Origin of the sequence: Noviherbaspirillum sp. (genome assembly GCF_035254685.1) — a bacterium.
GTDB lineage: Bacteria > Pseudomonadota > Gammaproteobacteria > Burkholderiales > Burkholderiaceae_D > Noviherbaspirillum.
The window spans coordinates 1-57,671 of sequence record NZ_DATFAI010000018.1; the positions used below are offsets into that span (position 1 = coordinate 1).

A 57,671-nucleotide genomic window follows, 5' to 3' on the forward strand; every position below is an offset into this window, starting at 1 on the left:
GCCGTAGCGCTCGACCACGGCGCCGATGGCGCCCACCAGCAGGGGCGCGATCACCAGCGCCGGCCAGAAGCCGATCTGGCTGCTGACGGCATAGGCGAAATAGGCGCCGATCATGTAGAAGCTGGCATGGGCGAAATTGAGCACGCCCATCATGCTGAAAATGAGCGTCAGGCCCGACGAAAGCATGAACAGCAGCAGCCCGTAGCTCAGACCGTTCAGCAAGGTGATTAAGGTGAACTCCACGAAACAACCCCTATTGAAATTTCTTGTACGACCGTACTATTTTCAACCCACAAAAAAGCAGCGTGACGACGAGCACCGGCACGCTGCACCGCCAAAACAGATCAGGATGGCCGCTTCATCTGGCAGGAAGTCGGCTGTGTCGCGACATAGGAGTCGAGCTTCACATCCGTCTTCCAGCCATAACCGGTATTTTCCTGATCGAACTTCACATCCTTGCCGTTGACCTTGGTCCATGTCGCAATATAAAGCGGCTGCTGCAACTGGTGGTCGGTCTTGCGCATCTCTACTTCGCCATTCAGGCTTTGTACCTTCATGCCTTCCATGGCAAACGCGACTTTCACAGGATCGGTGGTCTTTGCTTCCTTTATCGCCTTGCCCATCATGAGAAGGCCGGTGTAGGTCGCCATCGTGTAGTAGTCATCGTTGTACTTCTTCTTGAAGCCTTCGACGATGTCCTTGCCGACAAAGCCCTGGTTGTTCGCATTCCAGTACCCGGTGTATTTCACACGCTCGGCGCCCGCCGCTCCCATCGCCGTTGGGACGCCCGTCGTACTCGCGTAGTAGGTGTAGAAATTAGTTTTGAGGTCGGCGTCTTTCGCTGCCTTGATCAGCAGCGCGAGGTCGGCGCCCCAGTTGCCGGTAATGACGGTATCGGCACCGGACGCCTTGATCTTCGCGACGTACGGCGAGAAGTCCTTCACCTGTCCGATCGGATGCAGGTCATCGCCGACGATCTCGATGTCGGGCCGCTTGCGCTTGAGGTATTCCTTCGCCGCGCGGCTCACCTGATGGCCGAACGCATAGTTCTGACCGATGATGTAGACCTTCTTGATGTTCGGGTCCTTCGCCATGTACGAGGTCATGGCTTCCATCTTCATGTCGCTGTTGGCATCGATGCGGAAATGCCAGAAGCTGCACTTGCTGTTGGTGAGATCAGGATCCACCGCAGCGTAGTTGATGTACAGGATTTCCTTGCCGGGGTTGCGCTCGTTGTGCTTGTTGATGGCGTCGACCAGCGCAAGCGCGACGCCCGAGCCGTTGCCCTGGATGACATAGCGATAGCCCTGGTCGATGGCAGCCTTGAGTTGGCTCAGCGATTCCTGTGGGCTGGCCTTGTTGTCAAAGCCGACGATTTCAAACGTGTTGTTGCCCGCCCAGTGCTCGGCATTCGCCTTCTCGGCAATGAACTGCCAGCTCTTGAGGATGTTTTGCCCGACCGGAGCGAAGGGCCCCGACAGCGGGTCAATGAATGCCATCTTCACGACTTCGGCACCAGCTGTCGCTGGGATGGCAAACGCGGCAACCAGTGAAAGCGGTAAGATCCGGGACTTCAGGTGAGTAGCCATTTGTCTCTTCCTTATCGATCTTGTGTGTACAGCATATCGATGGTTATATCCTGTGTAAAGCCTTGAAATTGTCGGAAGCTAGCTGCTGTCTGTCATGGCCTTCTCCTTTCACACGTGATCTGTGTTGCGAACTGAAAGGTCGAGAACCGGCCGCCGCTTCGCTCCTCCCGGCGGCTGCATCACTTGCGTAGCAACGTACTCGGGCCTTCGCCCTCCCACGTTACGCGATAAGGTGTAGTAGTTATTGTTATCCGCTGACTGACAGCGGGAATCGGCATGGCGCGTTCTATGCCATGCCGATCTTGATGTGATTATTTGGACGGACGTGCCGGACGCTTCATCTGACAGGAAGTCGGCTGGGTAGCTACATAGCTTTCGACCTTCTGGTCGTTGCTCCAGCCATAGCCAGTGTTCTCCTGGTCATACTTGATCTTCTTGCCGTCCACCTTGGTCCAGGTGGAGATGTAGAGCGGCTGTTGCAGCTGGTGATCGACGTTGCGCATTTCAACGTCACCGTTGATCGCCTTGACCTTCATGCCTTCCATCGCAAAAGCCACTTTCACCGGATCGACGGAATTGGTTTCCTTGGCTGCCTTGGCCACCATCTCAACGACGGTATAGATGTCAGTGACATACAGGTCGTCGTTGTATTTCTTCTTGAACGCCTCCGCGAGTTCCTTGCCCGAGAAGGTTTCATTGTTCGGCGTCCAGTAGGCAACCTGTTTCACCATGCCTGCCGTAGCGCCGCCCATTGCTGTGGGCACACCGGATGTGCCGGCGTAGTACGTGTAGAACTTGGCCGGTAGGCCGGCATCCTTCGCAGCCTTGACCAGCAACGCCAGGTCGGCGCCCCAGTTGCCGGTAATGACGGTGTCAGCGCCAGATGCCTTGATCTTTGCGACATAAGGAGCGAAGTCCTTCACGGTCGCAATCGGGTGAAGGTCGTCGCCGACGATCTGGATATCCGGACGCTTGCGCTTCAGGTATTCCTTCGCAGCGCGTGTGACCTGGTGGCCGTGCGCATAGTTCTGGCCAATGATATAGACCTTCTTGATGCTCTGATCCTTGGCCATGTAGGAGGTTAGCGCCTCCATCTTCATGTCAGAGTTGGCGTCAAAGCGGAAATGCCAGAAGCTGCACTTGCTGTTGGTGAGATCCGGATCGATCGCCGAATAATTGAGGAAAACGATCTCCTTGCCCGGATTGCGTTCGTTGTGCTTGTTCACAGCATCGATCAGCGCCAGCGCAACGCCTGATCCATTGCCTTGCGCGATATAGCGATAGCCTTGGTCGATCACGGTCTTGAGCTGGTTCAGTGATTCCTGCGGACTGCCCTTGCCGTCGAAAGCAGTTACCTCGATGGTATGGTTGCCAGCCCACTTCTGCTGATTGGCCATCTCAGTGAACATGCGGAAGGTGTTCAGCTGGTTCTGGCCGATAGGAGCAAATGCGCCGGACATGGTTTCGATCATTGCGATCTTGATGGTGTCGGCATGAACGGACGGCGCAAATGCCGCTGCAACGGAGAACGCCAGTACGAGGGGTCGAATCGTTTTCATCATTTGTCTCTTTTCCTTACGTAGGTACTTGTAGTTATGGAACGATGGCTGATTGGCTTCTGCTTTTCTGTTTCGAGGTTTCAGGCTGTCGGTAGTTTGTACTCCTTGAATTGCTCACGAATGCGGTTCTTGAGGACCTTGCCGGTTGCGCCGATGGGCAGTGCGTCGACAAAAGCTACGTCGTCCGGCGTCCACCATTTCGCGATCTTGCCGTCGTAGAACTTGATCAGCTCTTCCTTGCTGACTTCGGCGCCCGGTTTCTTCACTACGACGAGCAGGGGGCGCTCGTCCCATTTTGGATGGAACACGCCGATGCATGCGGCCTGCTGGACGGCAGGATGCGCCATCGCGATATTTTCCAGGTCGATCGAGCCTATCCACTCTCCTCCCGACTTGATCACATCCTTGCTGCGATCGGTGATCTGCATGTAGCCGTCCGGGCTGATGGTCGCGACGTCACCCGTCGGGAACCAGCCATCCTGCAGCACGTCGCCGCCCTCACCCTTGAAGTAACCGCTGATGATCCATGGCCCTTTCACCAGCAGGTTGCCATAAGTCTTGCCGTCCCAGGGCAGTTCCTTGCCCATGTCGTCGACGATCTTCATGTCGACGCCGAAAATGGCGTGCCCCTGTTTTTCCAGAATAGCCTGCTTCTCGTCTTCCGGCAAATCCAAGTGGTGGCCTTGCAATGTGCAGGCCGTGCCGAGCGGTGACATCTCCGTCATGCCCCATGCATGCACCACCTCGACGTCGTATTGATGACGGAAGGTCTTCATCATCGCCGGCGGACAGGCGGAACCGCCGATGACGGTACGCTTGAACGTCGAAAATTTGAGGTTGTTTTGTCCTACATAATTCAGCAGTCCGAGCCACACCGTCGGAACGCCGGCGGAGAACGTCACCTTCTCTTGCTCGAACAGTTCGTAGATCGATTTGCCGTCCAGGGCCGCACCGGGGAAAACCATTTTCGCTCCGGTCAGCGGGACGGAATACGGCAGGCCCCAAGCGTTCACATGGAACATCGGGACGACCGGCAGTACCGCGTCGCGCGATGAGACGTTCAGCGCATCCGGCATGGTCGACGCGTAGGAATGCAGCACCGTCGACCGGTGCGAATAGAGCGCACCCTTCGGATTGCCGGTCGTGCCGGACGTGTAGCACAGGCTGGATGCGGAGTTCTCATCGAACAGCGGCCACTCATATTGGTCAGAGTTGTTGCTGATCAGGTCCTCATAGCACATCAGGTTCGGAACCTTGGAGTCCTGCGGCATGCGGTCCTTGTCGCACATCATCACGAATCCCTTGACTGTTTTGCACTTCGCAGCGAAGGCTTCGACCAGCGGCAGGAAGGTCATGTCGAAATAAAGGTACTGGTCTTCCGCGTGATTGGCGATGTAGGCGATCTGGTCGGGATGCAGGCGAGGATTGATGGTATGCATGACAGCGCCCGAACCGGAGATAGCGTAATACAGCTCCATGTGGCGGTAGCCATTCCACGCCAGCGTGGCGACGCGGTCGCCCATCTTCACGCCCAGGTTCCCAAGCGCGTTGGCCATCTGCCGCGAGCGGCGGTGGCAGTCACGATAGGTATATCGGTGGATATCGCCTTCGACGCGACGCGAGACAATTTCGTTGCTGCCGAAATAGCGATCTGCGTGCTGGATGATGCTGGAGATGAGCAAAGGCTGGCTCATCATCTGGCCCATCAAAGGGCTCTTCATATATTCCGACATACTGCCTCCTGCCATGTGATTAGAGTGTTGCCACTTAATTTATAGCGTGATTTTTGAACGACCGTACTAATATCGTCAATGACTTTCGATGGTGCGACGCATCAATGTCCCGCACATGACTTTTCAGTCGACAACCTTCTTATAGATGGTGGTTTTCGGGCGGGCCATTACGCGTCGCAGCATGGGTTCGAAAAACGCCAGCGGCAGCGTGTCATAGTCCGGATCGAATGCAGGCGCGTCATACTTCTCGCAAAATTCCCGCGTCGCGTCATACAGCGGCTGGCCCGCGAACTGGTCGCGCAGGTTCCTGTCCATGCCGAGATGATGGAAGAAATAGTAGCCCTGGAAGATGCCATGCTTCTCCACCATCGCATGGTTCTCCGGGCTGACGAAAGGCTTCAGAATGGCAGCGGCGATATCGGGATGGTTGTAGCTGCCGAGCGTGTCGCCAATGTCATGCAGCAAGGCACAGATCACATATTCCTCGTCCCTGCCGTCGCGATGTGCGCGGGTCGCCGTTTGCAGGCTGTGCGTGAGCCGGTCCACCGGAAAGCCGCCGCAATCGCCGCCCAGCAGGCGCAGGTGCGCCAGCACGCGATCGGGCAAGGCGGAGGCATAGTGCTTGAATTCACCGGAAATGATCTGCCAGTCTTCCGCAGTGCTGTCCTTCATGTCGCGGAACGTCGCATGTGGATGCATCGTTGTCTCCATGTTCTGATTCCTGTTCTGGTTCAAGTGCGATAAGAAGGATCGATGCGATCCAGGCGACGCAGCAATCCGGGCCAGGCGAGCATGCCGCCTTGCGCCTTCGTCACTGTCCTGGCCTGGCGGCGCGCGCCGTCGATGATTGGGCCAGGAATCGTCAGGAGCTCGGCGCCGCCCGCCTGCGCCCGCACCTGGATCATGCAGGCCGCCTCAAAAACATACATGTTGACGAATGCATCCGCAATGGTTTTGCCCAATGTCAACAACCCGTGATTGCGCAACATCAGATAGTTCTTGTCACCGAGGTCCGCGATGAGGCGCGGCTTTTCTTCCTCGTTCAATGCAAGGCCTTCGTAATCGTGATAAGCGAGGCTGTTCAGCACGAAGATGGATTGCTGCGACACCGGAAGCAGACCGTTCTTCTGCGCCGAGACGGCAACGCCGTTAACGCTGTGCACATGCAGCACGCATTGCGCATCATGCCGTGCGGAATGGATTGCGGAATGGATGGTGAAGCCGGCCGGGTTGACCGGGAACGGCGACTCGTCGAGCTTGTTTCCTTCAAGATCGATTTTCACCAGCGACGACGCAGTAATCTCGTCGAACATCATTCCGTACGGGTTGATCAGGAACTGGTCCTGCGTCCCCGGTACGCGCGCCGTGATGTGAGTGAAAATCAGGTCACTCCATCCGAACTCCGCAACGAGCCGGTAGCAGGCAGCGAGATCGACGCGGGTCTGCCATTCTTCGGCCGATACTCGGTCCCTGATGGACGGGATATCCAGTTGTCCAGGTGCATTCATGTGGGCCGTCTCCTTCTCTGTCAAAATAAGGTGCGAAGGTGCGCAAAAGCACCTGCAATTCCGCGTGATCAACGTAAGGCATCATGACTTCCGTACGACAAAATCCGACGGAGAACGCAGTATCAACAGATCGCTTTCCGCAACTCTGTCAACTTTTTAACATTTGCCATGCCTATCCGAATCGTCGATGAGATCGACAAAATCGAACTGCTGAGGAGATCGTGGCTTGCCCGACTGCCAGAGGAGGTGATCGCCGAGGCGGCCGCCTGCGGACGCCTGCGCGTCGTCGAGGACGGCGCGCCGGTGATCGCGCGGGGTGCCGCGGCAGATGGCCTGTACACGATCGCAAGCGGCTCGGTGCGCTTCACGCGCACCACCGCCGACGGCCGCGCGACCACGATTTCAGTGTTCGATGCTCCCAACTGGTTTGGCGAAATGTCGCTTTTCGATGGCATGCCGCGCTCGCACGACGGCCATGCTTCCGGAAGGACTGTCCTGCTGTTTCACGCCAAGTCGGACTTCAAGCAACTGGTCGCGCGCTATCCCGCGATCTGCGAGCGCTTCGCAAAGATTCTCAGCATGCGCTTGCGCACCACCTTCGATCTGGTGGAAGAGGCGGCTACCGTCCCACTGCAGCAGCGCCTTGCGCGGCGCCTGCTGGAACTGGCGCATATCAAGCCCTCGCCCATGAGCGTGAGAACTATTCCAGGCGGGCGCGAGGTTCCCCTGACGCAGGAAGAGATCGGCCAGCTACTGGGAAAATCACGTCAAAGCATTGCCAAGCTGCTACATCTGTGGGAGAAAAAAGGCCTGGTGCAAACCAGATATGGCCGCATATCCATCAAGCAGCCGGATGCCCTGACAAGCCTCGCCTATCCGGATCTCGCGACACACGCGCCATCACGCAAGCAGATCACCCACAAGCGCGCGTGACAGCAAGGAATCGACATGAACGCCCCTGAATTGAGTTTTGGCCTCCATCGCACGGAGACCCTGCCGATCGAAAACTCGTTTGCTAGCCTGCCGCCCGCGTTTTATACGCGCCTGCTTCCCACGCCGATCTCCGCGCCTTATCTCGTGGGCGCAAGTGCAAGGGCGGCGGAGCTGATCGGACTCGATCCCGCCGAATTCGGCAAGACCGCTTTCCTTGAAGCATTTGCCGGCAATCGCATCCTTCCCGGCTCGATTCCGCTTGCCGCTGTCTATTCCGGGCACCAGTTCGGCGTGTGGGCGGGACAACTTGGCGACGGCCGCGCCATCCTGCTCGGCGATGTGCCAGGCACCTGCGGCAGGATGGAATTGCAGCTCAAGGGTTCCGGATTGACACCCTACTCGCGCATGGGCGACGGCCGCGCCGTGCTGCGCTCGTCGATACGCGAATTCCTCTGTTCCGAAGCGATGGCAGCACTCGGCATTCCGACCTCGCGCGCGCTCAGTGTGGTCGGATCGGACATGACCGTGATGCGCGAGACGCCCGAAACCGGCGCGGTCGCGACTCGCATGGCACCGACCTTTATCCGTTTCGGCTCCTTCGAACACTGGGCATCCAGGGATCGCAAGGAAGAGTTGCAGACGCTGGCTGACTATGTCATCGACCGTTTCCATCCCGCGCTGCGCGCCGCGCCGAATCCTTATCAGGCGTTGCTCCAGGAGGCCACGCGCCGCACCGCGGAGCTGATCGCGCAATGGCAGGCCGTCGGCTTCATGCACGGCGTGATGAACACGGACAACATGTCTATCCTCGGCATGACGATCGACTACGGCCCCTTCGGATTCATGGAAGCCTTCGATGCGCGGCACATCTGCAATCACAGCGATCAGCAGGGACGATACGCCTACCAGATGCAGCCGAAGATCGGGCAGTGGAACTGCTTCGCGCTTGCCCAGGCCCTGCTGCCGCTTATCGGCGACATCGACGACGCGCACTCGGCGCTGGAGATTTACAAGCCTGCATTCGAGAACCGGCTGGACGACCTGCTGCATGCAAAGCTCGGCTTGCGCAGCAAGGATCCCGACGACAGCACGCTGATCAACGAGATGTTTTCCCTGCTCCAGGCAAACCATACGGACTTCACCCTGTTCTTCCGGCACCTCGGCGAGCTGAAGGTCGATGATCCCGCTGGTGATGCACCGGTGCGTGACCTGTTCATCGATCGCCTCGCCTTCGACGCCTGGGCAAAACAGTACCGCACCCGCCTGCGCCGCGAAAACAGCATTGATGCAGTCCGCCGCATGGCGATGCACGCCGTTAATCCGAAATATGTACTGCGCAACTATCTGGCGCAAACCGCGATAGAAAAAGCGCAAAATAAGGATTTCTCGGAAGTTGCCAAATTGCTCTCGGTACTCGAAAACCCGTTCGAGGAGCAGCCGGAAAACGAGAAATACGCCGATCTCCCGCCCGACTGGGCAAACGAACTGGAAGTGAGTTGTTCATCATGACCGACAAAAAAGTGATCAAAACCGACGCGGAATGGCGCGCCATGCTCGATCCGCTCGACTATGAAGTCACGCGGCATGCCGCCACCGAGCGGGCCTTCACCGGACGCTACTGGGATCACCACGAGCACGGCATCTACACCTGCACATGCTGTGGTACGCCGCTCTTCGAGTCCGATGCCAAATTCGAATCCGGCTGCGGCTGGCCGAGTTATTTCAAACCAGTCAATCCTGAACATGTTTCCGAGCGCGTGGACCGCAGTCATGGCATGATACGCACCGAAATTCTGTGCAATGTATGCGATGCGCATCTCGGGCATGTTTTTCCGGACGGACCGCCGCCGACCGGTTTGCGCTACTGTATCAACTCCGCATCCCTGCGCTTTGAACCAACATGATGAAAGACCTCTATCACACATGAAGTTCCTGTTCGATCTTTTTCCCGTCATCCTGTTCTTCTCCATGTTCAAATGGGGAGAGGGACACCCGGACGCGGCGCAGGCGCTGGCCCAGCAATACCTGTCCGGCCTCGTGAACGGCGGTGTCGCCGCAGCGGACCAGGCGCCGATCATGCTGGCCACCGCCATTGCCATCCTTGCCACGATCGCGCAGATCACCTACCTTCTGCTGCGCGGCAAAAAGGTCGACACTATGCTTTGGGTATCGCTCGTCATCATCACGGTGTTCGGCGGGGCGACTATCTATTTCCACAATGAGACCTTCATCAAGTGGAAACCGACCGTGCTCTACTGGTGTTTCGGCACGGCCCTCCTGATCAGCCAGGCGCTGCTGGGGAAAAACCTGATCCGCCTGATGATGGAACAGCAGGTCACCCTTCCCGACCTGGTCTGGCAGCGTCTGAGCCTGTCATGGGCCGCATTCTTCGGTGCGATGGGATTGGTCAATCTCTATGTCGCCTACAACTTCTCCACCGCAGCCTGGGTGAACTTCAAACTGTTTGGTTTCACGGGACTGATGTTTGTCTTCGTGATCGCTCAGAGCCTGTTCTTGTCAAAATACGTAAAGGATTCGCGATGAGCGATCGCATCGAACAAATGCGCAGCCGCCTGACTGCAACTTTCGCCCCTCTCGCATGTCAATTGGAGGATGAATCGCATCTGCATGCAGGCCACGCGGGCGCCGCTTCCGGCGCAGGTCACTATACGGTGCGACTGGTTTCCGACCGTTTTGAGGGGTTAAATCGCGTAGCGCGTCATCGGCTGGTGTATGATTGCCTCCGTGACATGATGACAAGCGATATACACGCCCTCAACATCATCGCAATCGCGCCGTCTGAAGTCACACAAGACTCCAAATAAGACGCGCCCGATTTCTCCAACCTTACTCTCACACTGCAATTTTTAGGAACAGATAATGACTTTAAAACCTGCCCGCTTGCTGATGCTGCTTGTTGCCGCCGTTGCGCTGCCTGCAATGGCGCAGAACCTCGCTGTCGTGAATGGCAAGCCCGTACCTTCGTCCCGCGCTGACACGATGATCAAGCAACTGGCAGCCCAAGGCCAGCCGGACAGCCCGCAGCTCCGCGCCATGGTCAAGGAAGAGCTGATCAACCGTGAAATCCTGATGCAGGAAGCGGACAAGCTAGGCCTGAGCAGCAGCCCCGAGGTCAAGAACCAGGTTGAAATCGCCCGTCAGTCGATCGCCATTCGCGCGCTGGTCCAGAACTTCCTGAAGAAGAACCCTGTCAAGGATTCCGAGATCCAGGCCGAATACGACAAGTTCAAGGCACAGGCCGGCGACAAGGAATACCATGCGCGCCATATCCTGGTCGACAAGGAAGACGACGCCAAGGCGATCATCGCCAAGCTGAAAGGCGGCGCGAAGTTTGAAGAGCTCGCGAAGCAGTCGAAGGATCCGGGTTCCGCCAGCAACGGTGGCGACCTGGACTGGGCATCGCCCGCTTCCTTTGTGAAGCCGTTCTCGGACGCCATGGTCGGCCTGCAAAAGGGCCAGATCACCGAGACACCGGTCAAGACGCAATATGGTTATCACGTGATCAAGCTGGAAGATGTCCGCCCGGCGAAGGTCCCGACGCTGGATGAAGTGAAGCCGCAAATCGCCGAGTCGCTGCAGCAGAAGAAACTGCAGGGCTACCAGGAAGAACTGCGCAAGAAAGCAAAGATCCAGTAATTTCGTCGCTCAAAAAAAAGCGCTCCATCCGGAGCGCTTTTTTATTTCTGGCGTCATTTTCTGGCGTCATTTATCCGGCAGCCTGCACTGCCGGACGCTTTGATCACCCCACCCATGTGCGGGCATTGCGGAACATGCGCATCCACGGCGAGTAGTCGCCCCATGAATCCGGATGCCACGAGTGCTGGACTGAGCGGAACACCCGCTCCGCATGCGGCATCAGGACCGTGAAGCGCCCGTCCGGCGTGGTCACCGAAGTAATACCTTGCGGCGAGCCGTTCGGGTTGTAGGGATAGTTTTCCGTCACCTGCCCCTTGTTGTCGATCCAGCGCATCGCCACGATCGCTTCCTTGATGTCGCCCGTCTGCGAGAAATCGGCAAACCCCTCGCCGTGGGCCACGGCGATCGGGCTTTGCGTCCCGGCCATGTCCTGGAAGAAGATAGATGGAGAATCGGCCACTTCCACCATCGCGAAGCGCGCTTCGAACTGCTCGGACTTGTTGCGCGTGAACTTCGGCCACGCCTGAGCGCCCGGAATGATGGACTTCAGGTTGCTCATCATCTGGCAGCCGTTGCAGATGCCCAGTGCAAAGGTGTCACCGCGGTTGAAGAAGCCGGCGAACTGCTCGGCCAGTTTGCTGTGGAACAGGATGGTCTTGGCCCAGCCTTCGCCCGCGCCCAGCACGTCGCCGTAGGAGAAACCACCGACGGCAATGAAGCCCTTGAAATCGTCCAGCTTCGCACGCCCGGCGAGCAGGTCGCTCATGTGCACGTCGACGGCAGTGAATCCGGACTTGTGCATGACATACGCCGTTTCCACATGCGAGTTGACGCCCTGCTCGCGCAGGATGGCAACCTTCGGTCGCGCACCCGTCGCAATGAAGGGCGCCGCGACGTCAACCTGCGGATCAAAGCTGATCTTCGGCGTGATCCCCGGATCGGTCACATCAAGTATGCGATCGTATTCCGCATCGGCGCATGCAGGATTGTCGCGCAGGCGCGCGATGCGCCAGCTGGTTTCGCTCCACAGGCGCTGCAATTCAATGCGAGGTTGGTTGTAGATCACCTTGGCGTCGCGAGTGAATTCGATCACGTCGCGGTCATTGAGCTTGCCGATGATGTGGCTGCATGCACCGAGCTTGTAGGAGCGCAGCACATTCATCACGTCGGATTTCTCCTCGGCGCGCACCTGGATTACGACCCCGAGTTCTTCGCTGAACAATGCACGCAGCGTCAGATCGTTGCGGCGCTCGGCAATCTGCCCTGTCCAGTTCTTCGCTTCGCCCGAATCGGATGCATGCTCGCCTTCCATCGCAAGGATATCGAGATTCACTGATACACCCGTGCGACCGGCGAATGCCATTTCGGCCAGCGTCACGAACAGGCCGCCATCGGAACGGTCGTGATAGGCGAGCAGCTTGCGCTCCTTGTTGAGCTGCTGGATCGCGTCAAAGAATGCCTTGAGGTCTTCCGCGCTGTCGACATCCGGCGTCGCATTGCCGATCTGCTGCATGACCTGCGTCAGCGCAGATGCACCCATGCGGTTTTTGCCGCGACCGAGGTCGATCAGGATCAAGGCCGTATCACCCATATCCTTGCGCAACTGCGGTGTCAGCGACATGCGGACGTCGTGTACCGGCGAAAAGGCGGAGACGATGAGCGATACCGGAGAAGTCACCGACTTGCTGCCTTCAGCATCGGTCCAGGTTGTGCGCATGGACAGCGAATCCTTGCCGACCGGGATGCTGATGCCGAGTGCCGGGCACAATTCCATGCCGACAGTCTTCACCGTATCGAACAGTGCCGCATCTTCGCCCGGCTGGCCGCAAGCGGCCATCCAGTTGGCGGACAGCTTGATGTCGGAGATATCGTTGATCGGTGCCGCTGCGATATTGGTGATCGCCTCGCCCACCGCCATGCGGCCCGACGCGGCGGCATCAATGACAGCCAGCGGCGTGCGCTCGCCCATGGACATCGCTTCGCCGTGATACCCCTCAAGGCCCATGGCGGTCATTGCGCAATCCGCCACCGGCACCTGCCAGGGGCCGACCATCTGGTCGCGCACGGACATTGCACCGACGGTACGGTCGCCGATCGTGATGAGGAAGGATTTGTCCGCCACGGCCGGCAGGCGCAGCACACGCTGTGCGACTTCGACCAGATCCATGCCGGTCAGGTCGACGGGCGGGTAGTCGTTCTTGACGTGGTTGACGTCGCGATGCATCTTCGGCGGCTTGCCGAGCAGGACATCCATCGGCATATCGACCGGATTGTTGCCGTGTTCCGGATCGATCACCTTGAGCTGACGCTCTTCGGTTGCGGTGCCAACCACGGCGAACGGGCTGCGTTCGCGCTCGCACAGATACTGGAACAGCGGAAGGCTTTCCGGCGCGATGGCGAGTACGTAGCGTTCCTGCGATTCATTGCTCCAGATTTCCTTCGGCGCCATGCCGCTTTCTTCGAGTTGCACCTTGCGCAAATCAAAAACTGCGCCGCGCTTCGCGTCATTGGTCAGCTCAGGGAAAGCATTCGACAGGCCGCCGGCCCCGACGTCATGAATGGACAGAATCGGATTGTCGTCACCCATCGCCCAGCAGGCGTTGATGACTTCCTGCGCGCGCCGCTCCATTTCCGGATTGCCGCGCTGTACCGAGTCGAAATCGAGGTCGGCGGTATTGGTGCCAGTCGCCATTGACGATGCCGCGCCGCCGCCCATGCCAATGCGCATGCCGGGGCCGCCGAGCTGGATCAACAGGCTGCCGACCGGCAGGTCATGCTTCTTCGTATGCTTGTCCGAAATGTTGCCCATGCCGCCAGCGATCATGATCGGCTTGTGATAGCCCTTCACCGATCCGCCGACGTTCTGTTCGTAGGTTCGGAAATAGCCTCCGAGATTCGGGCGTCCGAATTCATTGTTGAACGCAGCACCGCCAATCGGGCCATCGATCATGATCTGCAGCGGCGATGCAATGCGGTCCGGCTTGCCGTAGATGCCGGCCTGTCCATGCGAAACGCGCTGCACGAGCGGCTCAGTAACATCGCGCGCGTTTTCCCACGGCTGCACCGAGTGGGTCAGCATCAGGTTGGACACCGTGAATCCGGTCAGGCCCGCCTTCGGCTTGGCGCCGCGGCCGGTTGCGCCCTCATCGCGGATTTCACCGCCTGCGCCGGTGGACGCCCCCGGGAAAGGTGAAATCGCGGTCGGATGATTGTGTGTCTCGACCTTCATCAGGATATGGGTCAGCTCATCCGACGCTTCATAGACGTTGCCACTGGCCGCGCCGCGCGGATAGAAACGTGACACCGTTGCGCCTTCGATGATCGACGAGTTGTCGCTATAGGCGACGATCGTGCCCTTCGGCTGCAGCTGGTGCGTGTTCTTGATCATCGCGAACAGCGATTTGTCCTGCTTCACGCCATCGATGGTCCAGTCGGCGTTGAAAATCTTGTGGCGGCAATGCTCGCTGTTGGCCTGCGCGAACATCATCAATTCGACGTCAGTCGGATTGCGCTTCGCCTGTGTGAATGCATTCAGCAGGTAATCGATCTCATCGTCAGACAAGGCAAGTCCGAGTTCGGTATTCGCCTGCTCCAGGGCCTGGCGCCCGCCGGCGAGCACATCGATGAACTCCAGCTGTTTTGCTTCCAGTTCGCTGAACAGCCCGGCAGCATCATTCGGATTGCGCAGCACGATTTCGATCATGCGGTCATGCAGCAATGCGGCAACCTGCTGCGCGGATTCCTCCGACAGCTTTTTGCTTCCGCCCAACAGGCCGGATTTCATCTTCACATGATAAGAAACGCCGCGTTCGATGCGCTTGATGTGGACCATGTCGCAGTTGTGTGCGATGTCGGTCGCCTTGCTCGCCCACGGCGAGATCGTGCCGAAACGCGGGATCACGACGAATTCCTCGCCCTCGGCACCGGCGCTAAACGGTTCGCCATAGGTCAACAGAGCTTTCAGGCGGTCGATGTCTTCCTGGCTCGGCGCGCTCGTCGCATCGATGAAGTGCAGAAAGCGTCCCGTCACGCCGACGATGGCCGGCTCGACTTCTTGCAATTGTGACAAAAGGCGTTGGGTACGGAAGGCAGACAGGGCGTTCGAGCCCGGCAGAATCAGCATGGCGATGAGAAATTTGAGGCAGTGCAAGCGCCCGCAAACAGGGCCTGACCGCAGGTTAAATCAGAAACCGGGATTATACCGCGACACCGGGGCATGGCAGCTTGTCAATGCGTCGGCAGGATTACTTGTGCGTACGGTGCGGAAACGCGTTTCCATGGCCTGCCCACTTCATGCAAGCCGGTTCGATATGCTATTGTTCCGCTGCCCATTTCCTCACCATCGTCCCGAGCATGACACCTCTTGCCAACCGCTCCATCACCGCGCTTGCGGAACAACCGCGCACAGTCTTGCTGGAAGCCTGCCTGGCCGAAGCGGAAAAGTCCCGGTCGGTGTTCACAACGCTGTATCCTGAAGCAGCACGCGCAACCGCGGCATATGCCGATGCCATTCGTGCTGCACAACTTGACGTGCCGCCGTTGGCCGGCCTGCCGGTCTCGGTCAAGGACCTGTTCGATATTGGAGGCGAAACCACGCTTGCCGGTTCAACAGTGCTCAAGGGGGCGCCGCCGGCAAAGGCTGATGCACCGGCCGTCAGGCGGCTACGCATGGCCGGTGCGGCCATCATCGGCAAGAGCAACATGACCGAATTCGCCTTTTCCGGCGTCGGTATCAATCCGCACTACGGCACGCCAGCCAATCCTGCAGATGCCACGCTGGCCCGCATTCCAGGCGGTTCCTCCTCGGGCGCCGCGGTATCGGTCGCAGCGGGCATGTGCGTGGCCGCACTCGGCTCGGATACCGGCGGCTCGATCCGTATCCCGGCAGCGTTATGCGGTATCGTCGGATTCAAGCCGACCGCGCGGCGCGTGCCGACGGCCGGCGCCTTGCCGCTGTCGACGACTCTAGACACCGTCTGCGCAATGGCGCGCTCGGTGGACGACTGCATCCTGGTCGATGGCATCATCGCCGACCAGTCCCTGTCGATCCCGGACCTGCCTCTGGCCGGACTGCGCCTGGGCGTTCCGGACACGACTGTCCTCGACAACCTCGACCCGCATGTTGCTGCATCATTCTCGGCTGCCCTCACGCGCCTGTCTGCTGCCGGCGCCAGTGTCATCGACGCAAGCTTCACGCCGCTCGCCGAGGCCGCCGCGCTGAACAGATTTTCCCCGGCCGAAGCATTCGCATGGCACCGCACCCTGCTCGCCGATCGCGAAGCGGAGTACGATTTCCGCGTCGCCAAGCGCATCAAGCTCGGATCCGGCCTGAGCGCCGCCGACTACATCGATCTGCATGCGAAACGACGCGACTGGATCGCACGCATGGAAACCGCACTTGCACCGTACGATGCGATCATCATGCCGACCGTGCCGCTGGTGGCGCCGCCGATTGCCGACCTGGAAGCATCCGAGGATGCTTTCTTCAAAGCGAATGGCCTCTTGCTGCGCAATCCGTCCACGATCAATCTGCTTGATGGCTGCGCCGTATCCCTGCCCTGCCACGCGTCCGGCACGCTGCCGGTCGGCCTGATGGTTGCCGGGCCGGCAATGTCGGATGCAAGGATTCTTGCCGTTGCGCGCGCAATCGAGCACACTCTGCACGCGGCTTGACCGAATCACCACATCGCACGATCGATGCCCCTCGACTGGAAGACAATGCAGTACTTGCACGCACTTGCGACACGCCCCTTTCATTCTCTCCTGCTAACGCTTGCCATCGTATTTGTCGCCACAACGGCGCGCGCAGAACCGGCATGCGATCGCAGCACGCCGATCGACGCAAAATGCGAAATCTCCCTGTCTGCGCTTCATCCGACTCAGCCTGCCATCGGACTGATTCCGGTCGAAGAAAGAGTCGGCCATTTCAAGCCGGTGACGGACTTCGTCAAGTACACCAGCAAACGGCCGGTTCCAGTGGTACAGGGACCTGACGGCACGTTCTATCTGACGGACAGCCATCACCTGGTCAGCGTATTGTTGCGCGTCGGCGCTGACAAGGTCATGGCGCAGGTCATCGGACGGCTCGACGATCCCGCAAACTTCTGGCAGGAGATGCAGGCAAGGCACTGGGTCTATCTGTTCGACTCCAAGGGCAATTCCATCCCACCCTCCGCGCTTCCCGTACGGATCGACGAGCTTGCCGATGATCCTTATCGTGCGCTCGCCACCTATGCCGAGACGGCCGGCTATTTCAGACGAACCGATGCCTATTTCATGGAGTTCGAATGGGCGCGCTACTTCGGCATGCAGATGGGTTGGCAACCCATCAAACGTCTGAATCTGCTCTCCGCGCTGCAGGCAGCGGAACGCCTCGCCTGCAAGCCCGAGGCAAAAGATCTGCCGGGATATGCCGGCCCGTGCCAATCGGGCAATAACGGCATGCATCCTGTGCCTGCGAACTGAGGCCGGTGTTGTGCGGAAGATGCGTTCGGTACAGAAGCGCATCGGAAATCCCCCGACTTCCCACCGAGAAATTAAAATGATGCCCTCGAACTAGAAATATATCCGGCTGTCTATGTTTCCCTGTACAAAGGAAAACGAGGCCGCCGAGGCTCCGGCAGATCCTCTCGTTCACGGCACATCGCGTGCTGCAATGGCGTTCCAAAAGTAATCAGGTAAAGAAGTGACACAAAAACAAGTGGCTGTAATCGGCGGCGGCGTGGTTGGCGTCTGCACGGCATATTTTCTCGCCGCCGCGGGGCATGAGGTTTCCGTCATCGAGCGTCACCAGAACGTCGCGCAGGAAGCCAGCTTCGCCAATGCCGGCGTCATCGCATCCGGCTTCGCCACACCGTGGGCCCCGCCGGGCGTGCCCGCGAAAATGCTGTCGTATCTGTTCGGATCGGAAGCACCAGTGATGCTGAAGCCGACATTCGACCGTGCCCTGTGGCGCTGGGTACGCCGTTGGATGAATGAATCGGAGCTGGACCGTTATCGCATCAACAGGGACAGGATCCATCGCATCGTCTTCTACAGCCGCGACATCCTGCGTCAGTTGCGCGACTACTATCAACTGGAGTACGAGCAGACCCAGGGCGTTCTGCAGCTGTTCCGCACCGAGAAGGACATGAAGTCGGCCGAACCAGCCATCGCGCTCCTGGCGGAAAGCGACGTTCCCCACCAGCTGCTCGACGCCGACGGCGCGCGCGCCATCGAGCCGGCCCTCGCGCCGCACACGGCATTGGCAGGCGGTCTCTACATGCCGCAGGATGAGGCAGGCAATTGCCCGCTCTTTGCTAAGCGCATGAAGCAGATCGCTAGCTCGATCGGCGTGCAGTTCCACTTTGCCAGCGAAGTCCAGGCAATCGAGCCGGAAAGCCGCGGCGTCGGCCTCCAGATCGACGACAAGAAATTCAGCGCCGATGCGATCGTGCTTGCAGCTGGCGCGGACAGCGTTCCATTGCTCAAGGCACTCGGCATCCACCTGCCGCTTTATCCGGTGAAGGGCTACTCGGCGACCGCGTTGATCAAGAATTTCGACCAGGCGCCGCAAGCCGCACTGCTCGACGAAGCCTACAAAGTGGCCATCACGCGCATGGGGAACAGGATCCGCGTGTCCGGCACGGCGGATTTCGCTTCGCGCGAGTCCGAACTTCTCGACCGCGCAATCCGAACGCTCGTCAAGGTCGGCTACGACTGGTTCCCCGATGCGGCCAACTATGCCAATGCCACCTTCTGGAGCGGCGCCAGCTCAATGCTGCCCGACGGCCCGCCCCTGCTCGGCGCCACGCCGATCCGCAACGTCTTCGTCAATATCGGCCACGGTTCCTCGGGATGGGCAATGGCGGCCGGTTCGGGCAAGGTCGTTGCTGACATCGTTTCGGGCTATGCTCCAGAGATCGACATGGATGGCCTGACCATGACACGTTATGGATAAACTGGATTGCGTCATTATCGGCGCGGGCGTCGTCGGCCTGGCCATGGCGCGAAGGTTCGCCATGGCTGGACACGAAGTCGTCGTCATCGAAAAACATCCCGCGATCGGCATGGAAACGAGCTCGCGCAACAGCGAGGTGATCCATGCCGGCATTTACTACCCGACCGGCAGTCTCAAGGCACGGCTGTGCGTAGCCGGCCGCGGCGCGCTATACGACTACTGCAACGAACGCGGCATTCCGCATCGCCGCTGCGGAAAGCTGATCGTGGCAACGTCGGATGCGCAAGCACCGCGGCTTGCCGCCATTCATGCGCAGGCACATGCGAATGGCTGCACAGAAGTCGTTGCGCTCTCCGGTGAGGAGGCGAGGCAGATCGAGCCCGATCTCTCCTGTGTCGCGGCCTTGTCTTCGCCCAATACCGGAATCATCGACAGCCATGCCTACATGCTCGCATTGCAAGGCGATGCGGAAAACGCAGGCGCTGTGTTTGCGTTCGGCAGCGAGGTCGCATCGGGCAACGCCGGTAGCGATGGTGTCGTGTTGCAGGTCAGCGCAGTCGACGGCGCGCAGTCGGAACTGCATGCGAACATCGTCATCAACTGCGGCGGTCTGTGGGCACCCGATCTTGCTCGCCGCATCGAGGGATTGCAGCAGGACAGCATTCCCATAGCCCATTTTGCCAAGGGCAATTACTACGCCCTGGCGGGCAAAGCGCCGTTTTCACGGCTGGTGTATCCCGTGCCGGAATCTGGCGGACTCGGTGTGCACCTCACGCTGGATCTCGGCGGACAGGCACGCTTCGGTCCAGACGTGGAATGGATCGAACCCGTCGACGGCAATATCGATTACGCGGTCGATCCGGGCCGCGCAGACCGCTTTTACCGCGAGATAAGGGCCTACTGGCCTGCCCTGCCGGACGCATCCTTGCAGCCCGCCTACGCCGGCGTGCGCCCGAAGATCAGCGCGCCCGGCGCGCCTGCAGCAGACTTTCTGTTCACTTCGCACGGCAATCCGCATTACCTCGGCCTGTATGGCATTGAATCGCCTGGACTGACGGCGTCTTTAGCCATTGCGGATCACGCGGCAAGCCTTATTTCTCGCCCATAAAAAAAGCACGCCGGGTTTCCCCGGCGTGCCTTCAGTTTTTCTTCGGAACGACGATCAGCCTGCGACCAGGAAATCGATCACGATTTCGCCGGGTTCGCGCTGCACGTAAGAAATCTGTACGCGCTGACCGAAGTAGCCATTGATCTGCGCCAGCAGGGGCAGCGGATCATGGTCATTGCAGAAGCGCATGGTCTCACCGGGCTGCAAGGCCTCGAGCGCGCCAAAAATCGCAGCGTGACGGAAACGTTTTGCGATGCCGCGCGCATCAAACGGATAAATGCCTTCGGAAACCGTCGGACGGGAACAATCATGTGCCATGTAAAACTCTCCTGTGAGTAAAGTAAATTTGCCGAAGGAGCATTTGCTCCTTCGGCGTTGTTGAAATCAAGCCCTGAACGCGCGCGTTACAGGAATCGTCTGGCCTGCAGCACGCTTGCCCTTCAAGAGGCGCAGTGCGAACAGCAGGAGGAACACCGTACCTGCGGCGAACACGATATCGCCAGGCACACGCAGCCACACCAGCGTTTCCATCAGTGGCGAGTGCACCACTTCCGGCGAACGCGCATACCACATGCCGCGTGAAATGCTTGCCCATGCCTGGTAGATGCCAGCCGGCGTCAGCGAGATAAACACCATCATCGCCAGGCCGATATTGAGCAGCCAGAAGGCAGGCTTGAGCAGGTTGTCAGCCCATGCTGCGCGCTCGGACATGCCGCGCAGACAGAACAGCATCAGGCCGATGCCGAGCATGCCATAGACGCCGAACAGCGCTGCATGGCCATGGCTTGCTGTCAGATTCAGGCCTTGCACGTAGTACAGGGAAATCGGCGGATTGATCGCGAAGCCAAGCAAACCCGCGCCGACGGTGTTCCAGAAGCCCACCGCAATAAAGCAGAGGATCGACCACTTGTAGGATTGCACCCACGGCGCGACCTTAGAGCGCTTGTAGTTGTGGAAGCCTTCCACGCCCATCATGGCCAGTGGCACGACTTCCAGCGCCGAGAACATGGCACCCAGCGCGATAACCGAGGTCGGCGTGCCGGTGAAGTACAGGTGGTGCAAAGTGCCTAGGATGCCGCCGAACAGAAACACGATGGTTTCCAGCACGATCGCGGTGTTCGCGGTTGCGGCACGGATCAGGCCAAGGCGCGAGAACAGCAGCGCAATGACAGCGGTCGCGAACACTTCAAAGAAGCCTTCCACCCAGAGGTGAACCAGCCACCAGCGCCAGTACTCGATGATCGAGTAATGGGTATGCGGGCCCCACGTCAGCGAAGTCGTATAGAACAGACCGATGCACGTCGCCGACAGAAACACCATCGACACCAGGCCGCGACTTTCCGACGGTCGCTTCAGTGCCGGCATCAGTGCGCGGCCCATCAGGAACAGCCAGATCATCAGGCCGACGAACAGCAGGATCTGCCACACGCGCCCCATGCTGGTAAATTCAAGGCCTTGGTTGCCGACCCAGAAGCTGAATTGAGTGCCGGCGTGCTGCAGGCTACCGAGCCAGCCGGTCACGGTCGAGCCGACCACGATGAAGATCAGCGCCCAGAACAGCACATCGACGCCAAGCTTCTGGTATTTCGGCTCGTGACCGGACAGCGCTGGCGAAATGTACAGGCCGGTCGCCAGCCACGCGGTGGCAATCCACAGCACTGCGAATTGCGTGTGGATCGTGCGGCTGATCTTGTACGGGAGGATGTCGGCCAGCGGAATGCCGAAAAAGCTGGTGCCTTCCACGGAATAGTGCGCGGTGATCGCACCCATCGCGACTTGCGCCATGATCAGGCCGATCACCACAAAGAAATACTTCTTGGTTGCCTTCATGGAGGGCGTCGGCTTCAGGTCGAACAGCGGATCGGCCTTGGGCGGTGTCGGATCGTCTTCTTCCTTCCTGGCGGTGTGGAACAGCACCATGCCCGCAATGGCGGCGATCAGAAGTATCACGGAAGCGACGGACCAGATGCCAGTGCCGGCCGTCGGCGTATTGCCGACCAGCGGCTCATGCGGCCAGTTGCTCGTATAGCTGAGGTGCTCCTCGCCCGGACGATCGGTGGCAGCCGACCAGGACGACCAGAAGAAGAACGCTGCCAGTGCCTCACGATCAGCCGTATCCGGAAGGGATCCGGCCGTCATCGCATACTGCTCGCGCAGCTTGTCCAGCGACTGCTCATCGCCGAACAGGCCGATGTAGTGCTGAGCAACCTGCTCGATGGCAGCTGCACGTTCCGGCGAAACGGTGATCGTACCGGTTTTCGCATCATAAGTATTGCGACGCATTTCCTCCTGGAGCAGACCAGTCAGTTGCGCCTGTTGCGGAGCATTCAGTTGCTCGAACGATTTGCCGAAATCATGCTTCGCTCGGATTTCACGCAGAGCCACTGCTTCGCGATGCAGCCAGTCTGCGGACCAGTCCGGTGCCACATAACTGCCATGCCCCCAGACGGAGCCAAGCTGCTGGCCCCCAGCGTTGAGCCATGCCTGCTGGCCCCGGTCAACCTGCCCCTCGTTGAAAAGGATCTTACCGTTCGTACCAACGACTTGTTTGGGAATTGGCGGGGCCGTCACATAAATCTCTGTTCCGACCCATCCGAGTACTGCAAAGGAAAGGACACAGATGATGCCTAGCCAGGTCCAGAGTTTCTTTGATGCATGCATGGCAACAATTCTCCTGGAGGTTAGTTTTCAAAAAGTGAGTGGGAATCGCATTTAAGATTCATTTTAAATCCATCTTTTAATCGATGCAAACGAAATGTATGTTTTCGCGCGACTCCCCTCCCAATACCCTTCGACGAGACGTCACCGGATGGCATAAAATCAAGCCAGATATGCAATTGAACTTACCCCTCCTATCGACAGCCTTCGCGCCCAGGCCATGACCTCTCCAACAGCGCTCTACCCGGTAGCGGAAATCCGCAACATCGAACTGACTGCGATGGCTGCGCTTCCACCCGGAACACTCATGCAGAAAGCTGGAAGCGCAGCCGCCCGCTTGGCTGCAAGCCTGATTCCCGAGCCCCGCCGGGCCGCATCGGTCCTGGTGCTTGTCGGCCCTGGCAACAACGGTGGCGACGCGCTGGAAGTCGCACATCTTCTTGCTCAAGCGGGCATGGAGGTGGTGGCCCTGCTCTGCGTACCTGGCGCGACCCACAGCCCTGACGCTCAACAAGCGATGGAGCGCGCAAGGCAAAGCGCCGTGCAGTTTGGCGATCCGGTTGTCGCGACCGTTAAGCAGTCAGAATGGAGTCTCGTGGTGGATGGTCTTTTCGGCATCGGTCTGGCTCGGCCGATCACGGGCGAATTGCGCATGGTGGTGGAAGCCGTGAATGGCCTTGCCTGTCCCGTGCTCGCACTGGATGTGCCGAGCGGACTCGATGCCGACACGGGCAACATTGTCGGTGAGGGTGGTATCGCCGTGTATGCCAGCCACACCATCACCTTCATCGCCGACAAACCGGGCCTGCATACGCTCTATGGGCGCGACTATGCGGGTGAGGTGCACGTGGCAGACCTGGATATCGAGCACAGTCACGTCCCCGGATCGCATATTCACCTGAACAGTATCGCCGCGTTCTCTGCCTTTCTGCGTCCGCGGGCGCACAATTCCCACAAGGGCAGCTTTGGCGACGTGATCATCATCGGCGGCGCACATGGCATGTCCGGCGCGCCCATCCTAGCTGCCCGCGCCGCAGCGAAATGCGGTGCAGGTCGTGTATTCGCTGCTTTCCTCGACGAACCGCCAGCCTACGACAGCATGCAACCGGAGCTGATGTGCCGCGCGGCGAGTGAGATGGATCTCTCATCCTCAACGCTTGTTGCGGGCCCCGGACTCGGCACCTCACGCGAAGCGCATGACATGCTGGCAAAGGCGCTACATAGCCGCCAGCAGCTTGTACTGGACGCCGATGCGCTGAATCTCGTTGCTACCGAACCGGGCCTGCAGCAGATCCTCTCGCAGCGCGAGGCACCAAGCCTGATGACGCCGCACCCGCTGGAAGCCGCGCGACTGCTGCAAGTGTCAACAAAGGAAATCCAGGCAGATCGTCTGTCCGCTGCACGCCTGCTGGCACTGCAATTCAACGCGACGGTCATCCTGAAAGGTTCAGGCAGCATCATCGCAAAAGCCGATGGCGAAATCATGATCAACCCTACCGGCAACCCCGCACTCGCCACAGCAGGCACCGGCGATGTCCTTGCCGGCATCTGTGGGGCACTACTCGCGCAGCACTTCCCCGCATGGAATGCTGCACTCGCGGCGTGCTGGCTGCATGGGGAAGCCGCCGATATCCTCGTCAGTGAAGGCATCGGCCCAATCGGAATGACGGCTGGCGAATTGATTCCTTGTGTACGCACGATCCTGAACCAGCTCGTCGGGCAGCACACGCGGCCTCACTAGCCTCCGTCTCGGCGTGACCGCAATCTGTGCAAGGGGAACAAAAATTCGTGACGCCGGTAATCAGCGCAAGCATCAACCGCGCAAGACCTGAACATCGACACTGAATTTCCTGCTGTCAGATCAGTCGGCCGGCAGCAATCGTGATAATGCGGCGGCAACGCGCGGCAATCGTTGGATCATGGGTGACCAGCACAAGGGTTGATCCCCGCTCCTCGTTCAATTCAAACATGAGCTTTATCACCGACTCCCCTGTCGCCGCATCAAGGCTTCCAGTCGGTTCGTCGGCGAAGAGAAGCGGTGGAGCCGTGACAAAGGCCCGGGCCAGCGCCACGCGCTGCTGTTCTCCGCCGGACAGGAATTTCGGATAATGACGCAACCGGGTCAACAGGCCGACCCGCCCGAGCATTGCTTCCGCTTTTTCCCTCGCGCGCTCGTCGCGCCGGAGTTCCAGCGGCAGCATCACGTTCTCCAGAGCTGTCAAATGCGCCAGCAACTGGAAAGACTGGAACACAAACCCGAGCTTGGCTTGCCGCAGCCCAGCCCTTTGATCCTCATTCAGCGCAAAGATATCGACGCCATCGAGCCTGACGGTTCCTTCCGAAGGAATATCCAATCCTGCGAGCAGCCCAAGCAACGTCGATTTGCCGGAACCCGATGCGCCCACGATGGCCAGCGTCTCACCCCTCTGCACTGTAAAATCGATAGCACTCAATATTGTCAACTCACCAGTCACGTCCGCAACGCGTTTGCTCAAGTGGACGACCTCGATTGCGGCAGGAAGTGAGGAAGGATCAGGCATGCAGAATGTTTTTGGGAAATACGAAAAAGTGAAGCGCTTCTTCCAAACGTTGCTGGTGTCATGGCTCGCGTTGTATGCAACGTGCGCCTATTCTGCATCAAAAACCGTGCTTGTGCTCGGCGACAGCCTCTCCGCGGAATATGGTATTGCGCGGGGCGCAGGATGGGTCGCTCTGCTGGAGAAACGGCTTCGGTCGGAGAAGATCAATGCCGTGATCGTAAACGCCAGCATCAGCGGCGAGACAACCAGCGGCGGCAAGGCTCGGCTGCCCGCATTGCTCGGTCAGCACCATCCGGATATCGTCATCATCGAACTGGGCGGCAATGACGGCTTGCGAGGATTACCAATTGCAGTGACGGAGGCGAACCTGCGCATCATGATTCATGAGTCAAAACAATCGAAAGCAAAGGTCCTACTGGTCGGGATGCAGATTCCACCGAATTACGGCCGTGAATACGCCGAACGGTTTGCAGGCATGTACCAGAAACTCGCGCAAGAAACAAAGACAACACTTGCCCCCTTCCTGCTCGAAGGCATTGCAGACTCACCGCGCCTGCTTCAGGCCGACCGGATCCATCCGTTAGCCAACGCTCAGCCGCTCATGCTTGACAACATCTGGCCGCGGCTGGCACCCCTGCTAGGCGCGACGCGATGAGATGGACCGCCGCCCCATCTGCACAAGAACGTCCGCTGAGCTGTGCTGACGCAAATCTAAAACCATCAAATAGTATTCCCGCAGAGGTCGGACTGAAACAAAAAAAAGCCGCTCAAGGAGCGGCTTTTTAACTGTGCCTGATGCAAACTACTTCGTCTCATTCGCATCCGCTTCGGATTTCTCAGCGACAGGTTTCGTGATCTGCACCTTCGCCTTCTTCTTCAACACCTCAAGGTAAGCTAGCATCTCCTGCTGTGCCAGGGCATTGGCAACCTGCTGCTGCTCCGCCTGACGGCGCGCCGTATCAGGCGTCGCGGGCTGGCCAACCTTGTTGATACGATATACCGCATAGCCTTGGCCCGGCACTTCCACACCGGCAAACGCTGGCAGCTTGGAGACATCTGCCTTCATCACTGATCCGAGCTCTGCGCCACTCATGCCTGCATTTTTGACGCGGGATACCGTCTTCGCTTCGGAGAAACCGCCAGTCTCGCCACCGGATTTCAGTGCGGCGAGTTTCTCTTCGCCGGCCTTCTTCGCGAGCTTCTCGGCCTCAGCCTGCATCACGCGGTCACGAATGACGTTTTTGACTTCATCGAATGGCCGCTTGGCCACCGGCTTGTATTCGATTACATGTCCCGCAATCAGCGTATTCGGTGCGACCTCGATGGCATCCGTATTGCGTTTGTTCTTGATTGCGTCGTCCGAAAACAGCGCTGTCAGAAACTTCGGCTGATTGAACGGCGCATTCTGCGGCAGTGCAGGGCTCGGGGTGCGCGTGAGCCCGCCGATCGTTTCGATCTTCAGCTTCAGCTTGTCCGCCACCGGTTTCAAGCTCTCGGACTGCTCATAGACGGTATTGGTGAATTGTTCGGCCATCTCGGCAAATTTCTTTGCTGCCAGCTGCTTCTTGATATCTGCCGCGATCTGCGCTTTCACTTCATCGAAACTCTTGGCCTTTGCCGGTTTGATCGCCGTCAGCTGGATGATGTGGTATCCGAAATCGGTCTGGACCAGGTCGCTGATTTCACCTGGCTTGAGCTTGAATGCCACATCCTCGAACGGTTTGACCATCATGCCCCGGCTGAAGAAGTCCAGATCGCCGCCACGTTCGGCCGAGCCCGGGTCCTGCGAATATTCCTTCGCCAGCTTGGCAAAATCGTTCGGATTCTTTCGCACCTGCGCGAGAATTTTTTCAGCCTTTTCCTTCGCTGCCGCCTTCTCCGCCGCGGAAGCGTTCTTGTCTACCTTGATCAGGATGTGGCTGGCGCGACGCTGCTCTTCTTCGGAGTAACGTTTCGCATTCTGTTCATAGTAGGACTGGATATCCGCATCACTGACGCTGATCTGCGAGGCCACTACATCGTTGTTCAGCAGAACGTATTCAGCCTTGACCTGCTCGGGAATCTCGAACTGCCGTCCGTTCTTCTCGTAGTAGTCCTTGAGCATGTCATCGGTGACCTTGACCTGCGATACGTAGCCGGAAGTCTTGAACAGCAACTCCTGTACCTCACGCTCCTGGTCGTTGAGATCGGAAAGGCGACCAGCAACGGTCTTCGGCGCAAAAGCAGTGCCCTGGACGGCATTGTTGACCTGCTGCAGCGTCAATTCCTGGCGCAAACGCGCTTCATACATTGCCGGCGTCATGCCTTGTGCCGCGAGTAGCGATTTGTAGCGCTCGACATCGAACTTGCCATCCGCGCCCGTCATCCCTGGAATGTTGAGAATCGTTTGTTGCAGGGTCTGATCGCTCACGGAAAGACGCTCGTGGGCTGCTTCCGCAGCAAGGACACGTTGCGCAATCAGTCCATCAAGGATGTTCTTTCGCGCTTCAGGCGTATCGAGCATCTTGGAGTCGAACTGTCCGCCGAACATCTGCCGGAAACGTTCCATCTGCTCGCGCTGCGCGGCATCGAACTCCTGTTTCGTGATCGACTGCCCCGCGACCTTGGCCACTGAGTCCTCGCCTCCGCGAAACCGTGAATAGCCCTCGATACCGAAGAATGCAAATGAAGGCATGATTAACAGCATCAGCAGGAATTGCATCAAGCGCTGGTGCGTGCGGATAAATTCAAACATGGTCTACCACAGGTTCACAGATAGGAAAACACAGTTTCGACGCAATCCAACCTGCTTCGCAAGTTGTGAAGCGTCAGCTGCAACCGATGCAAAAGCGTCACTGCATATGAAAAAAGGCGAACTCACGTTCGCCTTTTTCGTTTTTTGGCGGAGTGGACGGGACTCGAACCCGCGACCCCCGGCGTGACAGGCCGGTATTCTAACCGACTGAACTACCACTCCCGAAACTTCTGCTACAAAAGCCTGGCTGCTTTGGTGGGTGCTGAGAGGCTCGAACTCCCGACCTACGCCTTGTAAGGGCGCCGCTCTACCAACTGAGCTAAGCACCCCGTTCACACTTAGTCAGCCAAACTTCTCGGACGTTTGTCACCACGCCCTGAAAAAACAAAATTATATAGCATCTTTTATCGCGATGCACTAACTAATCATTAGTTGACGGCATCCTTGAGCGCTTTGCCCGGACGGAACTTCGGCACCTTGGCTGCCTTGATCTTGATTGCATCGCCAGTGCGGGGATTGCGGCCAGTGCGTGCTGCGCGCTTGCCAACAGAGAAAGTGCCAAAACCCACAAGGGTCACACTTCCATTCTTCTTCAACGTGGTCTTCACTGCACCAATCAGCGCATCAAGCGCACGCGTTGCTGCTGCTTTGGAAATGTCCGCTGATCCGGCAATGTGATCAATTAGTTCGGTCTTATTCACTGACGCCCCCTCAAAAAAGTTGGATTCTGCGGTGCCTGCTTATCGCTTTTTTTGGTGGCGCAAGCAACACAAAATGCAGATAAGAAATTTTCTGCAGCCCGTATTAAACAAGTCGCAAAGCCTTGTGTCAAGCGGTTTCCCGGGCGGTTGGCTGTTCGCAATCAACTTTTACGAGGAATCGCCAAGCATCTGTTTTACGGCCGTGCAGAAATAAAAAAAGCGCTCCGAAGAGCGCTTTTGCGGAGGTCATTCAGTCAGTGTTTCACGACGTTCGGATCAGTCTGTCCGGCTGTCTGGGCGACTGTCGATTCGACAGGCGCCTCAACTTCGGTCAGCGGGGTCGGCTGCCGCTCCAATGCGACTTCCAGTACCTTGTCAATCCAGCGAACCGGAATGATCTCGAGCTTGTTCTTGACGTTGTCAGGAATATCCGCGAGGTCTTTTACGTTCTGCTCTGGAATCAGAGCAGTCTTGATGCCGCCGCGATGCGCCGCCAGCAGCTTTTCTTTCAAGCCTCCGATCGGGAGCACTTCGCCACGCAGGGTAATCTCACCCGTCATCGCAACATCCGCACGCACTGGAATACCCGTCAGCACCGAGACCAGTGCCGTCGTCATGGCAATGCCTGCAGACGGCCCGTCTTTCGGCGTTGCGCCTTCCGGTACGTGGATGTGGATGTCACTCTTGCTGAACAGTTCGCTCTTGATGCCGAGACGCTTGGCACGGCTGCGCACCACGGTGCGTGCCGCTTCAATCGACTCCTTCATCACATCGCCCAGCGTGCCGGTGCGGATAATATCGCCCTTGCCCGGCATCGTCATGGCCTCGATCGTCAGCAGGTCACCGCCGACTTCAGTCCACGCAAGCCCGACAACCTGCCCGACCTGGTTCTCTTTCTCGGCCATGCCGAAATCGTAACGGCGCACACCAAGGAACTTGTCGAGGTTCTTCGACGTCACGGTGATCTTGCGTTCCTTGTCCTGCTTCTTCAGCAAGAGCATCTTCACAACCTTGCGGCAGATCTTCGAGATCTCGCGCTCAAGCGAACGCACGCCGGCCTCACGCGTGTAGTAGCGGATGATGTCACGGATTGCCGATTCCGATACCGTGATTTCGTCTTCCTTCAGGCCATTGTTGGTGATCTGCTTCGGCAGCAGGTAACGCTGCGCGATGTTGGTCTTTTCGTCTTCCGTATAACCAGACAGGCGAATGACTTCCATGCGGTCCAGCAGAGCCGGCGGAATGTTGTACGAGTTCGAGGTGGCGACGAACATCACATCGGACAAGTCAAAATCGACCTCCACGTAATGATCCGAGAAAGTGTGGTTCTGTTCCGGATCGAGCACTTCCAGCAACGCCGACGCCGGATCGCCGCGAAAATCCTGTCCAAGCTTGTCCACTTCGTCGAGAAGAAACAATGGATTGCGCACGCCGGTCTTCGCGAGGCTTTGCAGGATCTTGCCCGGCATGGAGCCGATATAAGTCCGGCGATGGCCGCGGATTTCGGCCTCGTCGCGTACACCACCTAAAGCCATGCGCACGAACTTGCGATTCGTGGCACGTGCAATGGACTGGCCCAGCGAAGTCTTGCCGACACCCGGCGGACCGACGAGGCAAAGGATCGGCGCCTTCACCTTGTCTACCCGTTGTTGCACGGCGAGATATTCGAGGATGCGTTCTTTTACCTTCTCCAGGCCGTAGTGATCGCTCTCCAGCACCTTCTCTGCATTGGTCAGATCATTGTTGATCTTCGACTTCTTCCGCCACGGAAGGCTCAGCAGTGTGTCGATGTAGTTGCGTACAACGGTTGCCTCGGCCGACATCGGCGACATCAGCTTCAGCTTCTTCAATTCGGACTGAGCCTTTTCGCGTGCCTCCTTCGGCATGCGTGCGGCGACAATTTTCTTCTCAAGTTCTTCGAGGTCCGCGCCCTCTTCGCCTTCACCGAGTTCCTTCTGGATCGCTTTGACCTGTTCGTTCAGGTAATACTCGCGCTGCGATTTCTCCATCTGGCGCTTGACACGGCCGCGAATGCGCTTCTCGACCTGCAGAATGTCGAGTTCCGCTTCGAGTTGGCCTAGCAGGTGCTCATGGCGCTTCGCGACGTTGAAGATCTCAAGGATGATCTGTTTTTGCTCAAGCTTCAAAGGCAGGTGCGCTGCTATGGTGTCGGCTAGGCGGCCTGCGTCATCAATACCCGCAAGCGATGTAAGAATCTCCGGCGGGATCTTCTTGTTCAGTTTGACGTATTGATCGAACTGCTGGACGATAGCGCGGCGCATTGCCTCCACTTCCGATTCGTCGCCCGGCTCCGATTCGATCGGAGTCAGGTCTGCGACAAAATGCGTTTCCAGTTCGCTGATGTGATGAATGCGCGCCCGCTGTGCGCCTTCCACCAGGACCTTGACGGTGCCATCAGGCAGCTTCAGCATTTGCAGGATATTGGCGACGCAACCGATTTCATAAATGTCGTCTGCCGACGGTTCGTCCTTGGCAGCTGCCTTTTGCGCGGCGAGCATGATGCTTTTACCTTGTTCCATCGCTGCCTCGAGTGCCTTGATCGACTTGGGGCGGCCAACGAAAAGCGGGATCACCATATGCGGGAAGACAACAACGTCCCGCAACGGCAAAAGCGGCAGTTGGGTGTGTTCAGTTAGTGTTGTAGAAGTCGTCATGGCGAACCTTATCTAATAGCTTGTTAATGATGTAGGCATGGCAGCCTAAAACTCAAGTCCAAGCAGCAACAAAAATCACTCCTCCTCAAAGTGCGTAATAAAAAAAGCCACACACGAAGTCGCCCTCGGGTGGCTTTGCAATGGTTACCTGAAGTGATTCCTGTGTTTCAAATTGTACTGCGTTTAGGAAAAGATCGGGCTCATAACCATAGTCGTAAAACGTTTCTGGTGCTTCATGCGACGGCCATCTGTGCCATGCCCGCCACGTTGAATCAAGCCAATTATTTGGCTCCAGACACTTTTGGCTGCTCGTGATAAATCAACAGGGGTTTTGCTCCATTGAAGATCGTGTTTTCGTCAATCACTACCTTCGCAACGTTTTGCTGGCTCGGCAACTCGAACATCACCTCGAGAAGGGCATGCTCAAGGATGGAGCGCAACCCACGCGCACCCGTCTTGCGCTCAAGCGCTTTCTTCGCGATCGCGTGCAATGCTGCGGGTCGAACCTCCAGCTCCGCGCCTTCCATCTGCAGCAGCTTCGCATACTGCTTGATCAGGGCATTCTTGGGCTCAAGCAATATTTGGATTAAAGCTTCCTCGTTTAGTTCACTCAAGGTAGCCACGACCGGCAAGCGGCCGACCAATTCCGGAATCAGGCCGAACTTGATCAGGTCTTCAGGCTCGGCATCCAGCAGCATTTCGCTCGCGTTCCGCTCGCTCTGACTCTTGACGCTGGCCGAAAAACCAATGCCGCTCTTCTCGGAACGATTGGAAATGATCTTGGCGAGCCCGTCGAATGCGCCGCCGCAGATGAACATGATGTTCGTGGTGTCGATCTGCACGAAATCCTGGTTGGGATGCTTGCGACCACCCTGAGGCGGAACCGACGCCATCGTGCCTTCGATCAGTTTCAGCAAGGCCTGCTGCACCCCTTCACCGGAGACGTCGCGCGTGATGGACGGGTTATCCGACTTGCGCGAAATCTTGTCGATCTCATCGATGTAGACAATGCCTTTCTGCGCCTTTTCGACTTCGTAGTTGCAGTTTTGCAGGAGCTTCTGGATGATGTTCTCGACGTCCTCGCCCACGTAGCCCGCCTCGGTCAACGTCGTGGCATCTGCAATGACGAACGGCACGTTGAGCATGCGCGCAAGCGTCTGTGCCAGCAAGGTCTTGCCTGAACCCGTCGGGCCGATTAACAGGATATTGCTCTTCGCCAATTCCACATCATCTTTCTTGCCGAGATGCTTCAACCGTTTGTAATGGTTATACACGGCAACCGACAGGATACGCTTGGCTGTCTCCTGGCCGATCACGTACTGACCGAGCAGCTCAAAGATCTCCTGTGGTGTCGGAAGGTCGGACTTTGGTCCGGCGACCGACTCGATGCTGGATGCCTCGTCGCGAATGATGTCATTGCACAGGTCGATGCACTCGTCGCAAATGAAAACAGAAGGGCCCGCGATGAGTTTCTTTACCTCGTGCTGGCTCTTACCGCAGAAGGAGCAGTAAAGCAATTTTTCGCCGCTGGAGGATTTTTTGTCAGACATAGAGCAATGTGTGGGTGGAGATTGAATCGATATTACCTGCGAATTCCGAATTCGTCACGACGCCGCTCAATAATCTGAGCAAACTGACAAAAATCCGTCGCCATAAAAAACAAAACGCCCGAACGAGCCTGCGTCCGGGCGTTTTCCGTTTGGACAGCCCTCTTAGACGCGGGTGGTCAGCACCTTGTCAATCATGCCATATTCCGCCGCTTCCGCGGCTGACATGAAATTATCTCTGTCTGTATCCTTGCTGATTTGTTCCACGGATTTACCCGTTTTTTCAGCAAGAATATGATTCAGGCGATCGCGCAGGTACAGAATCTCGCGTGCCTGAATCTCGATGTCTGCCGCCTGCCCCTGGGCGCCGCCCAGCGGCTGGTGGATCATGATACGGGAATTCGGCAAGGAGAAACGCTTGCCCTTCGCCCCCGCAGCCAGCAGGAAAGCGCCCATCGATGCGGCCAGGCCCGTACACAAGGTGGACACGTCCGGCTTGATGAACTGCATGGTGTCGTAGATCGCCATGCCGGCAGAAACCGAGCCCCCCGGTGAGTTGATATACAGCGAAATGTCCTTGTCCGGATTTTCGCTTTCCAGGAACAGCAGTTGTGCAACGATCAGGTTCGCAGTCTGGTCGGTGACCGGTCCGACCAGGAAAATGACACGTTCTTTCAGGAGGCGCGAGTAGATATCGTATGCACGCTCGCCACGGCCGCTCTGTTCAATCACAACCGGCACCATACCGAGCATTTCGGTCTCAAGCGCTGAATTTTTCATCATGCGTGACATGTGCTTTCCTTATGGAGTGCGCGACAGGCGATCAGGATGATCAGGCCTGCGCGGTGTTGCCCATCAATTCATCGAATGCGACCGGCTTCTCGGTCACCTTGGCCTTGCCAAGCACGTAGTTAACGACGTTTTCTTCCAAAACAAGTGCTTCCACTTCAGCCAGTCGGCGGCGATCGCTGTAATAGAACTTGATTACCTGCTGAGGATCTTCATAGCTTTGCGCAAATTCATCGACTTGTGCCTTGACTTGGTCCGCAGTTGCTTCCAGCTTGTTGGTCTTCACCACTTCAGCCAGGATCAGGCCGAGGCGAACGCGGCGCTCTGCCTGTGCAGTAAACAGTTCCGGCGGGAACGGCATGTCGTTCACCTTCATGCCGCGCTGCGCCATGTCATGGCGAGCCATTTCGATCAGGCGCTGCACATCCTGGTCGACCAGTGCCTTCGGCACATCCAACTCCGAAGCCGTGATCAGAGCGTTCATCACGCTGTCCTTGGTCTTGGCTTTGACGCGGCTGTTAACTTCGCGTTCAAGGTTGAGCTTGATGTCATCGCGCATTTTCTGCAGCTCGCCGTCGGCGATGCCGAGCGACTTTGCAAATTCAGCGTCGACTTCCGGCAGGTGCGCCCATTCGATCTTCTTCATGGTGATCGTGAATTCGGCAGTCTTGCCGGCCACATCCTTGCCATGGTAATCGGCGGGGAAATTCAGCGGGAAGGTCTTGGATTCGCCGACCTTCAGGCCAAGAGCGGCATTTTCGAACTCTGGAAGCATGCGGCCTTCACCCAGGACAAAGGCGTAGTCTTCCGCCTTGCCACCCTGGAATTCGACACCATCGATCTTGCCAACGAAATCGACCGTGACGCGATCGCCGTTTTGCGCAGACTGCTCAGCACCGCCGTCGCCGTGCGCGCCCTGCTCGCCCTTTGTGTGATAGTGCACGCGCTGCTTGCGCAGGATATCGATGGTCTTGTCGATTTCCGCATCAGTCACCTGGCCAGTAACTTTGTCGACTTCAACCTGGGACAGGTCACCGATCTTCACTTCCGGGTAAACTTCAAAGGTTGCGTCGAATGAAACCACGCCTTCAGCAACGCTTTCTCCAGACTTCGGCTCGATCTTCGGATACCCGGCGACCTTCAGGTTGTTTTCACTCGCAGCGTCACTGAATGCGCGACCAACCTTGTCGTTCAACACCTCGGTCTCAACCTGGTAGCCATACTGTTGGGCGACCATCTTCATCGGCACCTTGCCGGGGCGGAAGCCCGGGGCCTTTGCGGTGCGGGCGCGAACCTTCAAGCGCTTTTCAACTTCTGCCTGTACATCCGCCAGCGGCACGGTGATAGTGATGCGGCGCTCGAGTTTGTCCAAAGTTTCGACTGCAGTTGCCATGTGAATCGTCCAAAAAATTAACTATCTTGTGGTGCGAGGAGGGGGACTCGAACCCCCACACCATTGCTGGCGTCAGGACCTAAACCTGGTGCGTCTACCAATTTCGCCATCCTCGCCGGGATTGGTATTGATCATGCACAAAAGCAAAGGGCGACCATGAAGTGAAAAATTTGGTCGCCCCAGGAAGCTCTTGTTAGTAGCTCTTCAACTTCAACCCGGCATTTTACTGCATTTTTTCCTTTGCCTGTCCCGATTTTGACAGGAAAGGGTCGGTTGGAACCGTGATCACGGAATCGTGGCGACCTCCGGTGCTGGCTTCCTCACCCTGAACCAGGCGGCGTAAAGCGCGGGCAGGAACAGCAGCGTCAGGGCCGTCGCGATGATCAGGCCGCCCATGATTGCGACCGCCATTGGCCCCCAGAATACCGAGCGCGATAACGGGATCATCGCCAGCACCGCCGCCGCCGCGGTAAGGATGATCGGCCGGAATCGACGCACGGCCGCCTCAACAATGGCATTCCACGGCGCAGCGCCCTGGGCGATGTCCGACTCGATCTGGTCAATCAGGATAACCGAGTTACGGATAATCATGCCGAACAAGGCGATCACGCCAAGCTGTGCGACGAAACCGAAGGGACGATGCAGGATGAGCAGGGCCAGCGCTGCGCCCGCGATACCGAGCGGGCCGGTCAGAAATACCAGCAAGGCGCGCGAGAAACTATGCAACTGCAACATCAGCAAGGTGAAGATAATGAAAATCACCAAGGGCACATTGGCGGCAATTGATTCCTGCGCCTTGCCGCTGTCAGCCGCGGCGCCGGCGAGCTCGATGCGATACCCTACCGGAAGCTGCGCCCGCAGCGTATCCAGCCTGGGATTGAGCTGGCTGGATACAGTGGGCCCCTGGATGCCGTCGACGACATCCGATTGTACCGTGATCGCCCATTCGCGGCCTTCCCGCCAGACCACACCCGGTTCCCAGACGAAATGCGCACGTGCCACTTGCGCCAACGGGACAGCCCTGCCGCTCGCGGTCTGGAGGTTGGCTTCGTTCAGGGCTGAGATGGTGGACCGCTCTTCCACCGGCTGACGCACGGCGATATCGATCAACTTGTTGCCGTCACGATATTGTCCGATGGTCGTCCCGGTAAGGATCGTGTTGGCCATACGCATGACGCTCTGCGAGCTGACACCCAATGCGCGCAGCTTGTCTTGATCGAGCTCGAGACGCAACACCTTCACCGATTCATTCCAGTTGTCGTTGACGCCAACGGTGTTCGGATTGGCACGCATGATTTCCTTCACGCGGTCGGCAATAACACGCACCTTGGACACATCCGTCCCGCTTACGCGGAACTGGACCGGATACGGAACCGGCGGACCATTCGGCAACAGCTTCACCCGGCCGCGGACCTCCGGAAAATCGTTCTTGAACGCATCAATGATCTTCAGCCGTAGTGCCTCACGTGCATGCAGATCCTTCGGCAGGATGACCATTTGAGAGACGTTTGTCTGCGGGAAAATCTGGTCCAGCGGCAGGTAGAAACGCGGACTGCCGGTACCGACATAGCTCGTCACGCTTTCCACGCCTTCCTGCTTGCGAATGAAGTTCTCGAACTTCTTCGCCTGCGCTTCCGTCGCCGAAAACGCGGTTCCTTCAGGCATCCAGAGTTCGACCATCAGCTCTGGCCTGCTGGAATCGGGGAAGAATTGCTGCTCGATGAAACGGAAGCCGAACACGCCGAGCGCAAATACGCCAAGCGTGAGCATGATGGTGAGCTTGCGCCATTCCACGCACCAGTTCACGAGATTGCGGAAGCGCTTGTAGAACGGGCCATCGAACAACTCATGGTGGCCGTCAGCATTGGTCGCCGGCTTAACGCGAAGGAGGACATAGCCGATGTAGGGTGTGAACAGCACCGCGACCACCCAGGAAATGAGCAGTGCCAGCGCGTTCACCGAGAACATCGAGAAAGTGTATTCGCCGGCGGCGGATTTCGCCAAGCCGATCGGCAGGAAGCCGGCGGCGGTAATCAGCGTTCCGGTCAACATCGGCTTCGCGGTCGATGTGTAAGCGAAGGTCGCGGCATCAAAGCGTGAAAAGCCCTCCTCCATTTTCCGCACCATCATTTCGACGGCAATGATCGCGTCGTCGACAAGAAGCCCGAGCGCAATGATCAGCGCGCCAAGCGAAATCTTGTGCAGATCGATATTGAACACCCGCATGAACAGGAAAGTCACGGCGAGCACCATCGGGATGGTCAGTGCAACCACCAGCCCCGGCCACACATCGAGGCGGAATGGCCTGGTATGCAGGCCAAGAGACAGGAAGCTGACGCCGAGCACGATCAGCACCGCTTCGGTCAGGGTGCGCAGGAATTCGTTCACCGATGACGAGACCGCCTTCGGCTGGTCGGAAACACGTTGCAGCTCGATGCCAACCGGGAGCTTGCCCTTGATTTCATCGACGGTCGCTTCAAGGTTGCGCCCGAGCTGGATGATGTCGCCGCCCTTCTCCATCGAGATACCAAGGCCGATGACTTCCTTGCCGTTGAAGCGCATCTTGTCCTGCGGGGGATCCTTGTATTCGCGCCGGACGGTGGCGAAGTCGCCGAGGCGGAAGTTTGTCCCGCCCGCCCGCAGTTCAAGGTCCTCCAGATCCTTCACGGTTTTCATTGCGCCCGTCACGCGGACTTGGAGGTTGTCAGTCGGCGTCACCAGCACGCCCGTGGACTCGACGGCATTCTGCGCATTGAGCTGCGCGACGATCGCGTCGAACGGAATACCGAGTTGCGCAAACTTCTTGTGCGAGAACTCGATATTGATTCTTTCGTCCTGTACGCCGAACAGTTCGACCTTCGCGACTGAAGGCACTTTCAGCAGCTGCTGGCGGACGAAATCGGCATAATCCTTCACTTCAGCGTAGGTGAATCCGTCACCCGACAAGGCGAAAATGGAACCATAGGTGTCGCCGAATTCATCATTGAAGAAAGGCCCGACCACGCCGCCTGGCAGCGTCCCTCGGATGTCACCGATTTTCTTTCGCACCTGGTACCACGCCGAAGGAACGTCCTTGGGAGGGGTCGATTCGCGCAGTTGCAGGATGATGAGGGTTTCGCCCGGCTTGGAATAGCTGCGGATCTTGTCGATGTAAGGGGTTTCCTGCAACTTCTTTTCCAGCTTGTCGGTCACCTGGTCCGCCATCTGCAGCGCCGTCGCGCCGGGCCACATTGCGCGCACCACCATGGCGCGGAAGGTGAAAGGTGGATCCTCGTCCTGCCCGAGCCGGCTGTAACTCATGATGCCGCCGAGCAGCAGCGCAACAATCAGGTAACGTGTCAGCGGAATGTGTTCAAGCGCCCAGCGGGACAGGTTGAAACCGCCCCTCATTTGATGACCCCGGCTACGGTCTCGGCATTGGCAGTCTGGGTGGCATTGCGTTGAGAAGCAACCGCGCCGTCAGGCCTTGCGAGATTGTCATCGCCGAGAATCTTGACTTTTTGTCCCTCTTTCAAGAGGTTCACGCCGGCGGTCACGATGGTCTGGCCAGGGGAAATGCCGTCGGCAACCAGGATGTCGTTGCCGACAGTGCCCGCAACCTCGATCGGAACAAGCTTGACGGCGCCGTTTTCGATCACCCACACTGCAGTTGCCGATTTGTCGCGGAACAACGCATTCAGGGGCAACCTGATCATCGCATTCGACGTCTTGCCGGCGAACGCAACATATGCCGTCATGCCGAGCTTGATATCTTCCGGCGCATTCGGGATCGAGATCTTCGCTGTATAAGTGCGGGTAGCGGGATCGGCAATCGGCGACAGTTCACGCAATTTGCCGGGAATGACCTGATTGGGCTTTGCCCACGTACGGACTCGGACATCGGACACGCGCCGCAGGGCGTCGACCTTGTCTTCCGGAATGCCGATCACGATTTCCTTTTCCCCTGCCTGCGCCACGCGCACGACCGGGCTGCCGGCGGCGACGACCTGACCGACCTCCGCATCTACGCTGGTCACGACGCCGTCGACATTGGAAACCAGTGTTGTATACCCTGCCTGGTTCGACTGGTTGCGATAAGCCGCGAGCGCCTGTTCATAGCTTGCTTGTGCCGCCTTGAAGGCAGTTTCCTTTGCGTCGAGAACTGCCTGGCTGACGAAATTTTTCGCGCGCAGCTCCTGGTAGCGCTTCTGGTCGGCTTTTGCGAGTTCTCGGTTACTCTCCGCTGCCCGCAGGCCGGCGTTTGCCTGGGCCTGTGCAAGCTGCAGATCCTGCGGGTCCAGCTGCATGAGAACCTGGCCTCGCTTGACGGTCGTGCCCACATCTACCTTGCGGGCGACAATCTTGCCCCCGACGCGAAACCCCAGGCGAGATTCAACCCGCGCCCGCACATCGCCAGAGAATTCCGCAACCATGTCGACGTTGCCGGCTGCCAGTTGAATCGCGCGCACAGGGCGAACTTCCTCGACCTTCTCGACCGGCTTCGAGCACGCCACGGCGAGAAGGCTGGACACGAGAAGAACTGCCGTTCGGCTCGCATTCGATCGTGCGGGCGGAGGCTGATACGGATTAATCAGAGCGGCCACATTCTTTTCCTTTACTATTCGGGCTGGATCTGCATCCAGAAGCATTATTCAAAAGACACGACTATTACTAACCGATTGGTCAGTAATTATAAGCACGCCTAACTGTTTTGCATATGACTTTTTAGTCAGTTTCCTCTAACCCATGCCCGTTGATCACTACGAAAATTTCCCGGTTGCCTCGGTGCTGTTGCCCGCACGGCTTCGTCCGGCCGTCGAAGCAATCTACGCATTTGCGCGCAGCGCAGACGACATTGCCGACGAAGGAAACGCCGGCGCTGAAGCACGGCTTGAATCACTAGAGCAATACGAGCGGGCGCTGGATGCCATTGAGCGCGGAATACCGTCGGATGTTCCATTGCTTTCCCGCCTTGCGGAAACGATAACGGCTCACCGCTTACCCCTCCAACCGTTTCGCGACCTGCTATCGGCCTTCAGGCAGGATATCGTCACGTCACGTTATGCCAACTTCGGAAGCCTGCTCGACTATTGCCGTCGCTCCGCCAATCCGGTCGGCTGCCTGATGCTTCACTTGTACAAAGCGGCGAACGCGACGAACCTGAAAGAGTCTGACGCCATCTGCACAGCTTTGCAATTGATTAACTTCTGGCAGGACGTGACTGTCGACTGGCAAAAGAACCGCATTTATCTGCCCGCAGAGGACATGTCCCGGTACGGCGTCACGGAAGCCCACCTTGCCGGGGGCCGTGCCGATGCCGCTTGGCACGCACTGATGCGCTTCGAAGTGGAGCGCGCGCGCGCAATAATGCTTGCCGGCGCGCCGCTCGCCCTGCGGATGCCGGGGCGCATCGGTTGGGAACTGCGGCTGATCGTCCAGGGCGGTTTGCGCATCCTGGAATGCATCGAAGCGATCGATTACGATGTATTCCGCAGACGCCCGCAACTGAAGGCTGGCGACTGGCTGCGAATGACATGGCGCGCGGTGTGGATGAAATACAGTTTGGCGCGAACGCCTCGCGTCGGCTAGCATAGCGGGTTTGGATCAGTTTTCGACCAGGTCTTCATGTCGCCAGACGAATATTGCCAGCAGAAAGCCGTGCAGAGCGGCTCCAGCTTTTATTACAGCTTCCTGTTCCTGCCCGCCGAGCGCCGCCGTGCGATCACGGCACTGTACGCGTTTTGCCGCGAGGTCGACGACACGGTCGATGAATGCACCGATATCTCCGTGGCGCGCAACAAGCTGATGTGGTGGCGTACCGAAGTCCAGGCAATGTTGAAGGGCAATCCTTCACATCCGGTCACCAAGGCGCTGCAACCGCACCTCGCGCCCTATGAGCTCGACGGCAAGCATTTCCAGGCGATCATCGACGGCATGGAGATGGATCTCGACCAGACCCGCTACCTGGACTTCACCGGATTGAAGCGCTACTGCTGGCATGTCGCCAGCGTGGTCGGCATCCTGTCGGCACGCATCTTCGGCGTAACGAAGGACGAGACCTTGCAGTATGCGGAAAAACTCGGGCTCGCATTCCAGCTGACAAACATCATTCGCGATGTCGGTGAAGACGCGCGCAAGGGCCGGATCTACATTCCGGTCAATGAACTCCAGCAGTTCCAGGTACCGGCGGCCGATATCCTCAACGCCCGCCATAGCGAGAATTTCGAGAAGCTCATGCGCTTCCAGGCGGAGCGCGCGCAAGACGTTTATGAGGAAGCCCTTGCCCTGCTGCCAAAGAGCGACCGCCGCGCTCAGCGCCCCGGCCTCATGATGGCCGCCATCTACCGCGCGTTGCTGGACGAAATCCAGCACGATGGCTTCCACGTCCTGACCCAGAAAATTTCCCTCACGCCGATCCGCAAGCTCTGGCTTGCGTGGAAGACCTATGTGCGCGGATAAATCCGGTGTAGAGCCCTAGCGATGCGAGAAGTCGCGGTCATCGGCGGCGGCTGGGCGGGCTGCGCGGCGGCAGTGGAACTGGCGCGCCGGGGAGCAAATGTGACGCTGTTTGAAGCTGCACGGTCGCTCGGCGGCCGGGCGCGTGGGGTCGAGATCAATGGCTGCCAGCTCGACAACGGCCAGCACATCCTGCTTGGCGCTTATACCGAAACACTGCGCCTCATGCGCGTCGTCGGCATGCAGGCTGGTAGCGCGTTGTTGCGCTTGCCGCTGCAGATGCGCTACCCGTCCAGTAGCGCCGGCATGGATTTTGTCGCACCGCGCCTGCCTGCCCCGCTGCATGTACTGGCCGGATTGCTGCGCGCCAGCGGCTTGAGCCGGGAAGACAAGCTTTCGCTGGCACGATTCTCTACCACGGCACGCTGGATGGACTGGCAGTTGAATATCGACTGCACCGTTACCGAACTGCTCGACCGCTACGACCAAACCGATCGCCTGATCCGGCTGATGTGGCGTCCGCTGTGCATTGCCGCACTGAATACGCCGCCGGAGCGCGCATCGGCGCAGATATTTCTCAATGTGTTACGCGACAGCCTCGGTGCGCGACGCGCTGCGTCGGACATGCTGCTCCCGCGTTTCGACATGACCCAGATATTCCCGAAACATGCCGCGAGCTTCATCCAAAGGCACGGAGGCAGCATTCGCTGCGGCCAGTCAGTGGGGGGAATCGGGCGGGACGGTGATCGCTGGCGGCTCGATGTTACGAATACGCCCGAAGCCAGCGAAGCAAAATTTGATGGCGTCGTCGTTGCGACGCAGGCAACGCGTGCCGCGTCACTCCTGGATGGCGTGGCCGCGGTATCCCTTCCAGATTTCGATTACGAGCCGATCAGCACCTGCTACCTGCAGTACGCGCCGGATATCAGCCTTGCGCAGCCCTTATTCGCGCTGCTCGATGATGCGGCCAGCGGGCAATGGGGGCAATTCGTATTTGATCGCGGCCAACTCGACGCGCGGCACGCCGGTTTGCTGTCGGTTGTCGTCAGCGCATCGGCCGATGCAGTCGCGCTTGGCCATGAGACGACCGCCACGGCCATCGCGATGCAACTTGCAACGGTCTTCCAGCAGCCCGCACTGGCGCATCCGCAATGGACGAAGATGATCAGCGAAAAGCGTGCGACCTTCTCCTGTACGCCGGCCCTCGCCCGCCCCGGCAACCAGACCGGCTGCGAGAACCTTGTCATTGCGGGAGACTATACGGCGAGCGACTACCCGGCCACGCTGGAATCCGCAGTACGAAGCGGCGTGGAAGCGGCAAAACTTCTCTTGAAAAAGTGACAATCAGTCCTGCTCACGCGCGCGGTTGAGCGCTTCGTCGATGCGTTCGACACCGATGACGGTCAACCCTTCGATCTTCTGCTTGGGTGCGTTCGCCTTCGGGATCAGTGCAATCGAAAATCCGAGCTTGGCCGCTTCGCGCAATCGTTCCTGCCCGCGCGGTGCGGGCCGGATTTCTCCTGCAAGCCCAACCTCACCGAAGGCAACCAGTCCGCGCGGCAGGGGCTTGTTGCGCATCGAGGAATGAATCGCCAGCAAAACCGCGAGATCCGCCGCGGGCTCGGTGATCTTCACGCCGCCAACGGCATTGATGAACACATCCTGGTCGAAGGCGGCAACCGCTGCATGACGGTGCAGCACCGCCAGCAGCATGGCCAGCCGGTTCTGCTCCAGTCCGACGGAAAGCCGGCGCGCATTCGGCACATGGGATGTATCGACCAGTGCCTGGATCTCGACCAGCAGCGGACGCGTTCCTTCCTGGGTCACCATCACGCAGGAGCCGGGCACCTGGTTGTCATGTTGCGAAAGGAACAAGGCCGAAGGGTTGGACACGCCCTTCAACCCCTTTTCGGTCATCGCGAACACGCCGAGTTCGTTGACCGCGCCGAAGCGGTTCTTGAAGGCGCGCACCAACCGGAAACTCGAATGCGTGTCGCCTTCAAAGTACAGCACCGTGTCCACGATATGCTCGAGCACGCGCGGGCCGGCCAGCGCGCCCTCCTTTGTGACATGGCCGACCATGATGATGGTGATGCCGGACTGCTTCGCCACGCGCGTCAGTTGCGCCGCGCATTCGCGCACTTGAGCGACCGATCCCGGCGCGGAAGTCAGCGCGTCGGAATAGATGGTCTGGATCGAGTCGATCACTGCAACCTGCGGCTTGTGGTCGGCCAGTGTGTTGAGGATTTTTTCAAGCTGGATTTCTGCCTGCAGCTGCAATTCTTTCGCATCGATGGCCAGGCGCTTGGCACGCAGCGCGATCTGCGCGCCGGATTCCTCGCCGCTGACATATAGCGTTTTCTTGACGCGCGACATGTTGGCCAGCGCCTGCAGCAGCAAGGTGGATTTGCCGATGCCCGGATCGCCACCGATCAGCACCACGCCGCCAGCAACCAGTCCGCCGCCGAGCACACGGTCGAATTCCTCGATGCCGGTGCCGAAACGCGGCACGTCGATCGCTTCAATATCAGCCAGGCTGAGTACCGGCGAACTTTGTGCCAGACCTTGGTGCTGGCCGGAAAACCGGTTTCCGGCGCTTTCGACGACCGTTTCCACCAGCGTATTCCACTGCCCGCACGATGGGCATTGGCCCGCCCATTTGCTGGAAACGCCGCCACATTCCGTACAGGTGTAATTGGTTTTCTGCTTTGCCATGAACTTGAAATATTACCCTTCGACGACCTGCACGCGCGGCGCCAAGGCGCACATCAACTCATACCCAAGCGTGCCGGCGGCATTCGCCACCTCGTCGATCGGCATGCCCTTGCCCCAGAGGGTGACCTTGCTGCCGATCCGCGCGCCCGGGATGCCGGTGAGGTCGACGGTGATCATGTCCATCGACACGCGGCCGACCAGCCTGGTCCGCTCGCGCTCAACCACGACCGGCGTACCGTTCGGTGCATGACGCGGATAGCCATCCGCATATCCGCAGGCGACGACGCCAATCGTCATCGGCCGATCGACAACGAAGCGGCTACCGTAGCCAACCGCCTCGCCGGCGCGGACCTGCTGGATGCCAATGATTTCGCTGGATAGTGTCATCGCTGGTTGCAGGCCGAATTCCTCGGCTGTCTTGCCGCCCGGCGTCCCGCCGTACAGCATGATGCCAGGACGCACCCAATCGCTCGACAGGTCCGGGCGCGTCAAGACTGCTGCCGAATTGGAAATACTGCGCTCGCCGGGCAATCCTTCCGTCGCCCCCTGGAAACGGCGAACCTGTTCGCTGAGCGGGAGGTTGACGTTGACGGCATCGTCGGCGTTGGCAAAATGGGTCATCAATATGATGTTGCGCACTGCGGGGATGGCACGCAGCCGTTCGTAGGCCGCGCGGAAGGCGTTCGGCTGGAACCCTAGGCGATTCATGCCGCTGTTCATTTTCAGGTGCACGTCGATCTGCGATGTCAATCCGGCGCGCTCCACCATGTCGATCTGTTCATGGCAATGAATCGCTGTCTGTATCTGATGTGCGGCAAGGACCGGCAAGTCGGGTTCATCGAAAAAACCTTCCAGCAGCAAGATGGGTTTTTGCCATCCCATTTCACGCAGACGGACCGCGGCATCGACCTCGATCAGCGCCAACCCGTCCGCAGCAGCAAATGCCCGCATCCCTCGCGCAAGCCCGTGGCCGTATGCATTCGCCTTGACGACGCCCCACACCCTGGCATGCGGAGTGCATTGCCTTGCGATCGACAAGTTGTGTTGCATTGCAGCGAGGTGGATGGTGGCAACGAGAGGTCTGGGCATGGAAAAAAACAGGTCTTGAAGGTTGGACAACAATGAAGCAGGCCAAAAGTCCATTTTACCGGATCCACCTTGCCAGCCGTTCAGGAAATCCACTTTGAGCGAGGGTTTTCATGGTATAAAGCTTGCCGGAGACACATTGGCAAACCTCAACATGCGGATGAATCGCGGTTTTTTCACCATCATGGCAGCGCAGTTTTTCTCATCGCTTGCCGATAATGCACTCCTCATCGCAGCCATTGCCCTGTTGTCCACCATGAATTCCCCGGCCTGGATGACGCCGCTCCTCAAGCTGTTCTTCGTCCTTTCCTACGTCCTGCTTGCAGCCTTTGTCGGCGCCTTCGCCGACTCCCTGCCCAAGGGGCGGGTCATGTTCATTACCAACCTGATCAAGATCGCGGGTTGCGCGATGATGTTCGTTAACATCCATCCGCTGGCGGCCTATGCCGTGGTGGGATTCGGGGCGGCGGCCTACTCGCCTGCAAAATACGGCATCCTGACGGAGCTGCTGCCGCCTGAGAAGCTGGTGGCGGCCAACGGCTGGATCGAAGGCTTGACCGTGGTTTCGATCATTCTGGGAACGGTGATGGGCGGTGCGCTGGTCAACCCCCACATTTCCGCCGACCTGCTCAGCATCGACATGCCCTTCATCGATACCGGAATCAACACGCCGGCCGAAGCGGCCTTGACGGTGATCATGGGCGCCTACTGCCTGGCGGCGGTCTTCAATTTGAGAATTCCCGACACCGGAGCGCGCTACCCGCACCAGGAGCGCAACCCGATTCGCCTCGTCGCCGATTTCGCCGGATGCTTTACGACCTTATGGAAGGACAAGCTCGGCCAAATTTCGCTGGCGGTCACCACCTTGTTTTGGGGAGCCGGCGCCACGCTGCAATTCATCATGCTGAAATGGGCGGAACAATCGCTGAACATGCCGCTCGATCGCGCGGCCACGTTCCAGGGCATCTTTGCTCTGGGCATTGCGATCGGCGCGGCGGCCGCCGCGCGTTTCGTTCCCTTGAAAAGATCGCTCTCCGTCATGCCGCTCGGTGTGATCATGGGCTTTATCGTGATGACAATGACCTTGGTGCACACTGCCTGGATGGCGTATACACTGTTGGTCCTGGTTGGCGCCTTGTCGGGATATTTCGTGGTGCCGATGAATGCCCTGCTGCAGCATCGCGGGCACGTGCTGTTGAGCGCCGGCCATTCGATTGCCGTGCAAAACTTCAACGAGAACCTGTCCGTACTGACGATGCTGATGCTCTACTCGCTGATGGTGAAGCTGAACTTGAATATCAACCTTGTCATCGTCCTATTCGGTCTTTTCGTGGCTGGAACCATGTACCTGGCCATGCGGCGGCACGCCTACAATCAGAGGGAACACGATTCGCTGGCGCTGATCGGCGAGCACAAGCACTGAGCTTGCCGGACCCACGAGCTGTCATTTCGCCTGACTGATCTTCGCTTCCGCACGGGTTCGCCAGTCATTCGGCACGATGAATCCCCGGTCGGATTCGAGCATGTGCCCGCCTTCCGACTCCAGCACCGCGACCAGGGCCGGGCCGGATGTTTCAGCAAAATGGCTAGTCAATGCCTGCCTGAGAGCTTCGCGGTCCAGCGCCGCTTCGACGATAGCCAGCTTGGCCGGCGCCAGCCAGCTGAGTCTGGGCAGGACGACAAAATGCTGCCCTGAAATCTCGTCCAGTTCCTCCAGCGCGCGCCAGAACCCCCGGCAATGCTGCGGAGAAATCCAGGATGGCAACGCCGGCATCGGGGATCGTTCATGATAAAACAGCCAGCCTTTCAGCAGTGCCTGGGCTGCTGCAATGGGTTCCGTCAGCTGGAGCAGCGCCGCCGGGTGCCGTGAAAGCGCCAGCTGCCGCGCCATGATCTTGCGGATCTTCGTTCCCAGCGTGTCCACCAGGCCGGGGCCGATGAAATAATCTGCCTCGCACCCGTGTCCGCTCGATTCCAGCAAAAACAGCTTGGTGGCGAATTCCCAATGAATCAACGCTTTGTCCTGCCGGAGCAGGAAATCGAATTCTCCCACCGTGTCATTCTTGCCGACGCGAACCTGTACTCCATGGGCGACCAGCCAGCCGCGGTGTTCGAGGTAAAAGGCCATCAGCTTTTCGGCATAGCGGCCGAGCCGCGCGAAGGGCTTCAGGTCGAGGTACGCGTGCAGCGTGCCGGGCTCCTGGTCGAGCCCGGTGAGCCAGGCTTCTATAGCCCCGTCCACGGCGCCGACGCTGGCAATGCGGCCAGCCCATTCCGCGGAATGCGGATCGAGCAGATCAGGTGAGTCCAGCAGCCACGCGAGGGTGCGCACGTGCGGATCGTTCAGATGGTTCCAGCGGCGATGGAACCGGGCTTGAAAACCAGGTGTGCCGGTTTCAGCAGAGACCGGCATAGGTTGCCATCGCAAGACAAAGATCGGCCCACGCCTTTTTCTTGTCTACCATGTTGCGCAGCAGGTAAGCCGGATGATAGGTGACGATCAGCGGTCGATCCGCATAGCGATGCACCGTCCCGCGCAACTTGGAAACCGGTGTTTCGGCATCCAGTCCGAGCAGGGAAATGGCTGCGATCTTGCCAAGTGCCACGATGATCGACGGCTGGATCAGCGCGATCTGTCGTTCGAGATAAGGGATGCAGGCAGCCGTCTCGGCCGACGTCGGCGGACGGTCGCGGCCGGTCTCGTCGGTCGGGCGGCACTTGACGATATTGGCGATGTACGCATTGGCACCTCGCCGCAATCCCATGGCGAGCATCATGTTGTCGAGCAGCTTTCCCGCCTGCCCGACGAACGGTTCGCCGCGCTGGTCTTCGTTGCGGCCGGGGCCTTCGCCGACAAACAGCCATTTTGCCTTCTCGTCGCCCACGCCGAATACCGTGTTGGTACGGCCGTTGCAGAGTCCGCACCTGGTACATCCGGCGACGGTGGACTTGAGCTGCATCCAGTCCATATGCGCAACTTCGGATTGACCCGTCACGGTTGCGGGAGCGATGCCGGTTTCTAACGTCTCGGCCAAGGGTGCGCCAACGGACAGGTCTCCGAACGCGTCGACTGGCTCGATCACCGGCATGGAAGGCTCTGCGAGAGCCTGCGTTTCCGCAGCGGGTGCGGCGGGTGCAGCGCGGCTCCGCCACAATGGTTCGATGCCCATCTCCTGCAGGAAAGCGGCACGACGTTCCGGTGTACCTGTCATAGCTGGAATCTCATGACAATCGCATCCTCGCGCGTGTTGTCAGCCGCGGGATAATAGCCCTTGCGCACGCCGATCTGGATAAAACCATAACGCTGGTACACCGCCAGCGCCCGCACGTTCGATGGACGCACTTCGAGGAGAATAGAGTGCATACCCTTCTCGCGGGCCACGTCGGCCACTTTGTCGAGTTGCATGCGGCCGATACCCTTGCCGTGCAGGTCGCGCCGCACGCTGATGTTCAGAAGATGGGCTTCGTCCACAGCGAGCATCAGCAGGAAATAGCCGACCAGCGTCCCGTTGGAATCGCGCAAGGTCCACGTTTCATAGCCGCTGTAAAGCGAATCGAGGAAATTGCCGCGGGTCCAGGGATGGGGATAGACATCGTTCTCGATGGTCAGCACCTCCGGCAGGTCGCTGACCTGCATGGGTGCGAACTGCAAGGATGGCAACGCCGGCGACTCACCGGATGCTTTATAGACTGCGCTCATGCCGACGCCTTTGCCAGACGTTCAACTGTCGTCATCGCCACCTTGTTGCGCAGGTAAACCGGTTGCGCTTCGCGCGCGCTAATGCTGCGTCCCGCTTCCAGCTCGGGTTCCGCGAGCCGGACAATTTGCGCCGCATGCGGGACGATGTCGGCCTGCACCTTGCCGGCGAACGGCATCGCCTCGAACGCTGATGCATAGGCCGTCAATCCATTACCGCATGCGACCACCTCGCCTGTAGCGATCACCATCGAGGGCGCCGACAGGGTCGGCTCGGTCACTGCCTGCCATCCGTCCTGGTAGCGGTACTGTGCCCAGTAGACTTCCTCCATGCGCGCGTCGAGCACGACCAGCACGTCACTGGCGCCGCAAGCATCGCGGCATGCCTGCGCCATCGCCAGCAGCGTCACGACTGGAACCACCGGAAAATCGTGCCCGAACGCGAGACCTTGCGCCACACCGCATGCCGTACGCACGCCGGTAAACGATCCCGGCCCGGCGCCGAAGGCGATCGCGTCGCACTGTTTCAGCGCAATGCCTTCCTGCGTCAGCAATGCCTGCACCATCGGCAACAGGGTTTGTGAATGGGTTTGCACACCCGACGCCTCATGCGCCAGCACCTGCCCATTGCGGAGCAAGGCGACGGAAGCCAGGTCGGAGGAGGTTTCGATGGCAAGAATGGTTCGCATGCCGGTATTTTACAGTGACAGGCAAGCTAAATTTCGTACCATCGCTGCCGTTAACAAAGAAAGAATCGGAGGAAACCATGGAAGTCAATAACATTGCGGCTCTTGCCACCACTCTCGCCAGCACAGCAACGAACCAGGCGGTCGGCGTCGCCGTGCTGAAGAAAGCCATGGATATCCAGGCCAGCAGTGCAATGGCAATGCTGGAAGCACTGCCGCCGGCGCCATCAGTCAACCTTCCCCCGCATCTCGGACAAAACGTCAATACGACTGCCTGATTGTCCGCGAAGTTTCCAGGCGAACCCGGGTCCACACGGCAAGCCCCTGCAGGGCTGTGGCTGTGGCTGCGGCTGTGGCTGTGGCTGTGGCTGTGGCTGTGGCATTGGCCTTCGGCCTTCGCCTTGCCTTACAATAGTCACACCTCGAACTGCCCGCCTCATCCCTTATGCCTTCACCCTGCATGCCCCTGGAAAACGACAACCACGCCCAACTGGCCAAGTGGCTGGATGGAGATGCATGGGTGGTTGCGTGCCTGTGTGCAGCATGGTGCGACACCTGCCGCAGCTACAGGAACAGCTTTGAACACCTGGCTGCGATGCATCCCGACAAGCATTTCGTCTGGATCGATATCGAAGACCAGTCGGATTTCATTGGCGATATCGATGTCGAGAATTTTCCGACCTTGCTGATCCAGCGCGGCGAAGTGGTGGCCTTCTTCGGCACTGTCCTGCCGGACGTGAAGCTCGCCGACCGCCTGATCAATGCACAGGCCGAACTGAGCGACGAGGAATTGCGCAGGCAGGCCGCAAGCTCCTCGGAGCGCGCCGAGTGGCAACGCATCTGCAACCTGCGCACGCGGCTCCGCGAGACTTCCGACTAAGGTTGTTCAAGCCCCAGGGTGCGAAAGCGCTTGCCCCACAGTAAGGCATTCGCTACACGAGCAACCGCAGATCAGTGTGCCGGAAACGCCGATTTCAACCTGGAGGAAGCAGCGACGGATTTTCTGTCAGGAGTTTTTTCAGGCGTACTGGATTTCGTGCATTCTCCGAATCAAGTTTTGCGGCGATTGGGCATGCTCTCCGCTTGAATAATTTGCAAGAACGGAGAGCACGCCGTTTGGCGATTCCCGGGAATTGACTGCATGAGCCAAAACTTTTTCCAGCCCTTCGTCATCCTTCTGCTGGTGACCGATCCTGTCGGCAACGTGCCTCTCTTCGTGAGCGCCTTGTCGCATGTCCCGGCCGAACGGCGCGCCACGGTCGTGATCAGGGAATGCGCGATCGCCTTTGTGATCCTGCTGCTGTTCATGTTTTTCGGACGCCACTTCCTGCTCGCCGTGCAACTGACCGACATCTCGCTGCGGATCGGCGGTGGCGTGATCCTGTTCCTGATTGCGCTGCGCATGGTATTTCCCCAACCTGGCGGTGTATTCGGCGATGGCGAGGCGGACGACCATGAACCCTTCATCGTACCCTTGGCGATTCCGGCGCTCGCGGGACCGTCGGCGCTGGTCACTGTCCTGCTATTTTCCTCGAGCAGCGCAATCGAAAGCCTCTTGCATGTGGCTGTCCTTTCGCTAGTGGCGGTGGTGTGGCTGGTGGTTTTGCTGAGCGCGGAGCGGATGCAGCGCGTGCTCGGTGCGCGCGTGATGACTGCGGTCGAGCGCCTGATGGGATTGATCCTGACGGCAATGGCGGTGGAGATGCTGCTGGCCGGGGTTCGAGCCTACGTCAAATCCCTTTGAGAAAATCCCCTTTGCTTCAAGCTGTTGCGAGAGCTTTTAAATGTATTGCATGAGAATCCGGAAAATCACGGAAATACAAGTACTTGCAGGACCTTGTTCGCAATGCTTGTGAACTTGCTCCTTTCACGTACCCGATCAAAGATACGCGCAAATCCAGTCCGCCAGGTCGGCTTCGTCCACCCTGCCGGCGCTGAGATCCGTGATGACGCGCACTGCGTCCTCCTGGGGAGCGTTCAAGCGCCACTCATTCGAATACAGGAAAAGACCAAGGGCAAGCAACGCCGCCCGTTCGTTGCATAAGAGGAATGGCCGGTATTTCAGGATGCCTGTCGCGTAGGCTGCCGCGATGGCAGCGATATCCACCGCTTCGAGCGCCGCAAGGTGCAAGGGATAAGCCAGCGCCGCATCCAGCAGCACTTCATCGCAGGGCCCGGCGTCTTCCCCGATTTCTTCAAGGCTTTCCTGATGCAGCAGAAGCAGCGCGGCCCGGTCGATCGAGTTCAGGTTCATTCGGTCAGGGCGCGCAAGGCCTGGGCATAGTCATCGATGAACTCGCGGCCTGCATCGATCTGCCCCTGCAAGGCGGGATCGTGCGGGGAAAGAAGCAGGCCTTCGGCCGTTTCGATGAGATATACCGTGTCGCCAGCACCTCGCCCGAGCTTCGCAAGCACATCTTTCGGTAGTACCAGCCCCGCACCACCGTCGATCCGAATCAATTTGAGCGCATGCATGGCGACCTCCCGGCCATCAGGACAGGTCCCATCTTATCGACGGGGTGCAAAAAATCAATGGGCATGAAAAAGCCGGTTGAAGCCGGCCTTTTCTCACACCGCCGGATTGCGCCAACGGCAGATTCATCAAGAGACTTCTTCGTACAGCGGCAATGTCAGGAATTCGGCAAATTTTTCCGCCGTCGACATCTGTTCAAAGATCTGCGCCGCGCGATCGTAGGTGGCACCCTCGCCAACCACTTCCTTCACCTTCTTCAATTCTTCCGGAATCATCGTGCGCACCATGTCAGCGGTTACCTTGCGACCGTCTTCCAGCACGCCCTTCGGCGAGCGGATCCACTGCCAGACCTGCGAGCGGCTGATCTCGGCGGTGGCTGCATCTTCCATCAGGTTGTGAATCGGCACGCAGCCATTCCCGGCCAGCCAGGCGCCGAGGTAATGGATACCGACATGAATGTTCATGCGCAGCCCTGCTTCTGTGATCGGCTTCTCGGGCTGGAACTCCAGCAGGTCGGCCGCCGTCACGCTCACGTCCGGACGCTGCTTGTCGATCTGATTCGGCCTGGCGCCCAGGACCTTTCTGAATTCGGTCATCGCCAGCTCGACCAGCCCGGGATGGGCGACCCAGCCGCCGTCATAGCCGTCAGAAGCGTCGCGCGCCTTGTCTGCACGCACGCCGGCCATCGCTGCATCGTTCTTAGCCGGATCGTTCTTGATCGGGATCAGGGCCGACATGCCGCCAATTGCCGGCGCGTTGCGCTTGTGGCAGGTCTTGAGCAAGAGCAGCGCGTACGCGCGCATGAAGGGTGAGGTCATCGTGACCTTGGCGCGGTCGGCCAGGCAGAAGTTTTTGTCGACCTTGAACTTCTTGATGCAGGAGAAGATGTAATCCCAGCGGCCGGCGTTCAGACCGGCGCTATGCTCGCGCAACTCGTACAAGATCTCGTCCATCTCGAAGGCGGCGAGAATGGTTTCGATCAGCACGGTCGCCTTGATCGAGCCCTGCGGAATGCCGAGTTCATTCTGGGTCATGACGAAAATGTCGTTCCACAGGCGGGCTTCGAGATGCGATTCCATCTTCGGGAGATAGAAATACGGACCGGCGCCGCGCGCAAGCTGCTCCTTCGCATTGTGGAACATGAAGAGCGCAAAATCGAAGATGCCGCCGGAGATGCGCTTGCCATCGAGCAGGACGTGCTTTTCATCCAGGTGCCAGCCGCGCGGACGCACGATCAGGGTCGCAGTCTTGTCGTTCAGCGCATAGGTCTTGCCGCCCTGCTCCAGCGAGATCGTCCTGCGCACCGCTTCGATCAGGTTGAGCTGGCCGGTAATCTGGTTGTCCCAGTTCGGTGTGTTGGAGTCTTCGAAGTCGGTCATGTAGCTGTCCGCTCCGGAGTTCAGCGCGTTGATGATCATCTTGCGCTCGACCGGCCCGGTGATTTCCACGCGGCGGCATTCCAGCGCCTTCGGGATCGGGGCGATCTTCCAGTCGCCTTCTCGGATGTGTTCCGTATCCGGCAGGAAGTCGGGGCGCTCGCCCGCATCCAGCCGCCTGGCGCGCTCGGCACGGGCGACCAGCAGTTCCTGACGGCGCGGTTCGAAAGCGCGCTGCAGTCTGGCGACCAGCGCCAGTGCTTCGGGAGTCAGGACCTTTTCGTATCCTGGTTTGATCTCGGCCTGGATTTCCATGCCGGCAGGGAGTTGCAGAGCCATTTCGTTCTCCTTCGAAGAAATCCGGATGTCAGAACGTCTTGTAAAAATAGAACGCGGTGAGGGTGAAGCCGATCACGATGATGAAGCGGCGCAGCCAAGCCGCCGGGATCTTGCGCGCAATGGTCGCGCCCCAGTAGCCGCCCAGGGTTGCCGTAGCGAGCATGATGAGGGTGTACGGCCAGCTGATGGCGCCGGCGATGACGAATGTCAGCACGGTGACGCTGTAAATGATCGCGGACAGCAGGTTCTTGATAGCGTTGATCTCATGCACGTCGTCATGTCCGGACATGGCCAAGCTGGCGAGCATCAGGATGCCCATGCCTGCGCCGAAGAAACCGCCATAGACGGAGACCACGGCTTGCCCGGCGAGTGACGCCGGGCTATTGCCGGGCTCAGCCGCATCATGTCCGCGCAGCAGGGCTGACAGGTGGCCGGAAAATGCGAAGAGTATGGTAGCGAACAGCAGCAGCCAGGGAATCAGCCTGGAGAATGTCGCGTCCTTGGTCGCTAGCAAAAGCAGGCCGCCACCAATGCCCCCGATGAACGAGACGATACCCATCGGGATCAGATAGCGCTTGTACCGCGCCAGTTCCTTGCGATAGGCCCAGGCGCCCGACAGGCTGGCAGGCCACAAGGCGACCGAGTTGCTCGCGTTGGCTGTCACTGGTGGCACGCCGACAGCGAGCAATGCGGGGAAGGAAAAGAAGGTGCCCCCGCCGGCAACGGAGTTCATCGCGCCCGCGCAAAAGGCCGCGATGCCGACAAGAGCGATTTGCCAGGCGCTCATCGGGCACCGCCAGTCTGCTTCCGTACGGACTGCATCGGCAGGCTCATGCCGGTCACGTCCTGCATTACGTTGAAAGGGTGTGCGCCGAACACTATCTCGCGGGCGTCATGTGTCATGGTCTGAATGAACATTGTGTCAATGAATGTATGCCGATCGTGAATGCCTCAGAGTATATTCAATAAAAATTCACATAAACATCAAGAATAGTCACTTTATTCTTGCGAATTAGTATTGAATCCATTACCTTCCGAACATGGACCAGTTCAAGCAGATTTCCACTTTCGTCGAGGTTGCCAGCCGCGGAAGTCTTTCCGCTGCGGCACGCGCGGAGGGCATTGCGCCCGCGATGATCGGACGACGGCTCGATGCGCTGGAGGAGCGGCTTGGCGTGAAACTGCTGCAACGGACCACTCGCAAGCTCGCACTGACCAATGAGGGATTGGCATTCCTGGAAGACTGTCAGCGCATCCTCGCCGACCTCGAAAACGCGGAAGCCGCCGTCTCCGAACGCAGCGCGAAGGCAAGTGGTCATCTTTCGATTTCCGCGCCAGCCGGTTTCGGACGCCAGCATGTCGCACCGCTCATCCCCTCGTTCCTCGCGGAGCATAGAGACGTGACGGTCACACTGAATCTGAACGACCGTGTGGTGGATTTGATCGGAGAAGGTATCGACGTCGCCATCCGCATTGCCGCATTGTCAGACTCCAACCTGATCGGCGTGAAGCTGGCCGACAACAAGCGGGTCGTGGTTGCCGCGCCTTCCTACATCAAGAAAAACGGCGCGCCGAAGTCGCTCGATGACCTCGCCAGGCACAACTGCCTGGCCATCAGCAGCGAAGGCAGCCAGCGAGGCTGGACCTTTCGCCAGGCCGGCAAGAATGTCACGCTGAAAGTGAGCGGAAACATGGTCTGCAACGATGGTGCAGTCCTGCACGACTGGGCCTTGTCGGGCAAAGGACTTGCATGGCGCTCGATGTGGGAGGTCAGCAATGCCATCGAAGCGGGACAACTAATGACCGTCCTCGACGAGTTCGCCGCGCCCGGCAATGACATCTATGCTGTTTTCGCGCAACGTCAGCATCTTCCCTTGCGCATCCGCGCTTTCGTCGACTTTCTTCGTCACACCTATTCCCAACCTGAGTACTGGCGCAAGGCCTGAGAGGTCTGTCTCAGACCGCCAGTACGGGTTTGCTTGCACCTCTTTCACTTAACAGGTGCAAGGTTTTCACCCATTGCCTTCCGAATGCATGCCATCATCAAGATGAACATTTCCAATCGGAAATTTCACTTGGAGACTGGAAGCGATTCCCCCAAATAACACTTGACGATTAAGTACAGCAAAGGAGACAACAAATGAAAATCTTGTTCAGGATGCTTGCCTTGATACTGGCTGCCGGCTTTGTCGCCGGTACCGCTTGCGCCGCCGAACGCGCCACGGCTGAGGAAGCCAGCTCACTGGTGAAGAAGGCCGTTAGCTATCTCAAGGCCAACGGAAAGGAAAAGGCATTTGCCGCATTCAATGATCCGAAGGGCGAGTTTGTCGATCGCGATCTCTATATCTTCGTCTACGACATGCAAGGCACCAACCTCTCGATCGGCAACGGTAATGCGTCGAAAATGGTCGGTAAAAACCTGATTGACATGCGTGATGCCGACGGCAAATACATTATTCGCAGTTTCGTCGAAGTCCTGAACGCGAAGGGCAAGGGATGGGTCGATTACAAATGGCCGAACCCGATGACCAAGAATGTGGAATCGAAGTCGAGCTATGTCGAGAAAGTCGACAACATGATTGTTGGTGCAGGATTTTTCAAACCGTAGGCGCCGTCTTCAACGTCTTAGACGTCCCGAAAAACGGCCGATTTCGATCGGCCGTTTTTGCTTTCTAAAACTGGATGCCGATACGCAACGCACCCCAATGCTTGCCGTTGACCATGAGCGGCACCGACAGGTCCTTCATGACGGCATGGACGCCGCCTCCCATATCGCGGCGGTAAGTTTGCAGGAGGAATTTCCTGCGGCTCTTGATCGCGGCAGATTCGGTGCGGCCGGTGAAGAATCGGCGATTGCGCGAGTTCGCCTGGTTCCAGACCGGATCACTGCCTTGGGGCTTGGAAAATTTTCGGTTATGGGTCGGAATATAGCAGTGACTATCCGTCACCACGCCGAACACCACTTTCGGCGACCAGGTCAGAATGTCTTCCAGGATATTCGGCAGCACCTTCTCGCAGTAGGGTGTGAAGCGCGTCATGAACTGCTCCGGGTTCGTACCGGGAATGGGCTGGTGCTTGCCGTCGAACAGATCGGCTTCCGACAGTTGGCCGCTGCGCACACCCTCTTCCAGCAATGCGCAGATCTTCCCGGCCGCTCCCAGCGCGGCCTCGATCAAGGGTGTGTCCTCGGTCTGGATTCCGCTCTCGGCAGTCATTTCAATCAGCGATTCGGACAGGGACAGAAAACCTTCGGTACGCTTGCGGGCGCTCTGCAATGCAGTCGCCGTACCGGTAACCTGCTCCGACAAGCCGCGCACCGAATCGAGCACGCCGGCGCAACCCTCGAGATTTTTCTTTGCCGTGGTGGCGATGCCCGCGACGCCGCGCTCCACCTCGGAAACAGCTGCATGGAATGAACTGTTTTCTGAATCATCCTTGCGATCGCGCCCCCGCGACTGGATATCGTTCGCCAGCGCTTTGATACGTGCGTCCAGTTGCGTGACCGTGCTCATGATGAGCTTGGACGATTGTTCCACCTTGGCGGCCAGATCCCTGACGGCATCCGCGACGACACCGAAACCGCGCCCTGCCTCGCCGGCCCTTTTCGCCTCGACCGAGGCATTGAATGCCACCAGCCTCGTCTGCAAGGCGATCTGCGTAATTTCGTTGGCGGCGTCGGCGACTTCGGACAGGTTGTCCGTCACGGCGATCACGCCCTGGCCGATCTGCTCGACGGTTTCGCGCGCATGCCGCACCGATTCATTGCTGACCTTGGTCGCTTCCTCGATGGCAAGATTGGCA

Annotated in this window: 49 protein-coding genes, 3 tRNA genes and 1 pseudogene (1 of these 53 running past the window's edge); 21 read left to right on the top strand and 32 right to left on the bottom strand. The window is 58.7% G+C overall.

Annotation, left to right across the window (positions count from 1 at the left end):
• The 6 genes from VJ698_RS05285 to VJ698_RS05310 all read right to left on the bottom strand — a co-directional run.
• Positions 1–243 (bottom strand): ABC transporter permease subunit (locus VJ698_RS05285; protein ID WP_414691113.1); only part of this gene is annotated, 243 nt, incomplete at its 3' end.
• A gap of 101 nt (positions 244–344) precedes the next feature.
• On the bottom strand, positions 345–1,589 hold the full coding sequence (locus tag VJ698_RS05290) for a branched-chain amino acid ABC transporter substrate-binding protein (RefSeq protein ID WP_324101671.1): 1,245 nt from the start codon (positions 1,587–1,589) through the stop codon (positions 345–347).
• A gap of 311 nt (positions 1,590–1,900) precedes the next feature.
• Entirely contained in the window at positions 1,901–3,148 is a 1,248-nt protein-coding gene (locus VJ698_RS05295) for a branched-chain amino acid ABC transporter substrate-binding protein (RefSeq protein ID WP_324101750.1), read from the bottom strand.
• A gap of 80 nt (positions 3,149–3,228) precedes the next feature.
• Positions 3,229–4,881 carry a 3-(methylthio)propionyl-CoA ligase gene (locus VJ698_RS05300; protein WP_324101672.1) on the bottom strand — a complete coding sequence of 551 codons (1,653 nt, stop codon included), beginning with the start codon at positions 4,879–4,881 and terminating at the stop codon, positions 3,229–3,231.
• A gap of 123 nt (positions 4,882–5,004) precedes the next feature.
• Positions 5,005–5,592: an HD domain-containing protein gene (locus VJ698_RS05305; protein ID WP_324101673.1), complete on the bottom strand. Its 588-nt coding sequence runs from the start codon at positions 5,590–5,592 to the stop codon at positions 5,005–5,007.
• Positions 5,593–5,612: 20 nt separating this feature from the next.
• Entirely contained in the window at positions 5,613–6,389 is a 777-nt protein-coding gene (locus VJ698_RS05310) for a class II aldolase/adducin family protein (protein WP_324101675.1), read from the bottom strand.
• A gap of 168 nt (positions 6,390–6,557) precedes the next feature.
• Between VJ698_RS05310 and VJ698_RS05315 the strand changes: the two genes are divergently transcribed.
• From VJ698_RS05315 to VJ698_RS05340, 6 genes are read left to right on the top strand one after another with little or no spacing between them, the layout of a single operon-like run.
• Complete coding sequence (locus tag VJ698_RS05315) at positions 6,558–7,322, top strand: Crp/Fnr family transcriptional regulator (RefSeq protein ID WP_324101676.1); 765 nt, start codon at positions 6,558–6,560, stop codon at positions 7,320–7,322.
• Positions 7,323–7,337: 15 nt separating this feature from the next.
• Positions 7,338–8,831, top strand: coding sequence for a protein adenylyltransferase SelO (locus tag VJ698_RS05320; protein ID WP_324101677.1), 1,494 nt, complete (start codon positions 7,338–7,340; stop codon positions 8,829–8,831).
• Positions 8,828–9,226 (top strand): peptide-methionine (R)-S-oxide reductase MsrB, encoded by a 399-nt coding sequence (msrB, locus tag VJ698_RS05325; RefSeq protein ID WP_324101678.1) that lies wholly within the window; start codon positions 8,828–8,830, stop codon positions 9,224–9,226. Before VJ698_RS05320 ends, msrB begins: the two co-directional genes overlap by 4 nt.
• Before the next feature lie 19 nt (positions 9,227–9,245).
• The gene (locus VJ698_RS05330) at positions 9,246–9,866 is read left to right on the top strand and encodes a septation protein A (protein ID WP_324101679.1); all 621 of its coding nucleotides are present in this window, start codon (positions 9,246–9,248) and stop codon (positions 9,864–9,866) included.
• Positions 9,863–10,147, top strand: a complete 285-nt coding sequence (locus VJ698_RS05335) for a BolA family protein (RefSeq protein ID WP_324101680.1) — start codon at positions 9,863–9,865, stop codon at positions 10,145–10,147. The genes VJ698_RS05330 and VJ698_RS05335 overlap by 4 nt, the downstream gene beginning before the upstream one ends.
• 55 nt (positions 10,148–10,202) lie before the next feature.
• On the top strand, positions 10,203–10,979 hold the full coding sequence (locus VJ698_RS05340; RefSeq protein WP_324101681.1) for a peptidylprolyl isomerase: 777 nt from the start codon (positions 10,203–10,205) through the stop codon (positions 10,977–10,979).
• Between the two features lie 103 nt (positions 10,980–11,082).
• Here VJ698_RS05340 and purL read toward each other — a convergent pair whose 3' ends face one another.
• A complete protein-coding gene (gene purL, locus VJ698_RS05345) occupies positions 11,083–15,102 on the bottom strand; it encodes a phosphoribosylformylglycinamidine synthase (protein WP_324101682.1) in 4,020 nt (1,339 codons plus the stop codon).
• A gap of 230 nt (positions 15,103–15,332) precedes the next feature.
• Here purL and VJ698_RS05350 point away from each other — a divergent pair, with 230 nt between their 5' ends.
• The 4 genes from VJ698_RS05350 to VJ698_RS05365 all read left to right on the top strand — a co-directional run bounded on the left by VJ698_RS05350 (position 15,333) and on the right by VJ698_RS05365 (position 20,026).
• The gene (locus VJ698_RS05350; RefSeq protein WP_324101683.1) at positions 15,333–16,652 is read left to right on the top strand and encodes an amidase; all 1,320 of its coding nucleotides are present in this window, start codon (positions 15,333–15,335) and stop codon (positions 16,650–16,652) included.
• 45 nt (positions 16,653–16,697) lie between these two features.
• Positions 16,698–17,444 (top strand): ParB-like protein, encoded by a 747-nt coding sequence (locus VJ698_RS05355; protein WP_324101684.1) that lies wholly within the window; start codon positions 16,698–16,700, stop codon positions 17,442–17,444.
• 220 nt (positions 17,445–17,664) lie between these two features.
• Positions 17,665–18,918, top strand: a complete 1,254-nt coding sequence (locus VJ698_RS05360; RefSeq protein WP_324101685.1) for a D-amino acid dehydrogenase — start codon at positions 17,665–17,667, stop codon at positions 18,916–18,918.
• Positions 18,911–20,026, top strand: a complete 1,116-nt coding sequence (locus VJ698_RS05365) for an NAD(P)/FAD-dependent oxidoreductase (RefSeq protein WP_324101686.1) — start codon at positions 18,911–18,913, stop codon at positions 20,024–20,026. The genes VJ698_RS05360 and VJ698_RS05365 overlap by 8 nt, the downstream gene beginning before the upstream one ends.
• A gap of 54 nt (positions 20,027–20,080) precedes the next feature.
• Here the strand turns inward: VJ698_RS05365 and VJ698_RS05370 are convergent, their stop codons facing one another.
• Positions 20,081–20,344, bottom strand: a complete 264-nt coding sequence (locus VJ698_RS05370) for a DUF2249 domain-containing protein (protein ID WP_324101687.1) — start codon at positions 20,342–20,344, stop codon at positions 20,081–20,083.
• A 66-nt stretch (positions 20,345–20,410) separates the two neighbouring features.
• Positions 20,411–22,687 (bottom strand): nitric-oxide reductase large subunit, encoded by a 2,277-nt coding sequence (locus tag VJ698_RS05375; RefSeq protein WP_324101688.1) that lies wholly within the window; start codon positions 22,685–22,687, stop codon positions 20,411–20,413.
• A 217-nt stretch (positions 22,688–22,904) separates the two neighbouring features.
• Between VJ698_RS05375 and VJ698_RS05380 the strand changes: the two genes are divergently transcribed.
• A complete protein-coding gene (locus VJ698_RS05380; RefSeq protein WP_324101689.1) occupies positions 22,905–24,425 on the top strand; it encodes an NAD(P)H-hydrate dehydratase in 1,521 nt (506 codons plus the stop codon).
• Between the two features lie 115 nt (positions 24,426–24,540).
• On the opposite strand, the gene VJ698_RS05385 is transcribed toward VJ698_RS05380, so the two are convergent.
• A complete protein-coding gene (locus VJ698_RS05385; RefSeq protein WP_324101690.1) occupies positions 24,541–25,224 on the bottom strand; it encodes an ABC transporter ATP-binding protein in 684 nt (227 codons plus the stop codon).
• Between VJ698_RS05385 and VJ698_RS05390 the strand changes: the two genes are divergently transcribed.
• Entirely contained in the window at positions 25,223–25,879 is a 657-nt protein-coding gene (locus VJ698_RS05390; protein WP_324101691.1) for an arylesterase, read from the top strand. The genes VJ698_RS05385 and VJ698_RS05390 overlap by 2 nt on opposite strands.
• A gap of 147 nt (positions 25,880–26,026) precedes the next feature.
• Here the strand turns inward: VJ698_RS05390 and VJ698_RS05395 are convergent, their stop codons facing one another.
• The 11 genes from VJ698_RS05395 to VJ698_RS05445 form a co-directional block, all read right to left on the bottom strand.
• Complete coding sequence (locus tag VJ698_RS05395) at positions 26,027–27,958, bottom strand: SurA N-terminal domain-containing protein (RefSeq protein WP_324101692.1); 1,932 nt, start codon at positions 27,956–27,958, stop codon at positions 26,027–26,029.
• 145 nt (positions 27,959–28,103) lie between these two features.
• A tRNA-Asp gene (locus tag VJ698_RS05400) sits at positions 28,104–28,180 on the bottom strand.
• 31 nt (positions 28,181–28,211) lie between these two features.
• A tRNA-Val gene (locus VJ698_RS05405) sits at positions 28,212–28,287 on the bottom strand.
• Between the two features lie 99 nt (positions 28,288–28,386).
• Positions 28,387–28,659: an HU family DNA-binding protein gene (locus VJ698_RS05410; protein ID WP_324101693.1), complete on the bottom strand. Its 273-nt coding sequence runs from the start codon at positions 28,657–28,659 to the stop codon at positions 28,387–28,389.
• A gap of 254 nt (positions 28,660–28,913) precedes the next feature.
• Positions 28,914–31,334 carry an endopeptidase La gene (lon, locus tag VJ698_RS05415; protein WP_324101694.1) on the bottom strand — a complete coding sequence of 807 codons (2,421 nt, stop codon included), beginning with the start codon at positions 31,332–31,334 and terminating at the stop codon, positions 28,914–28,916.
• A 281-nt stretch (positions 31,335–31,615) separates the two neighbouring features.
• Positions 31,616–32,884, bottom strand: a complete 1,269-nt coding sequence (clpX, locus tag VJ698_RS05420; protein WP_324101695.1) for an ATP-dependent Clp protease ATP-binding subunit ClpX — start codon at positions 32,882–32,884, stop codon at positions 31,616–31,618.
• A 162-nt stretch (positions 32,885–33,046) separates the two neighbouring features.
• Positions 33,047–33,673 carry an ATP-dependent Clp endopeptidase proteolytic subunit ClpP gene (gene clpP, locus VJ698_RS05425; protein WP_324101696.1) on the bottom strand — a complete coding sequence of 209 codons (627 nt, stop codon included), beginning with the start codon at positions 33,671–33,673 and terminating at the stop codon, positions 33,047–33,049.
• A gap of 40 nt (positions 33,674–33,713) precedes the next feature.
• Positions 33,714–35,063 carry a trigger factor gene (tig, locus tag VJ698_RS05430; protein ID WP_324101697.1) on the bottom strand — a complete coding sequence of 450 codons (1,350 nt, stop codon included), beginning with the start codon at positions 35,061–35,063 and terminating at the stop codon, positions 33,714–33,716.
• A gap of 29 nt (positions 35,064–35,092) precedes the next feature.
• Positions 35,093–35,179 (bottom strand) — tRNA-Leu (locus VJ698_RS05435).
• 169 nt (positions 35,180–35,348) lie between these two features.
• The gene (locus VJ698_RS05440) at positions 35,349–38,453 is read right to left on the bottom strand and encodes an efflux RND transporter permease subunit (RefSeq protein ID WP_324101698.1); all 3,105 of its coding nucleotides are present in this window, start codon (positions 38,451–38,453) and stop codon (positions 35,349–35,351) included.
• Positions 38,450–39,574 (bottom strand): efflux RND transporter periplasmic adaptor subunit, encoded by a 1,125-nt coding sequence (locus VJ698_RS05445; protein WP_324101699.1) that lies wholly within the window; start codon positions 39,572–39,574, stop codon positions 38,450–38,452. Before VJ698_RS05445 ends, VJ698_RS05440 begins: the two co-directional genes overlap by 4 nt.
• Positions 39,575–39,788: 214 nt before the next feature.
• Between VJ698_RS05445 and hpnC the strand changes: the two genes are divergently transcribed.
• Genes hpnC through hpnE form a run of 3 tightly spaced genes read left to right on the top strand, consistent with a single transcriptional unit; the run spans position 39,789 to position 42,839 of the window.
• A complete protein-coding gene (hpnC, locus tag VJ698_RS05450; protein WP_324101700.1) occupies positions 39,789–40,631 on the top strand; it encodes a squalene synthase HpnC in 843 nt (280 codons plus the stop codon).
• 36 nt (positions 40,632–40,667) lie between these two features.
• On the top strand, positions 40,668–41,501 hold the full coding sequence (hpnD, locus tag VJ698_RS05455; RefSeq protein WP_324101701.1) for a presqualene diphosphate synthase HpnD: 834 nt from the start codon (positions 40,668–40,670) through the stop codon (positions 41,499–41,501).
• A 21-nt stretch (positions 41,502–41,522) separates the two neighbouring features.
• The gene (hpnE, locus tag VJ698_RS05460) at positions 41,523–42,839 is read left to right on the top strand and encodes a hydroxysqualene dehydroxylase HpnE (protein WP_324101702.1); all 1,317 of its coding nucleotides are present in this window, start codon (positions 41,523–41,525) and stop codon (positions 42,837–42,839) included.
• A 3-nt stretch (positions 42,840–42,842) separates the two neighbouring features.
• Here hpnE and radA read toward each other — a convergent pair whose 3' ends face one another.
• Entirely contained in the window at positions 42,843–44,213 is a 1,371-nt protein-coding gene (gene radA / locus VJ698_RS05465; protein ID WP_324101703.1) for a DNA repair protein RadA, read from the bottom strand.
• Positions 44,214–44,225: 12 nt separating this feature from the next.
• Entirely contained in the window at positions 44,226–45,302 is a 1,077-nt protein-coding gene (gene alr / locus VJ698_RS05470) for an alanine racemase (RefSeq protein WP_324101704.1), read from the bottom strand.
• Between the two features lie 157 nt (positions 45,303–45,459).
• Here alr and lplT point away from each other — a divergent pair, with 157 nt between their 5' ends.
• On the top strand, positions 45,460–46,722 hold the full coding sequence (lplT, locus tag VJ698_RS05475; protein WP_324101751.1) for a lysophospholipid transporter LplT: 1,263 nt from the start codon (positions 45,460–45,462) through the stop codon (positions 46,720–46,722).
• A 21-nt stretch (positions 46,723–46,743) separates the two neighbouring features.
• On the opposite strand, the gene VJ698_RS05480 is transcribed toward lplT, so the two are convergent.
• Genes VJ698_RS05480 through tsaB form a run of 4 tightly spaced genes read right to left on the bottom strand, consistent with a single transcriptional unit; the run spans position 46,744 to position 49,685 of the window.
• Positions 46,744–47,712: a DUF1853 family protein gene (locus tag VJ698_RS05480; RefSeq protein ID WP_324101705.1), complete on the bottom strand. Its 969-nt coding sequence runs from the start codon at positions 47,710–47,712 to the stop codon at positions 46,744–46,746.
• Positions 47,696–48,511, bottom strand: a complete 816-nt coding sequence (locus tag VJ698_RS05485; protein WP_324101706.1) for a uracil-DNA glycosylase — start codon at positions 48,509–48,511, stop codon at positions 47,696–47,698. Before VJ698_RS05485 ends, VJ698_RS05480 begins: the two co-directional genes overlap by 17 nt.
• Complete coding sequence (gene rimI / locus VJ698_RS05490) at positions 48,508–48,999, bottom strand: ribosomal protein S18-alanine N-acetyltransferase (RefSeq protein WP_324101707.1); 492 nt, start codon at positions 48,997–48,999, stop codon at positions 48,508–48,510. The genes VJ698_RS05485 and rimI overlap by 4 nt, the downstream gene beginning before the upstream one ends.
• Positions 48,996–49,685 carry a tRNA (adenosine(37)-N6)-threonylcarbamoyltransferase complex dimerization subunit type 1 TsaB gene (gene tsaB, locus VJ698_RS05495; protein ID WP_324101708.1) on the bottom strand — a complete coding sequence of 230 codons (690 nt, stop codon included), beginning with the start codon at positions 49,683–49,685 and terminating at the stop codon, positions 48,996–48,998. The genes rimI and tsaB overlap by 4 nt, the downstream gene beginning before the upstream one ends.
• 77 nt (positions 49,686–49,762) lie before the next feature.
• Between tsaB and VJ698_RS05500 the strand changes: the two genes are divergently transcribed.
• From VJ698_RS05500 to VJ698_RS05510, 3 genes are all read left to right on the top strand, one after another.
• On the top strand, positions 49,763–49,960 hold the full coding sequence (locus VJ698_RS05500; RefSeq protein ID WP_324101709.1) for a YjfB family protein: 198 nt from the start codon (positions 49,763–49,765) through the stop codon (positions 49,958–49,960).
• A gap of 182 nt (positions 49,961–50,142) precedes the next feature.
• A complete protein-coding gene (locus VJ698_RS05505; RefSeq protein WP_324101710.1) occupies positions 50,143–50,562 on the top strand; it encodes a thioredoxin family protein in 420 nt (139 codons plus the stop codon).
• Between the two features lie 261 nt (positions 50,563–50,823).
• Entirely contained in the window at positions 50,824–51,426 is a 603-nt protein-coding gene (locus VJ698_RS05510) for a MarC family protein (RefSeq protein WP_324101711.1), read from the top strand.
• A gap of 135 nt (positions 51,427–51,561) precedes the next feature.
• Here the strand turns inward: VJ698_RS05510 and VJ698_RS05515 are convergent, their stop codons facing one another.
• From VJ698_RS05515 to VJ698_RS05530, 4 genes are all read right to left on the bottom strand, one after another.
• Positions 51,562–51,936, bottom strand: a complete 375-nt coding sequence (locus VJ698_RS05515) for a type II toxin-antitoxin system death-on-curing family toxin (RefSeq protein WP_324101712.1) — start codon at positions 51,934–51,936, stop codon at positions 51,562–51,564.
• Positions 51,933–52,157, bottom strand: coding sequence for an AbrB/MazE/SpoVT family DNA-binding domain-containing protein (locus VJ698_RS05520; RefSeq protein WP_324101713.1), 225 nt, complete (start codon positions 52,155–52,157; stop codon positions 51,933–51,935). The genes VJ698_RS05515 and VJ698_RS05520 overlap by 4 nt, the downstream gene beginning before the upstream one ends.
• 126 nt (positions 52,158–52,283) lie before the next feature.
• A complete protein-coding gene (aceB, locus tag VJ698_RS05525; protein WP_324101714.1) occupies positions 52,284–53,870 on the bottom strand; it encodes a malate synthase A in 1,587 nt (528 codons plus the stop codon).
• A 28-nt stretch (positions 53,871–53,898) separates the two neighbouring features.
• Complete coding sequence (locus VJ698_RS05530) at positions 53,899–54,657, bottom strand: sulfite exporter TauE/SafE family protein (protein ID WP_324101715.1); 759 nt, start codon at positions 54,655–54,657, stop codon at positions 53,899–53,901.
• Between the two features lie 253 nt (positions 54,658–54,910).
• On the opposite strand from VJ698_RS05530, the gene VJ698_RS05535 reads away from it, so the two are divergent.
• Both VJ698_RS05535 and VJ698_RS05540 read left to right on the top strand, forming a co-directional pair.
• Complete coding sequence (locus VJ698_RS05535) at positions 54,911–55,816, top strand: LysR family transcriptional regulator (RefSeq protein WP_324101716.1); 906 nt, start codon at positions 54,911–54,913, stop codon at positions 55,814–55,816.
• A gap of 191 nt (positions 55,817–56,007) precedes the next feature.
• Positions 56,008–56,478: pseudogene (locus tag VJ698_RS05540) on the top strand (cache domain-containing protein); the annotation flags it as partial.
• A gap of 64 nt (positions 56,479–56,542) precedes the next feature.
• Here VJ698_RS05540 and VJ698_RS05545 read toward each other — a convergent pair.
• A protein-coding gene (locus VJ698_RS05545) for a methyl-accepting chemotaxis protein (protein WP_324101718.1) crosses the window boundary here: on the bottom strand, positions 56,543–57,671 show its 3' portion. It continues 233 nt past the right edge of the window; 1,129 of the gene's 1,362 nt are visible here — the last part of the coding sequence; its start codon lies off the right edge, out of view; its stop codon occupies positions 56,543–56,545.

Coding starts and splice junctions, on each gene's coding strand:
- tsaB (WP_324101708.1), bottom strand. CDS start 49,685: ATGCGAACCATTCTTGCCATCGAAACCTCCTCCGACCTGGCTTCCGTC.
- VJ698_RS05300 (WP_324101672.1), bottom strand. CDS start 4,881: ATGTCGGAATATATGAAGAGCCCTTTGATGGGCCAGATGATGAGCCAG.
- alr (WP_324101704.1), bottom strand. CDS start 45,302: ATGCCCAGACCTCTCGTTGCCACCATCCACCTCGCTGCAATGCAACAC.
- VJ698_RS05370 (WP_324101687.1), bottom strand. CDS start 20,344: ATGGCACATGATTGTTCCCGTCCGACGGTTTCCGAAGGCATTTATCCG.
- tig (WP_324101697.1), bottom strand. CDS start 35,063: ATGGCAACTGCAGTCGAAACTTTGGACAAACTCGAGCGCCGCATCACT.
- VJ698_RS05375 (WP_324101688.1), bottom strand. CDS start 22,687: ATGCATGCATCAAAGAAACTCTGGACCTGGCTAGGCATCATCTGTGTC.
- VJ698_RS05350 (WP_324101683.1), top strand. CDS start 15,333: ATGACACCTCTTGCCAACCGCTCCATCACCGCGCTTGCGGAACAACCG.
- aceB (WP_324101714.1), bottom strand. CDS start 53,870: ATGGCTCTGCAACTCCCTGCCGGCATGGAAATCCAGGCCGAGATCAAA.
- VJ698_RS05535 (WP_324101716.1), top strand. CDS start 54,911: ATGGACCAGTTCAAGCAGATTTCCACTTTCGTCGAGGTTGCCAGCCGC.
- VJ698_RS05510 (WP_324101711.1), top strand. CDS start 50,824: ATGAGCCAAAACTTTTTCCAGCCCTTCGTCATCCTTCTGCTGGTGACC.
- VJ698_RS05520 (WP_324101713.1), bottom strand. CDS start 52,157: ATGCATGCGCTCAAATTGATTCGGATCGACGGTGGTGCGGGGCTGGTA.
- VJ698_RS05515 (WP_324101712.1), bottom strand. CDS start 51,936: ATGAACCTGAACTCGATCGACCGGGCCGCGCTGCTTCTGCTGCATCAG.
- clpP (WP_324101696.1), bottom strand. CDS start 33,673: ATGTCACGCATGATGAAAAATTCAGCGCTTGAGACCGAAATGCTCGGT.
- VJ698_RS05310 (WP_324101675.1), bottom strand. CDS start 6,389: ATGAATGCACCTGGACAACTGGATATCCCGTCCATCAGGGACCGAGTA.
- VJ698_RS05505 (WP_324101710.1), top strand. CDS start 50,143: ATGCCCCTGGAAAACGACAACCACGCCCAACTGGCCAAGTGGCTGGAT.
- purL (WP_324101682.1), bottom strand. CDS start 15,102: ATGCTGATTCTGCCGGGCTCGAACGCCCTGTCTGCCTTCCGTACCCAA.
- VJ698_RS05480 (WP_324101705.1), bottom strand. CDS start 47,712: ATGCCGGTCTCTGCTGAAACCGGCACACCTGGTTTTCAAGCCCGGTTC.
- msrB (WP_324101678.1), top strand. CDS start 8,828: ATGACCGACAAAAAAGTGATCAAAACCGACGCGGAATGGCGCGCCATG.
- VJ698_RS05500 (WP_324101709.1), top strand. CDS start 49,763: ATGGAAGTCAATAACATTGCGGCTCTTGCCACCACTCTCGCCAGCACA.
- VJ698_RS05305 (WP_324101673.1), bottom strand. CDS start 5,592: ATGGAGACAACGATGCATCCACATGCGACGTTCCGCGACATGAAGGAC.
- VJ698_RS05365 (WP_324101686.1), top strand. CDS start 18,911: ATGGATAAACTGGATTGCGTCATTATCGGCGCGGGCGTCGTCGGCCTG.
- clpX (WP_324101695.1), bottom strand. CDS start 32,884: ATGTCTGACAAAAAATCCTCCAGCGGCGAAAAATTGCTTTACTGCTCC.
- VJ698_RS05395 (WP_324101692.1), bottom strand. CDS start 27,958: ATGTTTGAATTTATCCGCACGCACCAGCGCTTGATGCAATTCCTGCTG.
- VJ698_RS05330 (WP_324101679.1), top strand. CDS start 9,246: ATGAAGTTCCTGTTCGATCTTTTTCCCGTCATCCTGTTCTTCTCCATG.
- VJ698_RS05530 (WP_324101715.1), bottom strand. CDS start 54,657: ATGAGCGCCTGGCAAATCGCTCTTGTCGGCATCGCGGCCTTTTGCGCG.
- VJ698_RS05355 (WP_324101684.1), top strand. CDS start 16,698: ATGCAGTACTTGCACGCACTTGCGACACGCCCCTTTCATTCTCTCCTG.
- VJ698_RS05390 (WP_324101691.1), top strand. CDS start 25,223: ATGCAGAATGTTTTTGGGAAATACGAAAAAGTGAAGCGCTTCTTCCAA.
- VJ698_RS05290 (WP_324101671.1), bottom strand. CDS start 1,589: ATGGCTACTCACCTGAAGTCCCGGATCTTACCGCTTTCACTGGTTGCC.
- hpnE (WP_324101702.1), top strand. CDS start 41,523: ATGCGAGAAGTCGCGGTCATCGGCGGCGGCTGGGCGGGCTGCGCGGCG.
- VJ698_RS05315 (WP_324101676.1), top strand. CDS start 6,558: ATGCCTATCCGAATCGTCGATGAGATCGACAAAATCGAACTGCTGAGG.
- VJ698_RS05440 (WP_324101698.1), bottom strand. CDS start 38,453: ATGAGGGGCGGTTTCAACCTGTCCCGCTGGGCGCTTGAACACATTCCG.
- rimI (WP_324101707.1), bottom strand. CDS start 48,999: ATGAGCGCAGTCTATAAAGCATCCGGTGAGTCGCCGGCGTTGCCATCC.
- VJ698_RS05335 (WP_324101680.1), top strand. CDS start 9,863: ATGAGCGATCGCATCGAACAAATGCGCAGCCGCCTGACTGCAACTTTC.
- VJ698_RS05340 (WP_324101681.1), top strand. CDS start 10,203: ATGACTTTAAAACCTGCCCGCTTGCTGATGCTGCTTGTTGCCGCCGTT.
- VJ698_RS05380 (WP_324101689.1), top strand. CDS start 22,905: ATGACCTCTCCAACAGCGCTCTACCCGGTAGCGGAAATCCGCAACATC.
- VJ698_RS05485 (WP_324101706.1), bottom strand. CDS start 48,511: ATGACAGGTACACCGGAACGTCGTGCCGCTTTCCTGCAGGAGATGGGC.
- lplT (WP_324101751.1), top strand. CDS start 45,460: ATGAATCGCGGTTTTTTCACCATCATGGCAGCGCAGTTTTTCTCATCG.
- VJ698_RS05320 (WP_324101677.1), top strand. CDS start 7,338: ATGAACGCCCCTGAATTGAGTTTTGGCCTCCATCGCACGGAGACCCTG.
- radA (WP_324101703.1), bottom strand. CDS start 44,213: ATGGCAAAGCAGAAAACCAATTACACCTGTACGGAATGTGGCGGCGTT.
- VJ698_RS05295 (WP_324101750.1), bottom strand. CDS start 3,148: ATGAAAACGATTCGACCCCTCGTACTGGCGTTCTCCGTTGCAGCGGCA.
- VJ698_RS05385 (WP_324101690.1), bottom strand. CDS start 25,224: ATGCCTGATCCTTCCTCACTTCCTGCCGCAATCGAGGTCGTCCACTTG.
- hpnD (WP_324101701.1), top strand. CDS start 40,668: ATGTCGCCAGACGAATATTGCCAGCAGAAAGCCGTGCAGAGCGGCTCC.
- hpnC (WP_324101700.1), top strand. CDS start 39,789: ATGCCCGTTGATCACTACGAAAATTTCCCGGTTGCCTCGGTGCTGTTG.
- lon (WP_324101694.1), bottom strand. CDS start 31,334: ATGACGACTTCTACAACACTAACTGAACACACCCAACTGCCGCTTTTG.